The organism is Streptomyces sp. NPDC012510 (genome assembly GCF_042955065.1).
Lineage (GTDB): Bacteria > Actinomycetota > Actinomycetes > Streptomycetales > Streptomycetaceae > Streptomyces.
This window is the reverse complement of the sequence record NZ_JBIBEN010000008.1, coordinates 1-55,856: the sequence shown is the minus strand read 5'-3', so window position 1 is coordinate 55,856 and position 55,856 is coordinate 1. Positions and strand designations below refer to the sequence as shown.

Below are 55,856 nucleotides of genomic sequence, written 5' to 3'. Positions count from 1 at the left end.
GCGGTCCGGACAGGTGGTGCCGGCGGACGCGCTGGTGGATGTGATCTGGGGGGACGAGCCCCCGGACACCGCGCGGGCGCTGGTGCAGACGTATGTGTCGGCGCTGCGGCGGGCTCTACCGGCGGAGGCGGCGGAGGCGATCGAGACCCGGCCGCCGGGGTACGTGCTGCGGCCCGGCGTCGGACGGGTCGACCTGGCGGAGTTCGAGGCGCGCACGGCGGACGGGCGGCGGGCCGCCGCGGAAAGGGACCCCGAGCGGGCCGCGCGGCTGCTGCGGGAGGCGCTGGACCTGTGGCGCGGGCCGGCCCTCGGCGGGGTCGGGGAGGCGCTGCGGGGTGAGGCCGTGCGGCTGGAGGAGGCACGGCAGGCGGCCCTGGAAGAGCGCATCGCCGCCGATCTGGCGAGCGGCGGCCACGAGGCGGAGCTGATCACCGAACTGACCGCGCTGGTCCGGGCGCATCCGACGCGGGAACGGCTGCGCGGGCAACTGATGCTGGGCCTGTACCGACTGGGCCGGCAGGCCGACGCGCTGACCGTGTACGCGGACGGGCGGGCCGTGCTCGCCGACGAGCTGGGGCTCGATCCGGGCCCCGAACTGAACCGGCTGTACGAGGCCATCCTGCGGGCCGACCCCACCCTGGTCACCGCCCCCGTCCCCTCGCGGGAGACCCCAGCCGCCCCGTCCCGGCCCGTCTCCCTGCTGCCGCCCGCCATCGGGGACTTCACCGGCCGCGAGGAGGAACTGGCACGGGTCGTAGGCGAGTTGAGCGGCGAGCGGGAGGCGATGCCCGTCGTCGTGGTCTCGGGGGCCGCCGGGGTGGGCAAGTCGGCGCTCGCCGTGCAGGCCGCGCACCGGCTGGCCGGCGAGTACCCCGACGGGCAGCTCTACGCCGAACTGCACGGCTTCAGCGAGCCGGTGCCGCCCGCCGAGGCGCTGGGCCGGTTGTTGCGTGCGCTCGGCGCGGACCCGCCGGAGGACACGGCCGAGCGCGGCGACCTGTTCCGCAGCCTCGTCGCCGGGCGGCGGATGCTGCTGGTACTGGACGACGCGAACGGCGAGGCCCAGGTGCGGCCCCTGCTGCCGGGCAGCGCCACCTGCGGGGTGCTGGTCACCTCCCGGGCCCGGCTCGCCGGGCTCGTCGGCGCCCGGCGCACCGACCTGGGTGTGCTGGACGACGTACGCGGTCTGGAGCTGCTGACCAGGGTCACCGGGCCGGAGCGCACCCCGGACGATCCGCACGAGGAGGCCGCCGCGCGGCGGATCGTCGAACTGTGCGGCGGGCTGCCGCTGGCTCTGCGGATCGCCGGGGCGCGCCTGGCGACCCGGCGGCACTGGACGCCCAGCGTGCTCGCCGAGCGTCTGGCCGACGAACACCGCCGCCTCGACGAGCTGTCGGTCGGCGACCTGGAGGTACGGGCCGGCCTCGGTCTCAGCTACCAGGCGCTCGACGAGTGCGCCCGCCGGGTGCTGCGCCGCATCGCCGTACTGGGCTCCGCCGACGTCGCGCTGTGGACGGTCGCCGCGCTCGCCGACACACCGGAGGACGAGGCGGAGGAGATCCTGGAGCGCCTCCTGGACGCCCAGTTGATCGACTGCCCCGGCCGCGACCAGATCGGCCAGCCCCGCTACCGCCTCCACGACCTGGTCCGTGTCTACGCCGCCGAACGAGCGGAGACCGAGGACCCGGTGGCCGATCGCACGGAGGCGGTGGGGCGAGCGTTGTCCGCCGGGCTGTGGCTGATGGACCGGGTGACGGAAACGGCCCCGTCGGGTGCGGTGATCCTGCGACAGAGGCTCGCCCTGAAGGGGCGCGGGGCTGTCACATGTGCGGCTCCGCCGCGCGGGCGCGATCAACCACACACGACCGGCAGTCACAAACCGGCCGAACCCCCCACCCCCGTAGGCACACAGACCGCCGACCGCGCCTTGGCGGACCCCTTCGCCTGGTTCGACGCCGAAGCGGACACCCTCACCACCGCCGTCGAGCGTGCGGCGGCGCTCGGCCTGCACACCCTCGCCTGCGAAGCGGCGGCGTCACTGTGCTCCTCCTCGTTCGCCATCAAGAACCGCTTCGACGCCTGGTGGCGCAGCCACGACGCCGCCCTGGCCGCCGCCCGCCGCGCCGAGGACCGCTCCGGCGAGGCGCTGCTGATCATCGGCCTCGGTCAGCTCCGCTACGAGCAGGACCGCATCGCCGAGTCCCAGGAGTACTTCCGCACCGCCGAGCGGATCTGCACCGAACTCGGCGATGTTCGGGGCCGGGCCGCCGCCCTGGCCGGTCTCGGCAGCGCCTGCCGGGAGGTCGGTGAATTGCGGGAGGCGGAACGGGCCCTGACCGACGCCGCGGACGGTTTCCGGCGGATCGGCGACGACACCGGGGTCGGTGTCGCCTGCCGGTACGGCGGCTCCGTACGCCTCGAACTCGGCGACCAGGAAGGCGCGTTCCCGCTCCTGGACGAGTCGCTGCGGGCCTACCGCCGGCTCGGCAGCAGGCGCGGCGAGGCACTCGCGCTGCGCACGCTCAGCCTGGTGCACCGCTCGCTCGGCGCCTACGAGAGGGCCGCGCGCGTGGCCGAGCAGGCGCTGGAGATCCTGCGCGACCTCGGCGACCCGCACATGGCGGCGTACGCGCTGCGGGCCCGGGCCAAGGCCCGGCTGCGGCTGGGGCACGTCCGGGAGGCGGAGACGGAGCTGCGGGAGATCCTGGAGGTCTGCCGCGCCCATGAGGACCGCTTCGGCGAGGCCCTGACGCTGCGGACGCTCGGCGAGTGCGCGCTGGCGGGCGGCCGGCTGACGGACGCGGAGGGGCTGCTGACCGCCTCCGCCGCCCTCTGGGGCGTCCTCGCCCTGCCGCTGCCCCGGGCCCGCGCCCTGCGCGACCTGTCCGTCGTCCGCGCCGCGCTCGGCGACCGGGCGGGCGCCGACGCCCTGCGGGCCGAGGCCATGGCGGTCTTCGACGCCTGCGAGGCTCGCGAACGGCACGAACCGTGGCCGTGGGTCTGACCCGAGGCCGGCGGGTGCACGCGACCCGAGACCAGTGGGAGCACGCGGCCCGGTGCCGGCGGGAGGCGCGCCGCGGGCAGGGGTGTGGGCCGGGCCGGAGCCGTGCCACGAGGCGGCGCGGCTGAAACCCGCTCTCCCGCGGAGCCGAAACCCGCTTGCGGCGGACTTGCAGAGAACTTCCAGCGGAGTGCGCCATTCTCGTTGTCCTCGGGGGAACAACGGATCGGCCGGGCGACCACCGCCCGGCCGGTCGACCCACCGGAGCGCACAGGGGACGGACCGGTGGGAACGTGAACACAGTGGGATCGCAACGGCAGGACGGACGGGGGGAACGACCGTCGCCAGGTCACAGGCCACCACTCAAGGGGGGAAGCCCCCGGGGAGGGACATCAGGGGATCAGGTCCCTCCCCGGGGTGCTGCCACAGACCCCGCCGCCGCACACCTCCCGCCCGGTGGAAGACGACGACGCATGCCTTCGATCATCCTCATGAGCGACCCCGAGGTCGCCCGCGTCCCGGTCCAGGACTGCGGTGAGCCCCTCGTCGACCTGAGGGAACTGCCCTTCGTGGTGGTCGACTCCCGCCAGGCCGACCCGGAGGGGGCGTACGCGCACCTGCGCGAGGGCGTCGCCTGGCGCCTCGCCCGCGCGGCCCGGCTGCTGCCCGACGGGCTGCGGCTCCTGGTCACCGAGGGATACCGGCCGCTGGCCCTGCAGATCGAGTACTTCGAGAGGTACGCCGCCGAACTGCGCCTCGCCCACCCCGACTGGCCGGAGGAGCACCTTCACATCCAGACCAGCCGCTCCCTTTCGCCCCCGGAGATCGGGCCGCATGTGGCCGGCGCCGCCGTCGACCTCACCCTGTGCACGGCCGCCGGGGCAGAACTCGACATGGGCACCCGGCTCGACGCCAGCCCCGAGGAGAGCGACGACGCCTGCTACACCGACGCCCCCAACATCTCCGACACCGCCCGCCACAACCGCCGCGTCCTGAGCGCGGCGCTCACCACGGCCGGGCTCGTCAACTACCCCACGGAGTGGTGGCACTGGTCGTACGGGGACCGGTACTGGGCGCTGATGACCGGGGCACCGAACGCGCTGTACGGCCCGGCGCGCACCGGTCCCTGACCCGGCCGAGGGGCACGCCCACCGGCCTTCCCGCCCCCGCCGCCCCTACCCGTCCCATCCCTGAGGGCCGCACCCCGTCCCCCGTTGTCGCTCCGGCGGCAAACCCCGTAGCGGGGGGCAGGGGCGGTACCGCGCGGATGGGACGGGCAGGGGCGGCGGGGGCGGTGCCGCGCCCGGCGCGTGAGGCGGCGCAGCCGCGGGGCGCCCCTCGTCAGGCGCCGCTCGTCAGGCGTCAGGGTCCCCGAAGCGTCGCACGTACCGCCGCTGCCACGGCGTCTCCACCGCGTGCCGGTCGTAGTGCCGGCGTACGTACGCCACGGCCTCCCGCGGCGGTACGCCGTCGAGCACCGCCAGACAGGCCAGCGCGGTCCCGGTGCGGCCCCGGCCACCACCGCACGCGAGCTCGACGCGCTCGTCGGCCGCCCGTCGCCAGACGTTCCGCAGCACCTGCGCCGCCTCCGCCCGGTCACCCGGCAGCCGGAAGTCGGGCCACCGCAACCAGCGGGCCTCCCAGGGCACTTCGGGAGGTTGCTTGCCGAGGAGGTACACGGCGTAGGTCGGGACGCGGCCGGCCGGGAGCGGTCGGCGCAGTCCCCGGCCGCGCACCAGCCGCCCGGACGGCAGCCGTAGGACCCCGGGGTCGGCAGGGTCCCACGGATCGGTCGTGCTCTCCCCCATGACCGGCCCCTCCTCCCGCGCGGCCCGCGCCGCGCTCTCCTGAGACATGCGCCGCATCGTACGCTCGCCGGACCGACCGAGTGATCCGACCGGGGGAACGCCGTCCCTGTCCATGTCCGCGGCGAACTCCGTTCGGGACACCTAGCACCAAGGGAGCCCTCATGACCGTCCCCGCCCCGCTGACCGGTGTCGTCCCGCCCGTCTGCACGCCCCTGACACCGGACCGCGAGGTGGACGTCCCCTCACTCGTCCGGCTGGTCGACCATCTCGTGGCGGGCGGCGTGGACGCGCTGTTCGTGCTCGGTACGACATCGGAGGCCGCGTATCTCACGGACGCGCAGCGGCGGCAGGTCGTGGAGACGGTGGTCGGTCATGTCGGCGGCCAACTCCCCGTCCTTGCCGGGGCGATCGACATGACCACGCCCCGCGTACTGGACCACGTCCGCTCGGTGACCGCCGCCGGAGCCGAGGCGGTCGTGGCCACCGCCCCCTTCTACACCCGCACCCACCCGGTGGAGGTCGCCCGCCACTACCGCCTGCTCGCCGCCGGCTCCCCCGTCCCGGTCCTCGCCTACGACATCCCGGTCGCCGTCCACTCCAAGCTGCCCGCCGAGGTGGTCCTGGACCTGGCGGCGGACGGGGTGATCGCCGGCCTCAAGGACTCCAGCGGCGACCTGGCCGGCTTCCGCACGGTCGTCACCGGCGCCCGCGCCGACCCCGCCCTCGCCGGCTTCACCACCCTCACCGGCTCCGAAGCCATCATCGACGCCGCCCTCGCCCTGGGCGCGGACGGCGCGGTGCCGGGGCTGGCGAACGTCGACCCCGCCGGGTACGTCCACCTCGACCGCCTCTGCCGCGCCGGCCACTGGGACCGTGCCCGGGTAGAACAGGAGCGCCTCTGCGCCCTGTTCGGCATGATCGGCGTCGGTGACCCCGCCCGAATGGGCTCCAGCTCCTCGGCCCTCGGCGCCTTCAAGGCGGCCCTGCACCTGCGGGGCGTCATCGACTGCCCCGCCACGGCGGAACCCCAGGTGCCCCTGTCGGAGGCGGAGGTCGAGCGGGTGAGCACGTACCTGGAGGCGGCGGGCCTGCTGTAGGGGCCCCGCCGCACGGCGGCTCGACGAACAGGTGGCCACCCGCCCCTCTCATGGGCCCGCGTAGCCCACACCCGCACAGGACGGTGCTCGAAGCACATCGGGGACGACGAAGAGCGCGTGGCGGGACGGGGGCTGTCGCGCCTGTTCTACGACGGTGTACGCGCCGTCTCCAGCAGCCGTGTCACCTCGTCCGCGCAGATCGTCAGCGCCGCCCCCACCGTGGCCAGCACCTCCCTCTCCGCCGGGGTGTACGGGCCGTCGGCCAGTGCGATCCTCGCCCCTTGGAGCAGGATCGCCTCGCGGCCCGTGGGCGCGAGGTGCGGTGCCAGTGGGTCCAGGGCCTCGTGGAGCTCTATGGCGAGACCGGGGCCGCAGGGCTCCCCGTGGACGCGGCCCGTGTCGGCGGCCAGGGCCTCGACCAGGGCGCCGAGCTGGTCCTCGGTGCAGTCCTCGTAGCCGGCGGAGCGGACGGCGCCGGCGGCGACGGTCAGCGCGGTGCGCGTACAGCTGCCGTCCGTGGCCAGGACGGCGAGGGCCACCGTGTGGACGGCGTCGCGGAGCATCGCGGAGAAGCGGATGGTGGTGGGGTGGTCGAGGACGTCGAGGGCGTAGTGGTGGCGGCAGGCCGCGCACTCCACCACGGGGCCGGTCTCACCGCGCGGCAGTACGGGGACGCCGAGGAGCGTGAAGCGGCGGCGGCCGGTGAGGCGCTGGTAGTTGCGGTCGCCTCCGCAGCCGGGGCAGAAGAACTCGCCGTCACCGACACCGGTCCACGCGATCCGGGTGCCCATGACCCGCGCGAGTCCCGTGGCGCGGCTGGTGTGCCCGGCGCCGGCGGGCGCGGCGGCACGGCCGATCGGGTCCCGTCCTGGCAGCACGTCGCACCTCCGTAACTCCCCCACACACGGCCCCTTGGGCGCGGGAGGTGCCCCCTCGGCATCATCGCCGCGCTTGCGTGATGTTAGCCACATCGGCGAGGCTCAGTCAGCACTCCGGACGAGGCCTACCCGGGACCCGCACAGGGTTTGGCCGGTAAACGACGGATCCCGTCCGCCGGATCGCGGCGAACGGGACCTTCAAACCGCCGGTCAGGCTGGTCGGCGGGCCGCGCGGTTGACGGCGGAGACGACCGCCTTCAGCGACGCACGCGTCGTGTTCGCGTCGATCCCGATGCCCCACAGGACCTTGTCCTCGATGGCGACCTCGATGTACGAGGCGGCCTGCGAGGAGGCGCCCTCGCTCATCGTGTGCTCGGAGTAGTCCAGCAGCCGGGCGTCGATGCCGATGCCCTGCAGCGCGTGGAAGAACGCCGAGATCGGGCCGTTGCCGGTGCCGACCAGGGTGGTCTCCACGCCGTCGACCTCGGCCTCCACGGTCAGCGTGTCCACGCCGTCCTTGTCGGTGGTCGACTGGTTGTGGCGGACCTGGACCCGGCCCCACGGGTTGTCGGGGTTCGGCAGGTACTCGTCCTGGAAGACCGCCCAGATGTCGGAGCCGGTGACCTCGCCGCCCTCGGCGTCCGTCTTCGCCTGGATGATCTTCGAGAACTCGATCTGCATCCGGCGCGGCAGGTCCAGCTTGTGGTCGTTCTTCAGGACGTACGCGATACCGCCCTTGCCGGACTGCGAGTTGACCCGGATGACGGCCTCGTAGGACCGGCCGACGTCCTTGGGGTCGATCGGCAGGTACGGGACGGCCCACTCGATGTCGTCGACGGTCTTGCCCTGCTCCTTGGCGGACGCCTCCATGGCGTCGAAGCCCTTCTTGATGGCGTCCTGGTGGGAGCCGGAGAAGGACGTGTAGACCAGGTCGCCCACGTACGGGTGGCGCGGGTGGACCTCCATCTGGTTGCAGTACTCCCACGTACGACGGATCTCGTCGATGTCGGAGAAGTCGATCTGCGGGTCGACGCCCTGGGAGAACAGGTTCATGCCCAGGGTGACCAGGTCGACGTTGCCGGTGCGCTCGCCCTGCCCGAACAGACAGCCCTCGACGCGGTCGGCGCCGGCCATCAGCGCCAGCTCGGCGGCGGCGACGGCCGTACCGCGGTCGTTGTGCGGGTGGACGGAGACGCAGACGTGCTCGCGGCGGGAGAGGTTGCGGCTCATCCACTCGAAGCGGTCCGCGTGCGTCGACGGAGTCGAACGCTCCACCGTGGCGGGCAGGTTGAGGATGATCTCGCGGCCCGGACCGGGCTGCCAGACGTCCATGACCGCCTCGCAGACCTCCAGGGCGAAGTCCAGCTCGGTGTCGGTGAAGATCTCCGGGCTGTACTGGTACCCGAACTCGGTCTCCGGACCCAGCAGCTTCTCCGCGTACTCCATCACCAGCCGTGTACCGTCCACGGCGATCTGCTTGATGTCGTCCTTGCCGCCGCGGAAGACGACCCGGCGGAAGACGGGGGCGGTGGCGTTGTACAGGTGCACGGTGGCGCGCTTGGCGCCCTTCAGCGACTCCACGGTCCGCTCGATCAGGTCCTCACGGGCCTGGGTCAGCACGGAGATGGTGACGTCGTCCGGGATGACACCCGGCTCCTCGATGATCGACCGTACGAAGTCGAAGTCCGTCTGCCCCGACGCCGGGAAGCCGACCTCGATCTCCTTGTAGCCCATCTTGACCAGTTGGTCGAACATCCGGCGCTTGCGCTCGGGCGACATCGGGTCGATCAGGGACTGGTTGCCGTCGCGCAGGTCCGTGGAGAGCCAGCGGGGGGCGACGGTGATCCGGTTGTTCGGCCAGGTGCGGTCGGGGATGTCGACCTGCTCGTACTGCCCGTACTTGTGGATCGGCATGGAACTGGGCTGCTGGCGGTTCGCCATGATTGCGTGGGCTCCTCGATGGTCCGGAAAGGACGGCCGACGACGCAACGCCAAAGCACCGCGGGGAGGGGGTCGGCCTCGATTACAGGCCCTCGCCGCGGCAGCTAAGGAGAAGCAGCCCGAAACGCATGATGCGGAGCAGCGTAGCCGAGTCGCGTTTCCCACGGGGGGCCGTATCAGTATGCGGGATGCGCGGAACAAGCAGAACAAAAGGTGCACAAGGTCACACCGGGCACTGTCGCACCCCCTCAGCGGCGCGGGGAACTGCGCGAGCAAGCCACCAGCCGCCGGCATCCCGAACGCAACCCTCAGTCACACGGCACCCGCGAAGCGCAACCCGTACAGCCGCATTTCACCAATCATGGTTGCCCCTAGTGACACACCACTAACGGAGTGCAATCGTGCGGAGATGACCACAAACGGGGGCCACGAGCCCATCTTCTGCACGGTCGTCCCGCCACACGTGCTCGACAAGCTCTCCCAGGCCGACGACCCGACACTCGCCAACGCCGCACGCCGCACCCTGGAACGCGACGCGCTCGAACGCACCCACCGCCGGCTGACCACGGTCATCGGCGCCCCCGCCGTCGCAGCGCCCCCCGACGCCGAGACGAACAAACCGCACCGCACCATCTACGACGCCCGCCACGGCACGGACCTGCCCGGCAGGAAAGTGCGCGGCGAGGGCGACGACCCCGGCAAGGACGCCACGGTCAACCGCGCCTACGCGGGCCTCGGCGCGACCTTCGAGCTGTTCCTCAAGGCGTACGAGCGCGACTCGATCGACGGGAGCGGGCTCCCGCTGGACGCGACCGTGCACTACGAGCGCGACTACAACAACGCCTTCTGGAACGGCGAGCAGATGGTGTTCGGCGACGGGGACGGCGAGATCTTCCTCGACTTCACCATCCCGATCGACGTCATCGGCCACGAACTGAGCCACGGCGTCACCCAGTACACGGCGAACCTCACCTACTTCGGGCAGCCGGGCGCGCTCAACGAGTCGATGTCGGACGTCTTCGGCGCCCTCATCAAGCAGTACACGCTCGGCCAGACCGCCGCCGAGGCGGACTGGCTGATCGGCGCCGGCCTGCTCGCCCCGCGCGTCACGGGCACCGCCCTGCGCTCGATGAAGGCCCCGGGCACGGCGTACGACGACGACGTCCTCGGCAAGGACCCACAGCCGGCGACGATGGACGACTACGTCCGCACGGGCCGCGACAACGGCGGGGTCCACATCAACTCCGGCATCCCCAACCACGCGTTCTACCTGGTGGCGACGGCCCTCGGCGGTCACGCCTGGGAGCGGGCCGGCCAGATCTGGTACGACGTCCTGACGGGCGGCGAGCTGAAGGAGCAGGCCCTGTTCGTCGACTTCGCCACGCTGACGGTCAAGGCGGCCAAGGACCGGTACGGCCAGGGCGACGAACTGACAGCCGTGTCGAAGGCCTGGGAGCAGGTGGGCGTGCGGACGCTGTAGTTCCGTACTAGACAGGACCCATGCGTATTCAAGTGCGGCGCACGGGCGGTTTCGCGGGCATCGAGCGGCACGCGGTGGTGGACACCGCCGGGCGGTCCGACGCCCAGGACTGGCACGCCCTGGCCGAGCGGGCGCTCGCCGCCGGCCGGGGCACTCCGCCGCCGGGGGTGCCGGACGGTTTCGCGTACGAGATCACGGTGGACGGGAGGACGGCGTACTGCGCGGACCCCCGACTGACGGAGGAACAGCGGGAGCTGATCAGAAGGGTGCTCAAGGAAGGGGCGTAGCCGCCCTCACACCGGGTCCGGGGTGCGTAACGGGCAGTTCACCCTCGGGCGTTGACTTCCGTTACCCGTGGTACGGATGATCCGCGCATGGCGACGAACCCGATACCTCAGTTCCCGGCCGGCTTCCTGTGGGGCGTATCGACCTCCGCTCATCAGATCGAGGGGGCCGTGGACGAGCGCGAGCCCTCCGTGTGGGACGCGTTCTCGGCCGGGGCGGGCCACATCAAGGACGGCTCGACGGCGGCGGTGGCCTGCGACCACTTCCACCGTTACCCCGAGGACGTGGCCCTCCTGCGCGACCTGGGCGTGGGCGCGTACCGCTTCTCGATCTCCTGGCCCCGGGTGAACTCCCCCGGCGGCCTCGACTTCTACGACCGCCTGGTGGACGAACTGGTCGGGGCGGGCGTACAGCCGGTGCCGACCCTGTTCCACTGGGACCTGCCCTCGTCCCTCGGCGATGCGGGCGGCTGGCTGAACCGGGACACCGCCGAGCGGTTCGCCGAGTACGCCGCCGTGGTGGCCTCCCGGCTCGGCGACCGGATCACCAAGTGGATCACCATCAACGAGCCCGCCGAACACACCCTGCTGGGCCACGCCCTCGGCACCCACGCCCCCGGCGGGCAGCTGATGTTCGACGCGCTCCCGGCCGCCCACCACCAACTGCTGGGCCACGGCCTCGCCGTACAGGCGCTGCGTGCGGCCGGAATCACGGACATCGGCATCGCCAACTCGCACGGGCCGACGTGGGCCGCGTCGCAGGAGCAGGCGGACGTGGAGGCGGCGGGCTTCTACGACCTGCTGCTGAACCGGCTGTTCGCGGAACCGGTGCTGCTGGGCGAGTACCCGGAGGGGATCGGCGAGTTGATGCCGGGCACGGACATCGACGCCGACCTGAAGGTCATCTCCGAGCCGATCGACTGGTACGGCATCAACTACTACGCCCCGACGCGCGTGGGTGCGCCCGAGGGCACGGACATCGAGTTCGGCGGCGTCACCATTCCCGCCGAACTCCCCTTCACCGTCAAGGAGATCGAGGGCGTCCCCACGACCGACTTCGGCTGGCCCGTCGCCCCCGAGGGTCTCACCGAGCTCCTCACCGACTTCCACGCCCGCTACGGCGACCGTCTGCCGCCCGTCGTCATCACCGAGAACGGCTGCTCCTACGAGGGCGTCGACGACCAGGAGCGCATCGCCTACCTGGACGGCCATGTGCGCGCGCTGCACGCGGCGTCGGAAGCGGGCGTGGACATCCGCGGTTACTTCGTCTGGTCCCTGCTCGACAACTTCGAGTGGGCCGAGGGGTACGCGCGGCGGTTCGGCCTGGTCCACGTGGACTTCGAGACGCTGGAGCGGACCCCGAAGGCGTCGTACGCCTGGTACCGGGACCTGCTGCGGGCGCAGAACCGAGGATGACGACGGCACGGACGACGGCCGCCCTCGCCGAGCCCGTCGAGCCGGTCGGCGGGGGCTGGACCTCGGCCCTGGCGCTGGCCAACGGGGCGATCTGGGTGGGCTGGTACGGCCCGCTGCAGATCCTGCTGGCCTCCCAGGCGGAGGACTTCGCACCCGGCGCCGGTATGTCCAAGGAGTCGGTGCTGGCGTGGGTGACCGGTGCCGGGGCGGTCGTCTCGCTGCTGGCCACGCCGCTGTTCGGGGCGCTGTCGGACCGTACGACGTCCCGCCGGGGCCGCCGTACGCCGTGGATCGTGGCGGGGTCGGCCGGCGGGGCGGTGTCGCTGCTGCTGCTCGCGGGCGCGGGCGGACTGTGGACCATGGTGGCCGGCTGGTGTCTGGTGCAGCTCACCCTGAACGCGTCCTGGGCCGCGGTCACCGCGGCGGTCCCGGATCAGGTGCCGCGTCTCCAACGGGGCTCCGTGGGCGGCTGGTTGGGGGCGGCGCAGATCCTGGGCGTGGTCGGCGGCACCGGACTGGCGACGCTGGGCGGGGGTGTCGGCGCGGGGTACGCGGCGTGTGCGGTGTTCACGCTGGTGGGCGCGTTGCCGTACGTGCTGGCGCACCGGGACCCCCCGCTGCCGGCGGTGGCCCGCCCGGAGTGGTCGTGGCGGGGGTTCCTGGCGGGCTTCTGGCTGAGCCCGCGGCGCCATCCGGACTTCGCGTGGGCCTGGCTGACGCGCTTCCTGATCAATCTGGGCAACAGCGTCGGCCTGCTCTACCTGCTGTTCTACCTGCGGGACCGGGTCGGGTATCCCGATCCGGAGCAGGGCGTGCTGATCCTCACGGTGGTGAACGCCTCGACGCTGCTGGCGACGGTGGTGGTCTCCGGGATGTGGTCGGACCGGGTGGGGCGGCGCAAGCCGTTCGTGTACGGGTCGGGGCTGCTGATGGCGGGCGCGACCGGCCTCATCGCCCTCTGGCCGACCTGGCCCGGGGCGCTCGTCGCCTCGGCCCTGCTGGGCCTCGGCTTCGGTGTGTTCACGTCGGTCGACTTCGCCCTCATGACCGATGTGCTGCCGACGGCCATCGACCGGGGCAAGGACCTGGGCGTCATCAACGTGGCCAACTCCCTGCCCCAGGTGGCCGCTCCGGTGTTGGCGGCGCCGATCGTGACGCATCTCGGCGGCTACCGGACGCTGTACCTGGTGGCGGCGGTGATCGGGCTGGCGGGGGCGGTGTTCGTGGGGCGGATTCGTGGCGTGGAGTAGAGGGCGCGTCCGCCCCGTGGCTGAATGGCGTGCCCTCCCGTGGCACGGATGGCGTGCCCGGCCGTCGCCGTTCACATCCGCGTGCGGCAGATCACGTCTTTCACAGGACGCGCACAGACAACGGACCCGGGCTGTCATCCGTCTTCAGTGCTGACCACGCTCGCCGCCGAAGGGACGCTCTGTGCCTACGCGTTCAACCAGACCATTCCGAACCCGCCCCGCACGGCAGGCGATAGCCGTGCTGGCGGTGTCGGGCACGCTCCTCGCGACGCCCTCGCTGGCGGTGCCCTCGGCGTTCGCGGCCGGGGCGCCCCCGACCGATCTGCGCGTGGACACCAACCGCGACGGCAAGGTCGATGTCACCGGCACCACCGACACCTCCGGCGAGAACGGCTGGACCGTCGCCCGCGGCGCCCTGATGCTGCCCAACATCGACGACGACACCCGCCGTTGCCCGGCTACCGGCCCGAAGGGCAAGCGCCTCACGGACGCCCAGCTGGCCGCCTGCAACGACGCCTCCGACTCCAAGGTGAACGGCACCGCCGACGTCGCCGACCTCGCCCGCGTACGGTCCGTGCCGATGAAGAGCGCACCCGCCGGCGCACAGGGCAGCGTGAAGGTCACGGCGGGCGCCAAGCAGACGCGCGTGTTCGTCAAGCGGGGCAAGAAGTGGGAGCCGGTCACGGCCAAGACCCGGCTGTCGCGGGCCGAGTTGAAGGCCGGTGTGGAGTTCGGCGTAGAGGCCAAGGACGTCATCCGGGACACCGCGAAGTGGGACGGGACGGCCCGGGTCCGGCTGACCGTGAAGTCCTCCAAGGGCACCACCGCCGACTCGGTCACCCTGCGCGTCGCCCCGCTCCTCACCCACCACCATCTGCAGAACGCCCAGCAGTTGCTGGTCACCCAGATCTCCGGTGGCAACTACGGGAAGCTCAACCGCGCCTTCCGCGAGGGCCTGGACAAGGCGGCCGAGAACGCCGGCATCACGCGGCCGACGGTGAACTTCACCAAGTACGGGGACATCTGGGCGCAGGACTTCGTCGAGCCCGCGTACGTCAGCATGACCGGCGCGAACGGCAAGCGGCAGTACCTGCGGGTGATGCTCCGCTCCGCCCAGATGGACCGGGAGTCGGGCCGGGAGCTGTTCGAGAAGATGCGCGGCCCGAACATCGGTGCCGTGCAGGTGACGGGCGCCAAGGAGTCGGAGGAGTGGACGCTCAACTCCATGGGCAACCTGGAGACCATTCCGCCGTACGCCCACGGCGAGCGTTCCTTCCCGGCGGGCCGGATCATCATGGGGCAGCGCCCGGACACCGGCTCCAAGCCGGCGAAGGTGATGCGGACGTTCCTGAAGTCCCAGGGCATGCAGGACCCGCTGTTCCTCGACACCTCGTGGCTGCACGTGGGCCACGTCGACGAGTTCGTGCAGTTCCTGCCCGCCGACACCCCGCGCGGCTGGAAGATCGCGGTCGCCGACCCCGAGGCGGGGCTCAAGCTCCTGCGTGACGCGAAGGCCGCCGGCCACGGGTCGACGAAGATGTTCTCCCGGAAGCTCGGCCCCACGGAGACCATCACCAAGGCCCTCGCCTCCAAGACCCTGGTCTCCGACAACAACCTCGCCACGCGCAAGATCGAGGCCAACCTCGCGGTGCTCCAGCGCGAGACGGGCGTCACTGACGCCGAGGTCGTCCGCGTCCCGGCCCTCTACACCCAGGGCACGGAGCAGGTGGGCGAGACGCAGTCGGGCGGTGACGGCAAGACCCGCCTGCCCCGTCTGACCCGCCTCGGCGCGGGCGCCGAACTCCCGGAGGTGGCACGGGACTACGGCCAGCAGCGCCGGCTCGACGACACGGCGGCGGACCAGGGCACCCTGACGCCCGACAGCTCGGCGGCGGCCTCCCCGACGGCCCCCGCCCCCTCCGTCATGACCAGCGCCTATGTCCCCGGCGCCGTCAACGGCATCGTCCTCAGCCGCACCCACTACCTCGCACCGCGCCAGTGGGGCCCGGTCATCGGCGGCAAGGACATCTTCACCGAGGCCGTGACGGCCGCGTACACCGGCGCCGGCATGAAGGTGTCGTACCTCGACGACTGGGAGACGTACCACCAAGGCATGGGCGAGATCCACTGCGGCACCAACACGCTGCGCAACCCGTCCGCGGCGTGGTGGACGCGCTAGCGGACGCCGGCGCCTGACGCCACGCAGGACAACCGCCGCCGTCCCGGAGAACCGAACCGGGGCGGCGGCTCTTCTCTCCGTACGGACCGTGCGCAGATCCTCCCGTCCTCACCGTCCTCTCGGCCTCGTCGGGCCGGGGTCCTGTGTCAGTCGATACCGCGGACGATGTGCGGATCGGCGGCAGCTTCGTCGTCCTCTCCCGCGAGAAGGACGGGCGGTGCCTCCACGGCGTCGCGGAACAGGACGGATTCACGGTCGAGCGTGGTGTGTGCCATCGAAGTTACCCCTTCCGAAAGTGTGAGCGTCGGTACGGAAAACGGAAGCGGGTGTGCCCATTGCTGGGCACACCCGCTTGACTCGGATGCGGACGGGTGGGGCGGTCAGCCCCGGGTGGCGGGGACAGCGGGCGTGGCCAGTGCCTCGAGGTAGACGGCCTCCGGCTGAGCTCCGGACAGGACCGTTCCGTCGTCGAAGAACAGAACGGGCACCGATGTGACGCCGACGCGATGCATCCGGTCCAGTTCGGCGCGCACGGCGGCCGCGCCGTCCTGGCTCGGTTCGACCCCGACCTCGGCCGCCAGACGCGCGAGCGTACCGGGGTCACCGATGTTCAGTCCGTCGGTCATATAGGCGCGGAAGAGACGCTCCGTCATGGCCTCGCCGAGGCCCTGGGCGGCGGCGACGGCAACGAGTCGGTGCGCCTCGAAGGTGTTGGTGTGGATGGCGCGCTCGAAGTCCACGCGCACCCCGTCCTCGGCGCCGAAGGAGGTGTCCTGCGCGATGGCACGGGCCTGCGCCTCGCCGAACGCCGCCTTGTGCACCTCGAACAGGGGCCGGCCGGTCGCGGGGGCCTCAGGAGCGATCTGGAAGGGACGGAAGACGACGTCGACGCTGCCGCCGGCGTCACGGTAGCGCTCGACAGCGCGGGAGAAGCGCGTGAAGGCGAGGTACGAGTGGACGCAGATGAGGTCGAGAACGAACTCGACGGTGCGCGGAGTACGTGTGTTCAGTTCCATGAAGCAACCCTCCAACTTAAACAGGGGTTCAAGTCAAGCTAGTGTGCTGGTATGTCTGACAGACCATCGGCAGTCCCGGAGCTCACCGTCGGAGAGATGTCCGCACGTAGCGGGGTACCGGCTTCCGCACTGCGTTTCTACGAGCGTGAAGGGCTCATCAGCAGCCGCCGCACCGTCGGGAACCAGCGCCGTTTCACCCGTGACACCCTGCGCCGCGTCGCGTTCGTGCGCGTCTCGCAGGCGGTCGGCATCTCCCTGGCGACCGTCCGCCACGCCCTCGGGCTGCTGCCCGAGGACCGCACTCCCACCCGGGAGGACTGGGCCTGCATCTCGCAGTACTGGCGCGAGGACCTCGACGCCCGCATCCGGCAACTCGAACGGCTGCGGGACCAGCTCAGCGAATGCATCGGCTGTGGCTGCATGTCCATCAGCAAGTGCGCACTGGCCAATCCCGAGGACGTGCTCGCGGATCAGGGCCCTGGGGCCCGCCGGCTCATGGAGCCCTGACGGCCACCGCGGCGTCGCGCGCCAGCAGGCACTCCTCCAGGAACGCCACGGCCCGGAAGTGGTACGTACGGGCGGCCCAGCCGAGGCTGATGTTGTGGCCGGCGTCCGGCTGCCTGGCGATCGTCACCGTCGGCGCGGCCAGCGGGCCGACCAGAGCATCCAGGGCCTCGTCGTCGTGGCGCCACCACTGTTCCTGCTCCGCGAAGGTGAAGCGCACCGGGACGCGCACCCGCGCGGCGATGCGGGGGTACAGCTTCGGCCAGCGCGGCAGCTCCGCTCCCTCCAGCGGGGGGACGGGCGCGACGAGGGCGCGGCCCTGCTGGAAGGCGCCCGGGGGGTAGAGCCGCAGCGCGCCCCAGTGCCGCCGCCACTCCCCGCGCGCGTGCGCGCCGGGCAGCTGTGGCAGGTCGACGGCATACGCCAGTCCGAGGCCGGAGATGTCCAGTCCCAGCAGGCTCTCGCCGCCCTCGTCGGCGGCGGCCGCCAGGGCGAGCTTGCCGCCGTTGGAGTGGGCCACCAGGAAGTAGCCCGCGCCGAGCGGATGGTGACGGGCGAATTCGGCCAGGGCGGTGTGCAGCGTCACGGACTGATCGGCGAGCAGCTGGCCGGCCGGCATCCGGGCCGCGGACCGCCCGTAGCCGGGGCGGTCCAGAGCCAGCACGGTGTAGCCGAGTTCGGCCCCGAGTCGTAACAGGGACAAGCCCGGACGCGCCCGGCTGTCGAAGTAGCCGGCGCGCATTCCGCCGCCGTGCAGGGCGACGACGACGGCCCGGGGCGGACCGTGGAGGGGTTCGGCGAGCAGTCCGGACAGTGGGACACCGTCCGCGTCGAGGACGATCTCGCGCACCGGTGAGGATTGCGTACTCGGCAACTCGGTCATGCGATCAGTCGCTCCCCGGACTGCGAAGGCCTTTTCGAGGCAGGGCCTGCGGCCCCTGGGCGGGTTGACTTTGCCTGGACATTCATCTCGACATTCTTGTGAAAACCTTGCTGAAGCCCTGTCACCCCGGTGGGTAGCGTCGCGGACATGGACGTGACTCCACTGCCCAAGGGCGCGGGCCGGCGCTGCCTTGACGAGCTCAACTCCCTTCATGCCACGATCTACTTCGCCCCGGACTTCGGGGAGGAACTCGCCGCTCACGGTGTCGAGGACCCCATGGCGGTGTATCTCGCGGGCCGGGCCGCACCGTGGGGCGCGGTCGGCGCCGGACCGGTCGCCGCCTCGTTCAACGGCCTCAATCACGAGCTGATCGCCCGCCATCTCCCGCGGCTCTGGACACAGGTGGCCCCCGCCACCGTGGTCGCCCTGCGGCTGCGGGCCGCCGACGCCGTACTGCGCCGGTTCCTGGGAGAGGCGGCACTCGCCTCCGCGGAGATGACCGAGGCCGCGGACCTGGCCGTACGGGCCCTCGAAGCGTGCGAGCCGCGCGGGCGGCCGATGTACGCGGCGCACGCCGACCACCCCGTTCCGGACGCGCCGCATCTCGCCCTGTGGCACGCGGCCACGCTGCTGCGCGAGTACCGCGGCGACGGACACGTCACGGCGTTGACCACCGCCGGGATCCTCGGGCTCGACGCGCTCGTGTCCCACTCCGCCAGCAAGGACGGTCTCCCGAAGGAGTTCGTCATGGAGCGGCACGGCTGGACCGCGGAGGACTGGGCCGCTGCCGAGCAGCGACTGGGTGCACGAGGTCTGATGGACGCCGACGGCCGGCTGAGCGCGCGGGGCGTGCTGGTGCGCGAGCGGTTGGAGGAGGAGACGGACCGGCTTGACGGCGCCCCGTACGCGCACCTGGGCGCTTCGGGGGTCTCGCGCCTCACCGAGCTGACCGGGTCCTTCACCGCGACGGCCGCGGCCGCGGGCGCCTTCCCCACGGAACTGGCGCCGGCCGGGGCGGACTGACGGCACTGCGGCCAGGGGCCGTGCGGCGGTGGAGTCCGAGGCCCCAGACGACGCGCCGCCGCACCAGGGTGCGGATCGGCACGGTCCGCGTTCCCGCCGGGCGGCGGTCCTGACGGTCGGTGTCCATGGCGTCCCTCCCCTTCAGTACTTCACGTGGGCCATCGACGGCAGCGGCTCTCCGGCGGCCCAGACGACGTGGAAGGCCACGTCGTCGAACCGCCAGCCCCTACTGGTGCGCACCGCCCCCACCTCGTAGTACCCGCCGACGTCGAAGTGTGAGCCGAGGGGCTCGGAGCCCGGATGCACATGCGTGGCGAACTGGTGGGCGCGGAGCACGGCCCGTTCGCCGGCGATGTCGACGACATGGTTCGCGGTGACATGGTGGGTGCGTGCCCAGCGCGCCCTGGCCTCGCGCTGGAAGGCCGCGAAGCCCTCGATTCCCTGGTGGTCCCCGATGGGGAAGGAGAACCGGGCGTCGTCGGTGAAGACGGTACGGAACCAGTCGTCCCCGTAGTCGCGTTCGCCGATCAGGTCGAGTGAGACGACGTAACGGTCGAACAGGTCTCTCAGCTCGGCGCGGTCGGTCAGCTCTGCGAGCTGGGCACGCAGGGCTGCGATCTCGTCATCGATCGACGACATGGTGAGCTCCCGTGACGGTCCAGGTTTCGTTTCCGGTCATGAGGGCGGCCAGGTCGCCCTTGCCGTTCTGTTCGAGGGCGGCGTCGAGCTGGTCGGCCATCCGGTTGTCGTAGACGGGCCGGACGACGCTGCGCAGTACTCCGACGGGGGTGTGGTGCAGGGTGTCGGGGTCGGCGAGCCGGGACAGGGCGAACGCGGTGGTGGGTGAGGTGGCGTGGGCGTCGTGGACCAGGATCCGGTCTTCGTTGTCCGCGGTGACGGAGACGACTTCGAGGTCGCCGGTGACGGGATCCCGCACAACGCCCTTGTCCAGGCCGGTGCCGAAGCGGATCGGTTGTCCGTGTTCGAGGCGGATGACCGCGTCCTGAGCCCGGTCCCGGTCCTTGAGGGCGTCGAAGGCGCCGTCGTTGAAGATGTTGCAGTTCTGGTAGATCTCGACGAGCGCCGTGCCCGGATGGGCGGCGGCCTGCCGCAGCACCTCGGTCAGGTGCTTGCGGTCGGAGTCCACCGTCCGCGCCACGAACGACGCCTCCGCCCCGATGGCCAGCGACACCGGGTTGAAGGGCGCGTCCAGCGATCCCATCGGCGTCGACTTGGTGATCTTCCCGACCTCGGACGTCGGGCTGTACTGCCCCTTCGTCAGCCCGTAGATCCGGTTGTTGAAGAGGAGGATCTTCAGGTTGACGTTGCGGCGCAGCGCGTGGATGAGGTGGTTGCCGCCGATGGACAGGGCGTCGCCGTCGCCGGTGACGACCCACACGGACAGGTCACGCCGCGAGGTGGCGAGCCCGGTCGCGATCGCCGGCGCCCGCCCGTGGATGGAGTGCATCCCGTACGTGTCCATGTAGTACGGGAAGCGGGAGGAACAGCCGATGCCGGAGACGAACACGATGTTCTCCCTGGCCAGGCCCAGTTCGGGCAGGAAACCCTGCACGGCGGCCAGGACCGCGTAGTCACCGCAGCCGGGGCACCAGCGGACCTCCTGGTCGGACTTGAAGTCCTTCATGGACTGCCGGGCCGCGGCCTTGGGGACGAGCGAGAGCGCCTCAGTCATCGATGGCCTCCTTGAGTGCCGTGGCGAGCTGCTCGGCCTTGAACGGCATGCCGTTGACCTGGTTGTACGACCTCGCGTCGATCAGGTACCGGGCGCGGATGAGGGTGGCGAGCTGGCCGAGGTTCATCTCGGGTACCACCACCGTGCGGTAGCGCCGCAGGATGTCCCCGAGATTCCGCGGGAAGGGGTTGAGGTGGCGCAGATGGGCCTGGGCGATGTGGTGACCTTCTTCGCGGACGCGGCGTACGGCCGCGGTGATGGGGCCGTAGGTGGACCCCCAGCCCAGGACGAGCGTGCCGGCCCGGTCGGGGTCGTCGACGTGGAGGTCGGGGACGGTGATGCCGTCGATCTTGGCCTGGCGGGTGCGGACCATGAAGTCGTGGTTGGCGGGGTCGTAGGAGATGTTGCCGGTGCCGTCCTGCTTCTCGATGCCGCCGATGCGGTGTTCGAGGCCGGGGGTGCCGGGTACGGCCCAGGGCCGGGCGAGGGTATGGGGGTCTCGTTTGTAGGGCCAGAACACGTCGGTGCCGTCGGCGAGGGTGTGGTTGGGGCCGGAGGCGAACGGGGTCCGCAGGTCGGGCAGCTCGTCGGGGGTGGGGATCCGCCACGGTTCGGAGCCGTTGGCGAGGTAGCCGTCGCTGAGGAGGAAGACGGGCGTGCGGTAGGCCAGGGCGATGCGGACGGCGTCGATGGCGGCGTCGAAGCAGTCGGCCGGGGTGCGGGGGGCGACGACGGGTACGGGCGCTTCGCCGTTGCGTCCGTACATGGCCTGCAGCAGGTCGGCCTGTTCGGTCTTGGTGGGCAGGCCGGTGGAGGGGCCACCGCGCTGGATGTCGACGATCAGCAACGGCAGTTCGAGGGAGACGGCCAGTCCGATGGTCTCGGATTTCAGGGCGACGCCGGGGCCGGAGGTGGTGGTGACGCCGAGTGCGCCGCCGAAGGCCGCGCCGAGTGCGGCCCCGATGCCGGCGATCTCGTCCTCGGCCTGAAAGGTCCGCACGCCGGAGTTCTTGTGCCGGGACAGCTCGTGCAGGATGTCGGAGGCCGGGGTGATGGGGTAGGAACCGAGGTAGAGGGGCAGGTCGGCCTGGCGGGCGGCGGCGATCAGCCCGTAGGACAAGGCGAGGTTGCCGGAGATGTTGCGGTAGGTGCCGACGGGGAACGCGTCGGTGGCGGGGCCGACTTCGTAGGAGACGGCGAAGTCCTCGGTGGTGTCGCCGAAGTTCCAGCCGGCCCGCAGAGCGGCGATGTTGGCCTCGGCGATCTGCGGCTTCCTGGCGAACTTGGAGCGCAGGAACCTTTCGGTGTTCGCGGTGGGCCGGTGGTACATCCAGGACAGCAGGCCGAGGGCGACCATGTTCTTGCTGCGTTCGGCCTCCTTGCGGGAGAGCCCGAACTCCTTGAGCGCCTCGACGGCCAGTGTGGTCAGGGGGACGGGGTGGACCTGGTAGCCGTCGAGGGAGCCGTCCTCCAGCGGGGAGGTGTGGTAGCCGACCTTGGCCATCGGCCGCCTGGTGAAGTCGTCGGTGTTGATGATGATCTCCGCGCCGCGTGGCAGGTCCGCGATGTTGGCCCGCAGGGCCGCGGGGTTCATCGCGACCAGTACGTCCGGCGCGTCTCCGGGGGTGAGGATGTCGTGGTCGGCGAAGTGCAGCTGGAACGAGGAGACACCGGGCAGGGTGCCGGCGGGGGCGCGGATCTCGGCGGGGAAGTTCGGCAGGGTGGACAGATCGTTCCCGAACGAGGCCGTCTCCGAGGTGAACCGGTCACCGATGAGCTGCATACCGTCGCCCGAGTCCCCCGCGAAGCGAATGATCACCCGGTCAGGACGGCGCACCTCCTTGAGGGGTGCCCGCACGGCGGGTGTGGTGGTGTCGGTGGCGTCGTGGTCGCTGTACACGATGGGGTGTGCTCCTCGTGAGGCGTGGCGGGAACAGCACGCTGCCCGGCTCGCGAGGTGGCGAGCCGGGCAGCGTGACCGCGGGGCGGGTCAGACCTTGTACGGGCGCTTGTCCCGTGCCTCTTTCAGGCTCCGGGCCCACCAGTCCAGCTGGTCCAGCTGGACCTTGGCCGCGGCGTCGGCGGGCTCGCTGTCCTTCGGGCGGCCGTCCTGCCCGAACTGGGCACCGGCGTTGTGAAAACTGATCGTGTTGCGGATGGTGACCGCCTGCAGCTCGGCGAAGACTGGGCGCAGATGCTCCACCGCCCGCAGTCCGCCGGACAGACCGCCGTACGAGACGAAGGCGACCGGCTTGGCGTGGAACTCCTCGTCGTGCCAGTCGATCAGGTTCTTGAGCGACGCGGGATAGCTGTGGTTGTACTCGGGCGTGATCACCACGAAGGCGTCCGCGGCCGCCAGCCGGGGGGTGACGGCACCGACCGCGGCGGCCGTCTCGGGCGACGGCTCACTGCCGAAGGCGGGAAGGACCATCGGCAGGTCGGCGTCGGCGAGGTCGACGACGTCGACGTCGAAACCGCCGTGCTCGGCGGCCCGGTCGACGAACCAGTTCAGGACGACCGGGGCGAAGCGGCCCTCCCGGACGCTGCCGACGATCACCGCGACGCGGACGCTGTTCTCTGACATGGAGGACTCCCGGGAAGGTGTTGAGGACCGATCCATGAGGAGAGCCAACAACTTGAACCTTGGTTCAAGTCAAGTCTCGGCGCGCTCGCGTATCTCCCGCAGCAGCTCGGCCTGCCGCACGGACGACGGGTCCGGTCTGCCGCCCGTGCGGACGGCCTCCACGAACGCGGCCACCGTACGCGCCACCTGATCGGCGGCCGGCAGCACGATCCGCTCGGTGCCGGAGCGCCGCTCCAGCAGGACCTGCGGCGCCAGATCCGCCGGTGGGGTGAAGGCCCGGTCGACCGTGACGCGCCCCTCGCTCCCCCAGATCGCGTACGAGGACCGGTAGGCGTGGTCCAGCCCGAAGGTGAGCTGGACGCTCACCCCGCCAGGACCGCTCAGCAGTGCCGCGCCGGCCGTGTCGACCGTGCGGGCCGGCCCGCGCGCGAGCGTGGCTCCCACGACGCGCAGACCCTCGCCCACGTGGTACAGGGCCGCCCGGACCGGGTAGACACCCGTGTCCCACAGGGCACCGCCGCCGAGGTCGGCGCGGTACCGGATGTCGTCCTCGGGCAGGGCGGGTATCGCGAAGGCGGCGTGGAAGGCGCGCACCTCACCGATCGCCCCGTCCGCGACGAGCTTCCCGACGGCCGCGTGCTGGGGGTGATGGACGAACATCACGTTCTCCATCAGGACCCGCCCGGACCTCTCCGCCAGCGTCATGAGCCGTCGGGTCGCCGCCGGATCGGTGGTGAGCGGCTTCTCGGCCAGGACGTGTTTCCCGGCGTGCAGGGCGGTCTCGGTCCACGCCTCGTGCAGCGCCGCCGGCAGCGGAACGTACACGGCGTCGACGTCGTCGCGGTCGAGGAGCTCGGCGTAGCCGTGCACCGGCCGGGCGCCGAACCGCGCGGCGAGCTCCCGCGCCCTGGCCGCGTCCCGGCCGGCTATCGCGGCGATCTCCACGCCTTCCGTGGCGGCCATGGCGGGGAGCACCCGACGGCGCGCGATGTCGGCGCAGCCCAGCACTCCGACGCGTACCGGAGTCATCGGCCGTGCACCGCCGTCGCGTTGAGGCAGGCGAGCAGGGTGCGGGCCTGCACGTTGAGGTAGTGGCCGTGGCGGACGAGGGTGGTCAGTTGGCCCGGAGTGGCCCATCGGTACCCCGCCGGCGGGTCGAGCGGGGCCTGTTCCTCGTCGGCCTCGACGAGGAGATAGCGGCTCTCGGCGTTGAGGAACCGGCCCCCCTCCTCCGAGTGCACGGCCTCGTACCGGATGCGGGCCGGGTCGGCGCCGAGCACCAGATCGAGGAAGGGCGGCCGGTCCGCACCGAAGAGATGGGCGTAGTTGCCGGGCGTGTACTGCACGGTGGGGCCCAGTTCGACGGTGTCCAGGAAGCCTCCCTCGACCCGGGCGTGCACGAGGACGTGCGGCACTCCGCCGATCCGGCGGGTCAGGAAGGCCGTGACGCCGACTCCGCGGGGTTCGAACAAGGGCTGTGTCCAGCCGGTGACCTCGCGGCTGCCGGCCTGGACGGCGACGGCGACCACGTCGAAGTATCGGCCCGCCTCGTGTTCGATGGTGGCCTCACCACGTTTCCAGCCGGGCACGTCCGCCAGCGGGACGCGTTCGGCGTGCACGTCGTGGCGGGAGCGCTCGGCGGTGAACCAGGACAGCAGTTCGACGTCTGTGTGCAGGGCGCCGGTTTCCTCGGCGGGGAACGGCGCGCAGGCGAGCACGGTGCGGGCGTCCATGTTCACGACGTTGTCGCGGTGGAGGAGCTCGCCGATCTGCCCCAGGGTGAGCCAGCAGAAGTCGTCGTGGACCGGTACGTCGCCGACGGCCTCGACGAGCATGTTGCGGTTGCTCTTGCGGAAGAACCAGGAGCCGTGCTCGGACTGCAGGACGTCGGCGAGGACCCGGCCCCGGCCCGGCTGGGTGAAGTACTCGATGTACTTCACGTCAGCGCCGCGGTGCACCTTGGTGTAGTTGCTGCGCGTGGCCTGGACCGTGGGAGAGAGTTGGAGGAGGTTCCGGTTCCCGGGCTCCATCTTCGCCTGCATCAGGAAGTGCAGGACACCGTCGAACTCCTTGACGAGGATGCCGAGGACGCCGACTTCGGGCTGCTTGATGATCGGTTGGTGCCACTCGCGGTGCGGACCCTGGCCGGTGGTGACGCGCAGGCCCTCGACGGAGAAGAACCTGCCGCTGCGGTGGACCAGGTTTCCGGTGGTGTCCTCGAACGACCAACCGTCCAGCTCGGCGAAGGGGATGCGGTCGACGCTGAACCGGTGGGCCCTGCGGCGGCCTTCGAGCCAGTCGGGGAAGTTCTCGGTACGCAGCTTCGATCCGGCGGCGGTGGCCGACCGGGCGATCCGGTCGGCCACCGCGGGGTCCTCCCGGGGCTGCAGCAGGGTGGGAGCCGCTGGGGTCCTGGCGAGGGGGGACGGCATGACGTACTCCTGTGAATCGGCGGGACGGGCGACGGGCGCGGCGGTTCAGCCCCGGGCTGCCACGAACTCCTTCACGGAGGAGGTGATGTAGTCGATCATCTCGTCGGTCAGGCCGGGGTAGATCCCCACCCAGAAGGTCTGTTCGGTGATGATGTCGCTGTTGGTGAGGTCGCCGACCACACGGTGGGGCTGGTCGATGTAGGCCGGGTGGCGGGTGAGGTTCCCGGCGAACAGCCTGCGCGTACCGATCTTGCGGTCCTCCAGGAAGGCCACCAGCTCCGCACGCGCGAACGGCGCGTCGGGCTTCACGCTGAGCGCGAATCCGAACCAGCTGGGGTCGCTGCGCGGTGTGGCCTCAGGCAGCACCAGGTGCGGCAGACCGTCCAGGCCCTCCCGCAGCCGCCGCCAGTTGCGCTTGCGGTCGTCGATGAAGCGGTCGAGCTTGTCGAGCTGGGTCAGTCCCAGCGCGGCCTGGATGTCGGTCGCCTTCAGGTTGTAACCGACGTGCGAGAAGATGTACTTGTGGTCGTAGCCGGCCGGCAGGGTGCCCATCTGGTAGTCGAAGCGCTTCAGGCACTTGTTGCTCTCACCGGGCTCGCACCAGCAGTCACGGCCCCAGTCGCGCAGGGACTCCACGATGCGTGCGAGCGCCAGGTTCGAGGTCAGGACGCAACCGCCCTCGCCCATGGCGAGGTGGTGTGCCGGATAGAAGCTGACGGTGGTGATGTCGCCGAAGGTACCTGTGAGCCGGCCGTCGTAGGTGGACCCGACAGCGTCGCAGTTGTCCTCGATGAGAAAGAGGTCGTGCTGCTCGGCAAGCTGCGCGATCTCGGCGACCTCGAACGGGTTGCCGAGCGCGTGGGCGATCATGATGGCGCGGGTCTTGGGACCGATGGCCCGCGCGACGCGGTCGGCGGTGGTGTTGTAGGTGCCGAGCTCGACGTCGACGAAGACCGGCACCAGCCCGTTCTGCAGGATCGGGTTGACGGTGGTCGGGAAGCCCGCGGCCACCGTGATCACCTCGTCGCCCGGTGTCAGCCTGCGGTCCTGCAGAAGGTGCGAGGTGAACGCCGTCATGGCGAGCAGGTTCGCGGACGACCCGGAGTTGGTCAGGTGCGCCTTGCGGCGCCCCAGGCGCCGGGCGAAGCGCGACTCGAACCGGCGCGAGCTGTGGCCGGCCGCGATCCGCATCTCCAGCGCGGCCTCGACCAGGGCGATCCGGTCCTCCTCCTCCAGCACCGCGCCCGCCGGCCAGATCTCGGTGGTCCCCGGAACGAAGGGGCGGTCGTCCCGGCTCGCCCGGTGGTACTCCCTGGTCGCGTCCAGGACCTGCGCCTTGAGGTCGCTCATGACCTGTTCCCTTCTCGGTTCTCTCGGCCGGCGTTGTCACTGCGGTGCTTCACGGGCTTCCACCAGTCGGGGTTGTCGCGGTACCAGGCGACGGTGTCGGCGAGCCCCTGCTCGAAGGGGATGCGGGGGGCGTACCCGAGCTCCTCGCGGATCTTGGTCTCGTCGAGCGAGTAGCGCAGGTCGTGTCCCTTGCGGTCGGCGACCCTGCGGACCATGGAGCGGTCGGCGAGGCAGAGGTCGAGCAGCCGCTCGGTGATGTGGAGGTTGGTCCGTTCGTTGCCGCCGCCGATGTTGTAGACCTCACCGGCCCGGCCGTCGTCCAGGACGAGTGCGATGGCCCGGCAGTGGTCGTCGACGTGCAGCCACTCGCGGATGTTGCCGCCGTCGCCGTACAGCGGCACCGGCACGCCCTCCAGCAGATTGGTGACGAACAGCGGGATCAGCTTCTCGGGGTGCTGGTACGGGCCGTAGTTGTTGGAGCAGCGGGTGATGGACACGTTCAGCCCGTGTGTCCGCCAGTAGGAGCGGGCCAGCAGGTCGGACGCGGCCTTGGAGGCGGCGTACGGGGAGTTCGGAGCGAGCGGCCACTCCTCGGTCCAGGAGCCCGCGTCGATGGAGCCGTACACCTCGTCGGTGGAGACGTGCACGACCCGGGACACGCCGGTGGTGAGGCAGGCGTCGAGCAGGGTCTGGGTACCGCCGACGTTGGTCCGCACGAACTCGGCCGCGGATTCGACGGAACGGTCGACGTGCGATTCGGCGGCGAAGTGCACGACCGCGTCGTGGCCGGGAAGGACGTCGAGCAGCAGGGGGAGGTCGCAGACGTCACCGTGCAGGAAGTCGAGCCGGGGATGGCCGCCGGGCAGGTTGTCCCGGTTTCCCGCGTAGGTGAGCTTGTCCAGCACCGTCACCCTGGTCCGCTCGTGGCCCGGGTATCCGCCGTCGAGGAGGGTGCGCACGAAGTGTGAGCCGATGAATCCGGCGCCGCCGGTGACGAGAATCCTCATGCCGCTACCTCGACCCGGGTGAAGTCGCCTACCACCAGGCGGTGGTGGGGTGTGTTCCAGGCGCCCGTGCCGACCTTGGCGTCACGGCCGATGAGCGAACTGCGCAGGCCCTGGACACCGGAGATCTCCGCCCGGTCCAGGACGATGGAGTCGGACACCGCGCTGGAGGTCAGCACGCAGTCCCGGCCGATGGAGGTGTGCGGTCCGATGTGGCTGTCCTCGATCACCGTGTTCTCGCCGATGATCACCGGGCCCTCGATACGGGACCTGACGATGCGGGCGCCCGCGCCGATGACCACCTGGTCGTCGACCTGGCTCACCGCGTCGACGTCGCCGGCGATGTCCGGCCGTAGCCGGGAGAGAAGATGCCGGTTGCACTCCAGCACGTCGTCGACGTTGCCGGTGTCCTTCCAGTAACCGCTGTACTCGCTGGCCCTGACGTCGGCGCCGTGGGCGACCAGCCACTGGACGGCGTCGGTGATCTCCAGCTCGCCCCGGGCACTCGGCTCGATGGAGGCCACCGCCTCGTGGATCGCCGAGGTGAAGAAGTACACGCCGATCAGGGCGAGGTCGCTCCGCGGCTGCTGGGGCTTCTCCACCAGACGCTCGACGTTGCCTTCGGAGTCGAGTTCCACGACCCCGAAGGCGCGCGGGTCGGCCACCTTGTGGACGACGACCTGGGCGGTCGGCCGGTTGGCCCGGAACTCGTCGGCGATCGCGGTGATGCCGTCGGGCAGCATGTTGTCGCCGAGGTACATGACGAAGTCGTCGTCGCCGAGGAAGTCCCGGGCGATGTCGACACAGTGGGCGAGACCGAGCGGCCGGTCCTGACGGATATAGGTGACCTGTGTGCCGCACTGGGCGCCGTAGCCCATGACGTCGGAGATCTCGGGTGCCCAGTCGCCGACGATCACGCCGATCTCGGTGACGCCGATGTTCTTGATGTTCTGCAGGACGTGCGCCAGCACCGGCTTGTTGGCGATGGGCACGAGCTGCTTGGGCATGGAGTAGCTGAAAGGCCGGAGCCGGGTTCCCGACCCGCCCGCCAGCACCAGAGCCTTCATGGGAAAGTCTCCTCCAGGTGATGGTTCGGTGGTTGCGGCGGCCGGGCCTAGCCCCGGTCCGGATGCCGTGCTTCGACCGCCTTGCGCAGCGCGGCGGCCACCGTGCGGACGTCGTCGTCGTCGAGGCCCGGGTGCAGCGGAAGACACAGGGTCTCGCCGGAGGCGCGGTCGGACTCCGGCAGCACCTGGTCCTCGGAGTGATAGGCGGGGACCTTGTGCAGGGGTGCGTAGCGGAAGGTGGTGTAGATGCCGGCCGCGTACAGCTCGGAGGCGACCTCGTCGCGGATCTCCGGGTGCATCTGGACCCAGTAGAAGTAGTAGCTCGACTCATGGCCCTCGGGCAGTGCGGGCGGCGTTCGCACCCCGTCGAAGTCGGCCAGTTCACGGTCGTAGAGTTCGACGATCTCCCTGCGCCGGCCCACGAGTTCGGGCAGTCGGCGCAGTTGGACGGAGCCGATGGCGGCGGTCAGGTCGTTGCCGATGACGCGGCGGCCGATCTCCGGGACGTCGAGTTCCCACCAGCGGTGCGAGACCTTGGCGTAGCCGAATCCGCTGGCCTGGGCGAGACCGTGGTAGGCGAGGCGCCGCGCGCGGGCGGCGCGTTCGGGGTCGCGTACGTAGAGCATGCCGCCGTCGCCGGTGACCATGACCTTCATGGCGTCGAAGCTCCACATGGCGAGGTCGCCGAAGGAGCCGACGGCCTTGCCGTCGACGCGCGAGGCGGGGGCGCAGGCCGCGTCCTCGACCAGGGCGATGCCGCGTTCCCGGCAGAGCCGCGCGATGCGGACGACGTCGCCGGGGCAGCCGCCGTAGTGCAGCACGATCACGGCCTTGGTCCGGGGCGTGAGGGCACGCTCGATGTCCTCGGCCGTCGGATTGAGCGTACGGGCGTCCACGTCGCAGAAGACGGGACGGGCCCCGGTCGAGGCGATGGCGTTGGCGGCGGCGACGAAGCTGCACGAGGGCAGGACGACCTCGTCACCCGCGGCCAGGTCGAGGGATTCGAGGGCGAGGAACAGACCGGCCGTTCCCGAGTTGATGAAGATGACCTGCTCGGCCTCGACGCCGATGTGTTCGGCGAAGGATGCCTCGAACGCCTTGGTGCGAGGCCCGTGACCGAGCCAGTGGCTGTCGAACACCTCGGCGACGGCGCCGAGTTCCTCCTGGCCCACCTGTGGCTGGAAGAGGTTGATCACGTCTGTCTCCTGGGTCGATGGGAGCGGGAGGGCGGGAGGGCGGGCGCGACGGGCGGTTCAGCCGCGGCGCTGCGCGGCGAGCTTCTCCAGCGGGCCGACCATGTGCGACGGCAGCGGCAGGCGGGCGATCTCCTGGGACAGTTCCCGCGCGCGCTCGGTGTAGGAGGGGTTGGTGAGCAGCTCGGAAACGGCCGAGGCCACCCGCTCTGGGGTGGCCTCGGCCGGCTGCAGGGTGAGCGCTGCGCCGTAGTCGGCGATGCGCCGTGCCGGTGCGTCGAAGACGACGGCTTCCGGGATGATCAGTTGGGGTAAGCCGGCGTTCATCGTGGTCATGGTGGTGGCCCCGCCCGCGTGATGGACGACGAGGTCGCAGGTCGGCGCGAGGACGTCGAGCGGAATCCATCCGGTGCGGATGCCGGGCAGCGCGGACCTGAGCTCGACGGCGAGCGCTTCCGGCGCGGGGATGACGATCTCCACGTCCAGCGGGGCGATGTTCTGCGCCAGGGCTCGCAGGAAGTCGAAGGTGCGCTCCTTGCTGGCGCGGCTCCCCGCGGTGACGCACACCCGGCGCCGGTCGCCCCGGGTCAGCGTCCAGGGCTCCAGCTCGCGCTGGAGGTTGCCGGGCAGCCACCGCATGAGCTGGGCCGGAGGTGCTTCGGGCGGTGTGAGACTCGGCGGGCAGATCTCGATGCGCAGGTCCGGCTCGGGGAGCCGGCTGAGCCCGAGCTCGGCCAGTTCCGGCTGGAGTTCCAGCTCCGCCCCCCGGTCCTGGGCGTTGGAGTCGTCGGTGTCCCAGGCCTGCCGCACATAGGGGACGTCCAGATGGGCGGCGAGCAGGGGGGCCGCGTAGGACATGGAGCCGCCGACGACGAGGTCGGGCCGCCAGCTCCGGCTGATGTCGCGGAGCACCGGGAGTCCGTCGGCGCCCATCTGCGCGAACCAGCGGCCGACGAAGGGGCCCTGCCGGGGCAGGTCTTCGGGTATCTCCTTGAGGTTTCCCTCGCGGTCCTTGGTGATGTAGTGCCAGATGTCGTGCGGGGTGACCGCGATGCCGGGGATGCCGGTGCCGGTGACCACCGGCATCATGTCCTTGGTCGAGGCCATCAGGACCTCGTGGCCCGCGTCGCGCAGTGCCCGGGCTAGGGGGACGAGGCCGAAGACGGTGGCCGGGCTCCCGCCCGGAACGAACAGGAACTTCATGCTTCTCTCCTGTGATGGCGGGTCAGGCGACGGACTGCTCCGGCTCGTTCTCCGCCACCGGTGCCAGGGCGGGATCAGCGACGCGCACGGCCAGCAGGGCGAGGAGCAGCACCGTGGCCAGTCCGGCGCAGGCCAGGAATCCGGTCTTCACGGAGGTGCCGTCGACGAGCGGCCCCAGCAGGAGGGGGGAGACGAACTGCCCGGCGAAGGAGGCGGTGCCGGACAGGGCGGTGGCCTGCCCGCGCAGGGCCGGCGGGGCCGTGTCACCGATCAGTACCGTGACGGCCGGCATGACGATGCCCATGCCCAGACCGAAGAGTCCGGTGCCGACCACGATCAGCGCGGCGTGCCCGGTCGTGCCGACCAGGGTGAAGGCGAGGATCCACGACAGGGCCGAGAGCCGCAGCAGGGCGCTGTAGCCGAGGGACGAGCGCAGCTTGGCGTAGCCGAAGCCGATGAGGCTCATGGTGACGGAGGCGGTGGTGCTGATGAGGGCGACGAGGAAGGGCTTCTCGATGCCGATCTCGGCGAGCCGGAACGGGACGAACACGGCCAGGCCGTAGAGCAGCACCGAGGCGGCGACGAACAGTCCGTAGTAGCCGAGCAGTGCGGGGCGGCGGCCGAGGAGCGGGAGGATTCGTCCCTTGGGAGCGCCCGCCTCGGTGGCCGTACCACCGGTGTCGGGCAGCATCAGCAGTGCGGCGAGGCCCAGCGGGACGCCGATGAGGTAGATCGCGAAGGGGGCGTGCCAGGAAAAGCCGCCGATGGCCCCGGCCAGCAGTGGCCAGGTGACACCGCCGAGACTGATGGCCGTGGAGCGCCAGCCCATGACCCGGTCGCGCCGCGCGCCCTCGTAGTACGAGAGCAGGGCGACCGTGGTGCCGGCGAACACGGCCGCGGCGCCGACCCCGAAGGCGATGCGGCCGGCGATCAGTGCCGGGTAGGAGCTGGTGAACACTCCGGCCCCACCGGCGACGCCGTACAGCACCAGTCCTCCGGCCAGGGGGACGCGGACGCCCCAGCGGTCGATCATCCAACCGGCGACCGGGCTGGCCACGGCGATGGACAGGCCGTGCGCGGTGAGGATCATGCCGGCGGCCGTGCCGCTGAGGCCGAGGTCGTCGCGGATGACCTCGAGCACGGGGGCGACGACGGCCCCCGCCATGACGGTGAGGGTCGAGGCGAGGAGGAGGATGGGGAGCACGGCGCTGCGGCCGGCGCTCGTGGCGGCTTTCATGTGTGACTCCTGCTTTCAGCGAAACGCTGTCGGAAAAGGGGAAGGGCCGGCGCACGACCCTGTCCGGCCCACCCTCACGCGGTGGGGCGCTGTCCCCAGGCGGAGACAAGCATCGTCGTCATGTCCCGCGCCCGCGGGTCGCCGAGTGATCCGACGAACTCGGCCAGCTCCTCGGCGGTCACCACCCCGTTGTCGACGAGCACATGCCCTTCCTGGCGCATGCGCAGGGCGATCAGGTCGTCGTCGGCGGCGGACTGGCCGGGCCCCGCCGGCGTCACCCGCGAGCCGACGGACCGGAGCCCGACGCGGGCGAGTGTGGCGGGCAGTCTGCGCCCCCACCACAGATCGGCTCCCTGGGCCCGCAGGCGCTGCAGGTAACCCGCCACGAGGGTGCGGCTGACGTGGGTGGTGGCGTCCTCCGGCGGGAGGTAGTAGAAGTCCTCCACCACCATCCAGCCGCCGGGGGCGAGCCAGCCGACGGCGCGCTCCAGCAGGTGAGCGGGCTCCTCCAGGTGCTCGAACACCGCTCGCGCGAGTACGAGGTCGAACGAGCCGGGCGCGAAGTCCTCTTTTTGGACGTCGGCCTGACGTGCCTCCAGATTGGCGTGACCGGCGGTGTCGATGTGGGACGGGTCGAGATCCAGGGCGAGCACGGTGCCGCGGTCGGCACGCTGGGCGAGCCGGCGCGCCATGGATCCGCCGCCCGCGCCGATCTCCAGGCAGCGCCAGGTCCGTTCGAGGGGCAGTCCCTCGACGACGGCGGTGGTCACCGGATCGTATTTCCTCTCGAACAACCGCACCTGGTCGACCGGTGATGTCTTCCCCCTGGTCAGGGACCCGGTGCTGTGGCCCTGCGGTGAGGTGGTCTCCGTCATCTCTTCTCCCCTTGTGCCGGCCTCCGGCCGCGGTGTGGTCAGCCGTTGCTGCTGGGCGCCCATATCTCCGTGGCCACGGTGCACAGCAGGAACTCAGGAGGGGCGACTTCCAGCCGGGCCACCTCCTCAAGGCCTTCGGTGAGCTGCGGATGGCGCATGTAGGAGTCGTAGGCGTCGCGGTCCGCCCACATCGGGCAGTTGATGAAGGTGGTGCCGTCCGTGCCGATGTACGGCGTCGCGGAGATGAAGCCCGCGCAGTCGCGCTTCCACTCGCCGCTGGCGGTCAGCAGACCGTGCACGTGCTGCTGGGCCCGGGCGCCGCTCAGCCGCCGGACGGCGAACCCGACGAGTCCGGGCTGCTGGCCTGCCGCGGGCCCGTGCGGCCCGGCGGCCGGCACGCTGCGGAAGACGGTGGCGGAGCGGACTCCGGGCCGGTCCGCGAGGGTGCGCAGGACATGGCCCTCGGGCCGGTGGGTGAACGAGGAGCCGTACGTCTCCTCGTCCGTCCACCTGCCGCGGTGCATCACGGAGGTGCCGTCGAGGGCTATGTGGGTGTGTGAGGAGACGAACCCGTCCGAGTGCCGCACCCACGTGTTCACTTCGCGGGTGATCAGGCCGACCAGTGCGGTGGCGGTGTCGGGGCTGTCGGTACGCAGCACGCCGAACGTGGCGAAGCCGGCCTCGCTGGCCGGTGGGTTCACCGAAGTCATCAGGAGAACTCCCGTGTCGCGGTGGCTGAGGCTGGGAGGGACGGGCCGGGGCCGGCCCCCCCAGCCGGAATCGAGTCGGCAGGGCTCGTGCTTCCGGTTCAGCTCACCTGGATGATCTCGTAGTGCCCCTGCTTGAGGAGCATGCGGCCGTCCCGGGCGTCGCTGAGCCAGTCGATGATCACGTACGGGCCCGGTCGCAGCGGAAGTTGAAGGACCGAGGAGACGCCCGACGACATCGGCAGGCCGCCGGGGCCCTCACCGAGCGGGCCGGGGTCCTCGGGGAACTGGCCGGTGTCGCCGAACTTGTCGAACCACGCGACGAGTTCCTCCTCCGTCACCCCGTCCGGCAGCGGGAAGAAGATCGCCTCGGCGGGCTGCCCGGTGGGCATGAGGTTGCGGAAGAGCAGCGGCCGGCCTGCCTTCACCGTGCCGGTGACCTCGTAGCGGGGGGCACCGTCGATCAGCTCGGCGGTGACGGAGGCCGTGTACGCGGGGGCGGTGCCGTACGCGTGTCCGCTGACGTCGAGCGTGCGATAGCGCGGCTGGGCGTCGCGGATGTGCTTGTAGTCGAACAGGAAGTAGCGGCCGGCGGTCAGTTTCTGTGTGAAGGCGGCAGGCTGGTCCGGGTAGATGACCGTGCCGCCGAGCAGTTCGCCGGTGGTCAGCATCTCCCGGCTGCCCTCGATGATGTCGGGGCCGTTGGCATTGATGATCTTCATCAGGGTGTCGCGGAACTGTTCCCAGGTCACACCGTCACGGGGGCGGGCGAGACCTATCCAGCCCGACGCGTGGTCCGTGGTCGTGGTGCGGAACGTCACCGTGCCGGGGGCGGTGCCGCTGGGGGCGTGCAGCGCGGTCTTGGTGGACTTGACGTCCAGCGTGCGCACGCCCGCGGTCTCCGCCGGGGCAGCGGCCGGGGCGGTGGCCGGGGCGGTGGCCGGGGCGACAGCCCGCGGTGCCGTGTGGCCGATCGCCGGCGCGGCTGTCGCGGTGAACACCAGGGCGGCAACCGCTGCCACCGTCCTGCCGCGGAGGGCCGTGGTCCTCTTCATTCCAGGAACTCCCATGAGTGACAGCTTCTTTCAGCAGGTCAGAGCGTGCGGGCCGGCGGAAACAGCCCGGGCACCCGTGCGTACCGGCGCCCGGGCCCAGGGGGCGTTGCGAAAGTCGTGTGCGCCCCTTGGGGGGCGCCGTGGGTGCTGTGCGGGACTTTCGCAACACCCCCTGGTGCGGCTCGGAACTGTGCGCCGGGGTGTCAGCGCTGGTAGGGACGCTTGGCACGCGCCTCGCGCAGCGCCTCCGCCCACCAGCTGATCTGGTTCAGCAGGTTCGCGGCCGCTTTCTCGCTGCCCTCGGGGCTGACCGGCCGTCCGTCCTCCTCGAAGGCCGTCCAGGCGTTGTGGAAGCTGAGCATGTCGCGCACGGTCGTGGCGTGGACCTCGGCGAACACCTGACGCAGGTGCTCGGCGGCGCGCAGGCCGCCCCCCATGCCGCCGTAGGAGATCAGGCCGACGGGCTTGGTGCTCCACTCGTCGAAGAACCAGTCGATGGCGTTCTTCAGCGACGAGGGGAAGGTGTGGTTGTACTCCGGCGTGACCACGGCGAAGGCGTCGGCCTCGTGGAGCCGGGCGGAGAGCCGGTCCGTCAGCGCCTTGGTCTCCGCGTCGGGCTCCTCGCCGAACGCCGGCATCCGCACGGGCAGCGGGAAATCGAGCAGGTCGACGAGGTCCACGGTGAAGTCGCCGTGCTTCTTCGCCTGCTCGACGAACCAATGGGCGACAGTCGGACCGAATCGGCCACCGCGCACGCTTCCGATGACGACGGCGAGCTTGATGGGGTTCTCTGTCATGCTGAACCTTTCCATTCATGATGAATGCGATACTGACCGGGCGCCGAATTGCCACCCGGCGGTCAGGCGACCGGCATCAGTTCCCGGTGACCGGCGGATTGTCGCGCCAGGTGCGCGGACCCGTGAAACCGGACTGCCGATCAAGTCGACGCCATCCGGCGGTGCGCTGCTCGTTCGGAGTGTCATGGCCGTCCTGATCCGCGTCGGCGGTGGCCAGGGCGAGCACGACAGCGGTCAGGGCGGCTATTTCTTCGACGTCCGGCGAACCCTTTTCCACGCGAATGAGATGGGCCGGTTCCGTCGGTTCCATCAGTGACCCCCTGTACAGCGGAAAACGGCATCGACGGAGACACACCGGTCGAGGCTACTGACCAGCTTCTTCAATCGGAAAGGCGACTTCAAGAGCGCTCGATTCATATCTCTGTGAAGTTCTACAAATCCCTGTCTGCACGTCAGAGGAACGTGAGATCCATGTCAGAGAAAGCCCGTCGGGCGGGCCCCTCGTCCCGCTCAGGCCGCATCGACCTGATCGGCCACGGTGCACAACAGGTACTCGGGCGGGGCGACCTCCAGGCGGGCGAGCTCTTCCTGCCCCTCCGAGATCCGCGGGTCGGCCATCCACGCCTGGTAGGCGATCTCGTTCACCCACATCGGGTAGTTGACGAAGGTGGTGCCTTCCCGGCTCACATACGGCGTGGCCGAGATGAACCCCGGGAACCGGCGCTTCCACTCGCCGCTCCCGGCCAGCAGCTCCAGGACCGCGTCCGCCGCGGAGGGGCCGCCGAGATGGCGGGTGGCCACCACCACCACGCCCGGCCGTGCGTTCGCCTCCGGGCCTTCCAGGGGGGTGGCGGGCGTCCCGCTGAAGACGGTGGCGGCAAGCACCCCGGCCCGAGTGCCCAGGGCGTGCAGTACCCCTCCGGAAGGACTTTCCCGGAAGGACGTCCGGTAGGTTTCCTCGTTCGTCCACTCGCCGCGGTTGACCACGGTCGTCCCGTCCGTGCTCACATGGACACGCGAGGAGATGAAGCCCGGCGTGTGCCGGACCCACTTCCTCACCTCGCCGGTGATGGTCTCCACCAGGGCGGCGGCTGTTTCGGGGCCGTCCACCCGCAGGACACCGAAGGTGACGAAGCCGACCTCGGGCGCGGGACTGGACTCGTGCTCACAAGACATGGAACAACTCCGTTGATATGGGGTGTCCGGTTCGGCGACACCGCCGGTCAGCGGAACGCGTCGGCGCGCTCCTCGGCCCATGAGCGGAAGGTACGGGCCGGCCTGCCGGTGACGTCCGCGACGACCGTGGAGCTCAGCTCCGGCTTCTCGGTGATCATCGCGAAGTAGTCGAGTGCGCCGTCCGCGTACGCCGCGGGCCAGCCGGAGGCGACCATCGCGTCCTTCGCCGCCTCGTGCTCGATGTCGACCCAGTCCAGCTCGCGGCCGATGACCTCACCGATGATGCGTACCTGCTCCCGCTGGGAGAGCTCCTCGGGGCCGGTGACCAGGTACTTCTGCCCGCCGTGCGTTCCGGTGAGCAGCGCGGCCACGCCGACGGCCGCGAGGTCGGCCTCGTGCACCGAGGTGCGCACGGCGTCTCCGTAGGGGAAGTGCACCACGCCGCCGGAGCTGATCTGCTCGGCGAAACCCAGGGCGTTGGCCTGGAAACCGGTGGTGCGCAGGAACGTCCAGTCCAGGCCGGTGGCCTCCAACAGCTCCTCGATGTAGGCGTGGCAGTTGTTGTCCACGCGCTCCAGGCCGATGTGCACGCCCACCGAGGAGACGAAGGCCACCCTGCGCGCCGTGGCCTCGATCTTCTCGATGACGGCCGGTGCGGTCGTCACGTCGGTGGTGAAGAAGGGCCACATCAGGAACACGCCGTCGACGCCGACCAGTGCGGCGTCCAGGCTGTCCGGGTCGGTGAGGTCGCCGTAGTGGATCTCGGTTCCCTCCGGCAGCCGGCCGATGTTCGGGTCGTCCTTCAGCACCAGCGCGCGCACGCGGGCGCCGGCGCGGAGGAGTTGGGCGACCGCGTGCGGTCCGACGTTGCCGGTGGCCGCCGTGACCAGGACGGTGTTCTGCTGCGACATGGTGGTGTCCTCGTGTCGTCGTTCTTCTGCGGATGTCACTGCGGGGGGTTGCCGTGCTTGCGGGACGGCAGATCGGCGTGCTTCGCACGCAGCATCGCGAGGGACTTGATCAGCACCGAGCGGGTGTTGCGCGGGTCGATGACGTCGTCGATCAGCCCGCGCTCGGCCGCGTAGTAGGGGTGCATGAGCTCGGACTTGTACTCCTTGATCCGCTGACGGCGGACCGATTCGGGGTCGTCCGAGGCATTGATCTCGCGGCGGAAGATGACGTTGGCCGCCCCTTCCGCGCCCATCACCGCGATCTCGTTCGTGGGCCAGGCCAGGGCCAGGTCCGCGCCGATGGAACGTGAGTCCATGACGATGTACGCACCGCCGTAGGCCTTGCGCAGGACCAGCGAGATCCGCGGGACGGTGGCGTTGCAGTAGGCGTACAGCAGCTTGGCCCCGCGCCGGATGATGCCGTCGTGCTCCTGGTCGACGCCGGGCAGGAAGCCCGGCACGTCCACCAGCGTGACCAACGGGATGTTGAACGCGTCGCAGAGCTGGACGAAGCGCGCGGCCTTCTCGGACGCCTCTATGTCCAGCACCCCGGCCATGGCGGCGGGCTGGTTGGCGACCACGCCCACCACGTGACCGTCGAGACGGGCCAGTGAGCAGACGATGTTCGGCGCCCACCCCGGGTGGATCTCGAAGTGATCGCCGTCGTCGACGATCTCCTCGATCACCGCCCGGATGTCGTACGACTGGCCGGGGTCCGGGGGTACCAGTTCCAGCAGGGCGTCGGTGAGGCGGTCGGCCGGGTCCTCGGTCCGCTCCACGGGGGCGAGTTCCCGGTTGTTGGAGGGCAGCAGGGAGAGCAGGAACCGCACGTCCTCCAGGCAGCTCTCCTCGTCGTCGTAGGCGAGGTGGGCCACGCCCGAGACCGTGGCGTGGACGTCCGCGCCACCGAGACCGTTCTGGGTGATCTCCTCGCCGGTCACGGCCTTGACCACGTCCGGCCCGGTGATGAACATCTGTGAGGTCTCGCGGACCATGAACACGAAGTCGGTCAGGGCCGGCGAATAGGCCGCGCCACCGGCGCACGGACCGAGCATCACCGAAATCTGCGGGATGACACCGGAGGAGCGTGTGTTGCGTCGGAAGATGCCGCCGTAACCGGCGAGCGCGGTCACACCCTCCTGGATGCGTGCCCCGGCGCCGTCGTTCAGCGAGACCAGGGGCGCGCCCGCCGCTTCGGCCAGGTCCATCACCTTGTGGATCTTCTCGGCGTGGGCTTCGCCGAGGGCGCCGCCGAAGATCCGGAAGTCATGGGCGTAGACGAAGACGGTACGGCCGTGCACGGTTCCCCAGCCGGTGACCACGCCGTCGCTGTGGGGACGCTTGCCCTCCAGGCCGAATCCCGTGGCGCGGTGTCGGCGCAGTGGCTCGATCTCCGTGAACGAGCCCTTGTCCAGCAGCAGTTCGATCCGCTCGTGCGCGGTCAGCTTGCCCTTGGCGTGCTGCCGTTCGGTCGCGGCCGGGTCCGTGCCCTCCCGTGCCGCGTCCTTGAGGGAACTCAGCTCGTCGAGGCGATCGTGCAGGTCATGTGCGGACATGGTGCTCCCATCCCGTGTTCGATCGTGGTCGGACGGCACTGCCGGCGGTGGCGGACGCCGCCGTGGCCAGGGCGAGGCGGCGGGCATTGTCCGTCGTACGGATCTGCGCCCCGGGTGCGATCCGGCGGCACAGGCCGCCGAGCACCCTGCCGGGCCCCACTTCGACGAACCGGTCGACTCCGCGTTCCAGCAGCCCGCGCACCGTGCTGGTCCAGTGGACCCGTGCGGTGAGCTGGCGGCGCAGTACGGCGGACGCCTCGGCGCCGCTGTTCACCGGGCTCGCCGTGACGGAGGAGAGCACCGGGATCCGCGGGTCGCTGAACCGGGTGTCGAGCAGTGCTTCGGCGAAGTCGGCCTCGGCCTCGCCCATCAGGGTGCTGTGGAGCGAGACCGGGACCTTGAGGTCGACCGCCCGGGCGCCGAGGGCCCGTGCCTCCTTCATCACCGCCGTGACGGCCTCGGCCTGGCCCGAGACCACCAGTTGGGCGGGCTCGTTGTCGTTGGCGACTTCGACGACCTGGGCGGTGGTCCGGACGGCCCGCTCGCAGATCCGCTCCAGTGTCGGTGGATCGAGACCGATGACGGCGGCCATCGCCCCCGGCACGCGGTCGTTGACCGTGGCCATCAGCTCACCTCGCTGGCGTACCAGCCAGAGCCCCTCCTGCCAGTCGAGGACGCCGGCGCAGACCAGCGCCGCGTACTCCCCGACGCTGTGTCCGGCGACGACATCGGGCCGTATCCCCTCGCGGCGCAGGGCCTCGGCGGTGACCACACTGGTGAGGAAGACGGCGGGCTGGATCAGCGAGGTGTCGTGCAGGGCCGAGCGCGGTCCCTCCAGGCACAACCGGGACAGCGGGATGCCCAGCAGCGTGTCGGCGGGGCGGTAGTAGGCGTCGATCAGATCGGGCCACCGTTCGAGGAGGTGGCGGCCCATGCCCACGCGCTGTGAACCCTGGCCGGGGAAGACGAAGGCGGTCCTGGTCATGGGACATCGACTCTCTTTCGGTGAGTTGGCCCTCCGCGCTGGCCCGTCGCGGGCCGTGGAGGACCCGCCGTCACGCGGGGTTCTCCCCTCGCACCAGGGCGGCGAGGAGACCTTCGGCGTCGTCGGTACGGAGCCAGTCGGGAGACAGCCGGCGGACGGACGTGTTGGTCGGGACCTCCCCCGCGAGGGCGAAGGAGGCGGCGTGGCGGGGCCCGCAGGGGATGTCGGCGAGAAACCATCCGGCGGGCCTACGACGGATGTCGGCACCCAGGTAGTCCTGGGACGGGGAGCGGCTCAGTCCGGTGCCGAGCCCCTTGAGGTAGGCCTCCTTGCGGGTCCAGAGCCTGCCGAACATCTCCCGTCTTGCCTCGCGCGGTGCGGCGGCCAGTTCGGCGCGCTCGTCGGGGTGGAGGGCCTCGGTGCAGATCTCGACGGTCTCAGCCCCGGGCAGCTTCTCCAGGTCCACCCCCACGGTCGTGGCCGCGATGCCCACGAGAGCGAGCCCTCCGCTGTGCGACAGAGAGAAGTGCAGGGGCGGATCGGTGGCGGCGACGGCCGGTCTGCCGTGCGGGTCGCCGCAACCAGGGCAGGGCTGGCGGACGAAGGGCACGTCCTGCGGTGCGGTTCCCAGGTAGGCCCCGAGCAGCCGCCGCAGGGCGATGTGCGCGGACGCGTACAGCAATCCGTCGGCGGGCCGGATGAACGACGCCGCGCGGTGTCGTTCGGCGTCGTCGAGTTCGCTCTGGTCGAGGGCCGCCGCACTGTCCACCTCGGGCGGTCGCAGCAGCCAGAGGTCCACCTGCCGTGCCTCCGCCGCGAGTGTCGGGACCGCGGCTCCCCCGGTCATGCCGTGACCGGGGCACCGGAGCGCCGGTGACGCTCGGAGGTTTCCGCTGCCCGCGGGTGGGTGTGTCCGTCTCCGCCCAACTGCCCGGCCAGGCAGTCGATCAGCTCGGCCGCGCTGTTGGCGAGCAGCAGCCGCTGGAGGTTCACCTCGACGTGCAGGGCGGCTTCCATACGGTGCTGGAGTTCCATCCCCATGATGGAGCCGACTCCGAGGCTGCGCATGGGGCGCCCGCTGGTGTCGATGAGGTGGGGGGCGACGCCGAGGGCGCGGCCGATCTCCTCACGGACGTACCGGTCCACGACCCGGAGGCGTTCGGCGGGGTCGGCGAGTGCCAGGGCGGCGGGGTCGGGTGCGGTGACCTCGGCCTTCCTCGGCGCGTCGTCCGCCGACGCGTCATCCGCGTCGTACCAGTCATCCCATCCCTTCCGGGTGTCGAGGCAGGTGTCGACGGTCATGTCTCCTCCGGAACGGTGTGTCGGTGGTAGGGGGCAGGACCCCGGTGAGCGCGACGAGCAGGCCGAGCACGCCGACCGCGGTGACGAGCAGGACGGCGGGGCGGTGACCGGCCGGCTGCACCGCGGCCACCAGGGCGAGCGTGAGTACGGCCCCCATCTGGACGGCGCTCTGGTAGAGGCCGCCGACGGCTGCCAGACGGTCCGCCGGAACGGCGGAGGTGGCCTGGATGTGCAGTGCCGTGAAGGAGAGCGCGAAGCCCGCGCCGACCAGCAGCATGGTGGGCAGGACGTCGGTCGTGTAGCTCACCGGCGTGCCCCACCGCAGGCACCAGAGGTAGCCGAGCGGTGGGAAGACGGCGCCGAGGGCGATCAGCCGGGCGGGGCCGAAGCGGGCGACCACGCGTCCGGAGTGCAGGGCCGTCAGGGCGAGGGGGGCGGCGGCCGGCAGGAACGCCAGAGCGGTCCGCAGAGGGGACCAGCCCTCGGTCTGCTGCAGCCGCACGGTGCTGAGGAGCAGCAGCCCGAGGTACGAGCCGTTGAGCGCGGCCGCGCCGAGTGCGGACCTCAGCAGCGGCCGGTGGGCCAGCAGTTCGAGCCGCGTCAGCGGGTGCGCGACGGTGAGTTCGATCCGTACGAAGAGGACGAGCAGCGCGGCCGCGGCCGCGAAGGCGGCGAGTGTGCGCGCGTGGTGCCAGCCGGCGGTGGGTACGGACGTGATCGCGTACACGAGGAACAGGGTGCCGCCGGACAGGGTGACGGCACCGGCCGCGTCGTACCCCCGGGGTTGGTCCTCGGCGGGTGTGTCGTGGGGGATGAGGCGCAACCCGCACAGGAAGAGCGCCAGGGCGACCGGAGCGGGGAAGGCGAAGGTCCACCGCCAGCTCTCCTCGGTGAGCGGACCCGAGAGCAGCAGCCCCGCGGAGAATCCGCCGGCGCCGAAGAGGGTGTAGACGGAGACCGCTCGGCTTCGGGCGCGGCCCTCGGGGAAGGTCGCCGCGATGATGGCCAGTCCGGTGGGGGCGGTGAGGGCGGCGCAGAACCCTTTCACCAGGCGGGTGGCCACCAGGGGTACGAGACTGTCGGCGAAGGCCGCGGCCAGCGAGGCCGCGGCGAACACGAACAGGGCTGCCAGATAGACGCGCCGGCGGCCCAGCAGCGCCACGACTCTGGTGCCGAACAGCATCAGCGCGCCGAAGCCGACGGCGAATCCCGTCACCACCCAGTGCCGCTCGGCGACCGGCAGGCCGAGGTCGTCGCCCACCGCGGGCAGGGCCACGATCGCGACGGACACCTCGAGGGCGTCGATCAGCATGTTGCCCGCGAGGACGAACAGCAGCCCCCACAGGGCGGGCCTCCATGCCGCCTCGGTGGACGGGGGCCGGTGGTGGTTCGGGGTACTCGTCGGAAGCGTCATGATCCTGTTCCGCCGTAGGACTGGTGCGGGACACGGGGAGACCGGCCGCGAGCGGTGCGCACGGCCGGCCCCGGCGCCCTGCCCGGACGGTCCTGTCATGGGGAGGACCGCCCGGACAGGGTCTGGTCGGCGCCACGAGGGGGGACGTGGTCGCGCCACGAGGGGGGACGTGGTCCCGCCACGAGGGGGGACGTGGTCGCGCCGACGTCGTCAGCCGAGCAGCGTGCCGCCGGTGGCGTCGATGAAGGCGCCGGTGATCCAGCGCGCCTCGTCGGTGGCGAGGAAGGCCACGACGTCAGCGACGTCCTGTGGCTCGCCGACCCGGTTGAACGCGGACAGGGCCGCCATCTGCTCGACGACCTCGGGGATGTCGAAGACCGGGTTGCCGTTGCGGGTGATGCCCGGTGCCACGCTGTTGACGGTGATGCCCCGCGGGCCGAGCGCCTTGGCGTAGTGCAGGGCGAGCATCTCGACGGCCCCCTTGGTCATCGCGTACGCGATCTCCTGGGGGTTGGCGAACCGGGTCAGGCCCGAGGAGATGTTGATGACGCGCCCGCCGTTGGGCATGTTCTTCAGCGCGCGCTGGATGATGAAGAACGGCGCCTTGGCGTTCACCGCGACGAGGCGGTCGAACTGCTCGGGCGTGGTGTCCTCGGGGGACACGCCGCCCATCACCCCGGCGTTGTTGACGAGGATGTGCAGATCGGTCGTTCCGGTGCGCTCCTTCAGGCCGTCCTCCAGGCCGACGAAGAGCTCGTGGACGTCGCCGGGGGCGCCGAGTTCGGCGCGGACCGCGAAGGCCCGGCCTCCGTCCTTCTCGATCGAGGCGACGACCTCGTGGGCCGCCTCCTCGCCGGAGGAGTAGTGCACCGCGACCAGTGCGCCCTCCTGCGCGAGGCGTACGGCCGTCGCCCGGCCGATGCCCCGGCTCGACCCCGTGACCAGCGCTGTCCTACCGGTGAGCCTGCCCATGTTGTGTCCTCTCCGCTTCGTGGAGTTGTTGGCCGTTGCTGAGACCGCCGGGGCACCGAACCAGCGGTGCAGGGCGGTGATGAGATCCGCTTCGCCTTCCGAGCCGGCCCACGCGACAAATCCGTCCGGTCGGACGAGAACGGCGTCGGCACCGGCGAACTCACCCCTTTCCGGCAGGAGTTCGGCGGCCACGGTGTCCACCAGGCCCGCCCACGGCGCGGCCGTGCCGAGCCGCCGGGCCCGGTGGTCTGCGTCGCCCGAGATGTCGAGCAGCACTCCTCTGCCGGAGCGCAGCAGCGCGGTGGTCGTGGTCCGGTCGCCGGCGACGGCCAGTTCGGCATGGGGCAGGCGGGCGCCGAGCAGGGGATGCCCGCCCGGACCCACGTCGTGGCGGATGTCCAGGCCGGAGATCATCCCGGCCAGGTGGGTGCGCACGTCGTCCTGCCGGACGAGCTCGCCGAAGACACTCCGGACGGCTTCGACCTCCGGGCCGCCCAGCAGAAGCAGGGCCTGCGCCGCGATGTTGCCCAGCACACGCCGGCCGACCGCGTGACGCTCCGCGTGGTAGCTGTCCAGCAGACCTTCGGGACCGCGTTCGGTGACCTGCGCGGCCAGCTTCCAGCCGAGGTTCACGGCGTCCTGGAGGCCCAGGTTGAGAGCCTGCCCGCCGATCGGCATCTGGGCGTGAGCGGCGTCCCCCGCGAGGAAGAGGCGGAAGTCGCGGTACTGCGTGGCCTGCCGGGAGACGTCGCCGAAGGCGTTGACCCACACCGGGGTACCACCGCTGATGTCCTCGCCGGTGACCCGCTTCCAGGCGTCCACCATCTCCGAGAACTCCGGGTCCCCGGTGCGGGGCCGGACGGCGCGGCCGAACTCGTGCACCATCACGCGCGTCACTCCGTCGGGACGGCGTGCGGCGATGGCGAGTCCGTGCTCCAGCCGCTGGAACCGGCGGTTCGGAATCTCGATGCCGGCCACGTCCGCGCGGATCAGTTCGCGGGACGCGTCGGCGCCGGGGAAGTCGAATCCGCCGAGGCGGCGGACGGTGCTGTTCTCCCCGTCGCAGCCGACGACGCATTTGGCGCGCAGGCGTACGGGGCCGTTCGGGCCGAGTGCCTCGGCCTCGGCGTAGTCCTGGGTCACGGTCAGCCCGCGCAGCTCGTGGCCGCGCAGGATGACCGCCCCCAGATCGGTCGCCCAGTGCCCCAGCAGTTCCTCGGTGCGGACCTGTGGGACCTTCCACTGGCCCGGGTACGGGCCGGGGAGAGTGAGGTCGAGCGGGATCCCCCCGAAGTGCCCCATGACGTCGTTCGGGACCGGGCCCAGCTCGTCGAGCAGGCCACGGCTGTCGAGGATCTCCATGGTGCGGGCGTGCAGGGTCGACGCACGCGACTCCGTCGTGGGGGTGACCAGCCGCTCCAGGACGACCACCTCCGCCCCGCCCAGGCGAAGTTCACCCGCGAGCATCAGCCCGACGGGTCCGGCGCCGACCACGACCACCTGGGTTTCCGTGTAGTCGCCGGCCATGGTCAGCGCTGCTGCTCGGCGTAGGTCCTGGCGTGACCGAGAGTGGCCCTGCTGTTGGTGCTCAGAGCTGTCCGGACGTACTCCCGCGCCTCGGCCACGCCGGCGTCGGGCCCGAGGACACGGGTGATGTTCTCGGTGTTCAGCACGACGGTGTGCTGCGAGGAGGCGGCGACGCCGTCCTCGTTCTCCGAGAACGTCCAGTAGCCGGTGTGCAGGGTCATCAACGCCGGCAGCGTGACCTGCTTGTAGGCGATCCTGTGGTGCGGGAAGCACACCCGGTACGACTTGGTGGTGTGCGTGGAGCCGTCCTTGGCACGGGTGTCCATCTCCAGGATCTGCAGTCCCGGGGAGACCTCCTCGAGACGGACGGTGGCCACGTGGGGCAGTCGCTCCTGCCACCGGTCCGCCTCGTTGACGAAGTCGAAGAGGTCCTTGGCGGAGCCGTTCACCTGGACGGTGTCCTCGAAGGAGAACGTCACCTCGGCGGCGGCGTGTGCCAGTTCGACGTTGGTCTTCAGGGCGTCGAGCTCCGAGCGGGAGTTGCGGTCGACGGCCTCGTCGATCCACTTCAGGCTCTCGGGGTCGTCGTCGATCGCCCGGTAGTCGTGCAGCAGCCGGATCCTGGAGGTGTCCTCGGAGAGCGGCTCGATGATCCAGGTCCCGCCCATCGAGGCGACCGGCGGAGCGGACACCTCCTGGCGGAAGGTGATGCGCAGCGCCTCGGGGTCGAGGGTGCGGCGCGAGGTCCAGTTCTTGACCTCGCCGTTGGCGGTGGCCCAGATGCGGATGCGCTCCTGGTTCTCACCACGTTCGACGTGGTCGACGTACACGGTGGGCGGGAAGATCCGGGGCCAGTTCTCCACCTCGGCGATCAGGCGGTAGACCTCGGTGGCGGGCGCTTGCACGGTGATCTCGTGCTCGACCTCTTTGGTCATGGGTTGCGGTGTCCTTGTCCGTCGGTGCGGGTCAGAAGTTGCCGAGGCCGCCGCAGACGTTCAGCGCCTGCGAGGTGATGGAGGCCGCCGTGTCGGAGGCGAGATAGCCGACGAGACCCGCGACCTCCTCGGGCGTGGAGTAGCGGCCGAGCGGGATCTTGGCCTGGAACTTCTCGAGGATGGCCTCCTCGGTGGCGTCGTACGCGGCGGCGTAGCCCTGGCGCACGCGCTGGGCCATCGGGGTCTCCACGTAGCCGGGGCAGACCGCGTTGACGGTGATGCCGGTGGGCGCCAGCTCGTTGCCGAGGGCCTTGGTGAAGCCGACGACGCCGTGCTTGGACGCCGAGTACGGCGCACCGAGGACGACGCCCTGCTTGCCCGCCGTGGAGGCGATGTTGATGATCCGGCCACGGTTCTTGTGGCGCATGCCACCCGTGGTGAGCACCTCGCGGGTCAGCCTGAAGACGCTGTTGAGGTTGGTTTCGATGACGTCCAGCCACAGCTCGTCGTCGATGTCGGCGGTGACGCCGCCGCCGCTGCGGCCGGCGTTGTTCACCAGTACGTCGACGCCGGTGCCGAAGCGGTCGACGGCGGCTTGTACGAAGGCGTGCGCGTCGTCGGAGGAACGGACGTCCAGGGTCGTGCCGTCGACCTCCAGGCCCTCGTCCCGAAGCTGTTTGACGGTCGCGGCCACGTTGTCGGCGTTGCGCGCGCCGAGGAACACCCGGTGTCCCTGGGTGGCCAGGAGCCGGGCGGAGGCCAGGCCGATTCCGCTGGTGGCGCCGGTGACGAGCGCGACCCGCTGGTCCTGCTGCGGCATTTTGTCTCTTCTCCCGTGGGTAGGTGCGAAGGAGGAGGCCGCCGGGCCGGTGTGCGCCGGCCCGGCGGTCGTCGGGCGGTCAGGCCGCCACGGATTCCTGGAGGTGCGCGTTGACGGCGGCGATCAGGGCGCGCGGGGTGGGGTTGTCGGTGAAGACGTCGTCGTCGAGGGCGAGCGCGTACTCCCGCTCGATGCGTCCGGCGGTCTCCAGCAGGGCCAGCGACTCGTAGCCCAGCTCCTCGAAGTCGGTGTCGAGGATGTCGCCGTCGAGGTCGACGCCCTCGTCGGCGCCGGCTCCTTCGAGGAGGATGCGCTTGAGGTCTTCGAGCGTGAATTCCTTCGTGGACATGGAAATCCTTCTCTGTGTTGGTGGTATGGGCCCGCGAGCGGAACGAGAAGCGCCCACCGTCGACGGGGGATGATCGGCGGTGGGCGCTGGTCGGTGGGGGCCGGGGGTTCCGGTCCTAGTCGACGGCCTGGACGACCACGGCGGAGTTGAAGCCGCCGTAGCCACGGGCGAGGACGAGCGCGGCGCGTACGGACGCGGTGCGCGGCTGGGTGGTGACCAGGTCGATGTCGTACTCGGGCGACAGGGTCACGTTGGTGGTGGGCGGGATCAGGCCCTCACGCATCGACAGCACCGCGGAGACGACGTCGACGGGCGCGGCGCCCGAGTACAGTCGGCCGGTCATCGTCTTGGGCGCGGTCACCGGCACCCGTCCGGGCCCGAACACGGCACTGATCGCCTCGGCCTCGACCCGGTCCAGTTCGGGTGTGCCCGCCGCGTCGGCGAACACCACGTCGATGTCTTCCGGTGCGAGTGCGGCGTCCGCCAGCGCGAGTTCGATCGCCCGGCGCAGACCGGGCTCGCGGCCGCCCTCGGACGACGGGCCGGAGTCGAGCGGGCCGGGCTTCGGGTCGAAGGTCGCCGCGTATCCGGAGATCTCACCGTAGATGTTCCGCGCGCCACGCGAACGGGCCGCCTCGGCGTCCTCCAGGATGATCAGCGCCCCGCCCTCACCCGGCACATAGCCACTGGCCTCGGCGTCGAAGGGCAGATAAGCCCGGTCGGGATCGTCGCTGGTGCTCATGCGGCCGCCTGCGAGCTGTGCGACCCAGCCCCACGGGCAGATCGAGGCGTCGAAACCGCCCGAGAAGATCAGCTTGCTGCCCTTGCGGATCTGCCGACGGGCCTGGGCGATGGCGTCGAGTCCACCGGCCTGGTCGCTGACGACGACGCCACTGGGACCGCGCATGCCGTTGCGGATCGATATCTGGCCGCTGTTGACCGCGTAGAACCAGGCGAAGGACTGGTAGGCGCTGACGTACTGGCTGCCCTGGCTCCACAGCTTCTTCAGCTCGTTCTGGCCGAACTCGAAGCCGCCGGAGGTGCTCGCGGTCACCACTCCCATGTCGAACTCGGGGATGTCGCCGGGCCTGACACCCGCGTCCTCGAAGGCGCAGTCGGCGGCGACCAGCGCGAGCCGGGTCATCCGGTCGGTCTGCGGGATCAGCCGGTTCGGCAGGTGGTCCTCGGCGACGAAGCCCTGGATCTCACCGGCCAGGCGGGACGGGTACCGCGTCGGGTCGAACCGTGTGACGCGGCCGATGGCGTTCTTACCGATCCGGGTGGCCGCCCAGAAGTCGTCCACGCCGAGCCCGTTGGGTGTGGCGACGCCTATGCCGGTGACGACGGTCCTGGGGGTGTCGGCGCTCATGCGGCGCTCCTTTCGGGACGGGCCAGCACCATCGCGCTCTGGAAACCGCCGAACCCGCTGCCCACCGTCAGCACCGCGTCCGTGATGTGCTCACGGGCGGTGAGCGGCACGTAGTCGAGGTCGCACTCGGGGTCGGGAGTGTGCAGGTTCGCGGTGGGTGGCACCACGTTGTTCTCCATCGCCAGCACGGACGCGGCGATCTCGATGGAGCCGATCGCGCCGAGCGAGTGGCCCACCATCGACTTGATGGAGCTGACCGGTGTGCGGTAGGCGTGCTCGCCGAGGCTCAGCTTGAACGCCGCGGTCTCGTGGCGGTCGTTCTGCTTGGTGCCGGATCCGTGTGCGTTGATGTAGTCGACGGCCTCGGGGTTCATCCGCGCCTCGTCGAGGGCGACGCGGATCGCCTCGGCCATCTCCCGGCCGTCGGGGCGCAGTCCGGTCATGTGGAAGGCGTTGCAGCGGGAGGCGTAGCCGGCGATCTCGGCGTAGATGTGGGCGCCGCGCGCGCGGGCGGCCGTCAGCTCCTCCAGGACGAACACCGCGGCTCCCTCACCGAGGACGAACCCGTTACGGGTGCCGTCGAACGGCCGCGACGCGTGCTCGGGGTCGTCGTTGCGAGGAGTGGTCGCCTTGATCGCGTCGAAGCAGGCCATCGTGATCGGCGAGATGGGAGCGTCCGTGGCACCCGTGATCATCACGTCGGCCGTGCCCTCGCGGATCAGCTCGACGGCGTGGCCGACCGAGTCGAGACCCGAGGTGCAGCCGGTGGAGACCACCGTGTTGGGCCCCTCCGCGCCGACCGCCCAGGCGACCTCGGCCGAGAACGAACTCGGCACGAAGTGGTTGTACAGATGCTGCGGGGTGTACGTGTGGTCGACGAGGTCGAGCCGGCCGCCGTCGCTGACCACGCGGTACTCGTCGTCGAGTCCGGTGGTCGCGCCGACCGCGCTGCCGATGGTCACCCCCGTACGGTGCGGATCGAACCCGGCCAGATCCAGACCGCTGTCCGCCAGCGCCTCGCGGGCGGTCACGACGCCGAACTGGGCGGCGCGGTCCATTCGCCGGATCTCCTGCGGGCTCAGACCGTGCAGTTCGGCGTCGAAGTCGGCCTCGGCCGCGACCTGGGAGCGGAACGAGGAAGGGTCGAAGAAGGTGATGCCCCGTGTCGCCGTACGGCCCTGGGTGAGCAGACTCCAAAAGTTCTTGGTGCCGATACCGCCCGGCGCGAGCACTCCGATTCCAGTGATTACTACCCGGCGCCCCACTACAGGTCGCCTCCCCTCATGTCGGGGGACGGCTTCACGAGGACGCCGTCCAGTTGTAGAAACGGGTGGCCATCGCGTCCGCCGGCGAACGCCAGGTCGCCGGGTCGTAGGCCTCGATGAAGGGCTTGAGGTCCTCGCTGATCCCGACGAAACGCGGGTCGGACTTGGCCTGCTCGATCAGTTCTCCGCCGTTGTCGCCGTCGAAGTCCTGCAGGTGGAAGTACAGGCCCCGGTACGAGAACAGCTGGCGGCGCCGGGTGCCCATGCGGTGCGGCATGTCGGTGGAGTCGAACTCGCCGAAGAGCCGGGCCACGTCCACGCCGGCCGAGGCGTCCATGCGCGCCACGATGAGGGTGCTGTGCATGTGTCTTCTCTCTTCCTTGGTCGGTCTGCCGGACCGGCGCGCGGGCCGTCCGGGACGGTCTTTGGGGGTCAGTGGCCCGCCGCGGGCCGGTAGAGGCGCACGAAGTCCCGGACGCCGCCGGCGACGATCTCGTCGATCTCCTCGTCGGTGAGGGGCAGGGCACCGTGGAACGACCGGTGGGCGACAGGGCTGGCCACGAGGAGGATGAAGCGGCCCGCGGCCCGGCCCGCGTCCTCGACGTCGAGCAGACCCCGGTCGGCGAGCTCGCACAGGTGGTGCGCCAGCACGTGCTGGGCCTGCTGCGGACCGACGTTGCGCCACACCTCGATCACCTGGGGCGGCAGCCGGTCGATCTCCGCGCCGATCTGTCGTACGAGCCGGAAGTGCTCGGGGAAGTCCAGCAGCGGCTGCTGCCAGGCTCGGCCGAAGGCGATCAGGTCGGCCTCCAGGTCGGTGACCTGGGACAGGTGGCGCTCGGCGACGGTGGACAGGGCGGTGGCCACCGCGGCGGCACTGGACAGGACCACCGACAGCAGGAGCTGGTCCAGGTCCCGGAAGTGCTTCAACAGGGTGCTCTCGGAGACGCCGGCCTCGGCCGCGACGGTCTCCAGGCGGGCCCGTGTGCATCCGTCGCGGGCGAACACCCTGAGCGCGGCCCGCTCGATGGCGCGGCCCTCCTCCGCGGACCCTGGGCGCGGGGCGGGTGCGGTAAAGGTCGTCATGCGTGCCTCCAGAAACGGTGGAGCGACAGCGGGGCCGGCAGGCGGTGGTCCTCGTGCCGGAGCACCCCTACAGGGCGACGCGTCCGGCGGCGGGGTCGCCGAACCATCGCTCCAGGGCCATGGGCAGGTCGTGGTGGCTGCCGGGCGCGGCCCACGCGACGTACCCGTCAGGGCGGATCAGCACGGCGGCGGTGCCGTGCAGTGGGCTGCCCTCGGCGACACCGTGCGGGGCCGCCGTCACGATGTCGACGTGTCGGGACCAGGCCGCGGCGCGGTCGCGCAGGCGGGCGTTGTCCGTCAGGTCGAGCAGGACACCGCGTCCGGCGTGGAGCAGCTCGGTGCTGCTGGTCTTGCGGATCTCACCGACCAGCTCCAGGTGCGGCATGCGCTTCCCGAGCAGCGGGTGACTGCCGCTGCCGATGTCGTAGGTGATCTCCAGTCCGCTGACCATGCCGGCCAGGTGGCGGCTGACGTCCCGGTAGGTGATCAGTTCGCTCAGTACGTCGCGCAGTGGCTGAACTTCCGGACCGCTGAGGAAGAGCAGGCCCTGTGCCCGGGTGTTCATCAGAAGGCGCTTGCCGACCGGGTGCCGCTCGCTGTGGTACGTGTCCAGCAGACCGGACGGCGCCCAGCCGTTGACGACCGCGGCCAGCTTCCAGCCGAGGTTGACCGCGTCCTGGATGCTGGTGTTCATGCCCTGTCCGCCGGCGGGCAGGTGGATGTGCGCGGAGTCGCCGGCGAGGAGGACCCGGCCGCGACGGTACTCGGTGACCTGACGGGTGGCGTCGCCGAACGCGCTGACCCACACCGGTTCACCGTGCGAGATGTCGCTGCCCGTGAGGCGCTTCCAGGCCGCCGCCACCTCCTCGAAGGTGGGGGGCTGGGTGCGCCGCTGGGGCGGGGTGCCACGCTCACAGACGATGAGGCGGGTGATGCCTCCGGGCAGCGGGCCGATCATGACCATGCCACCGGGTAGGGTCTCGCCGATCATGCGGGGTTCGAGGTCGAGCCCCTTCACGTCCGCGAGGTACATCTCCAGAGTCGCGGCCGTACCGGGGAAGTCGAAGCCGGCCGCCTTGCGGATGGTGCTGCGGCCCCCGTCACACCCCACCAGGTAGGAGGCGCGCAGGGTGTGCACGCCCGCGGGGCCCCGGACCTCGACCTCCACGCCGTCGCCGTCGTCCGTGAACGACAGCAGTTCATGGCTGCGCCGAATGTCCGCGCCGAGGTCGGTGGCCCACTCCTCGAGCTTGGTCTCGGTGACGGACTGGGGAACCGTCTTGGCCGCCTGCCAGGCGCCCTCGAGCACCCCGTAGTCCACCGGCAGACCGCCGAAGTGGCCCTGGTTGCTGGTCTCGATCTCGCCGAAGCGCGACAGCAGGCCGCGCTGGTCGAAAACCTCCATGGTGCGCGCGGTGAAACCCAGACCACGGGACTCACCGGTGCGCTCCGCCAGTCGCTCCAAAACAATGACTGCAACTCCCGCGAGCCGCAGTTCACCGGCGAGCATCAGCCCGGCCGGCCCGGCGCCCGCGATGATCACCGCAGCGTCCATGTGCCTCTCCTTGGGTGTGATCAGGATGTACGCCAAAAGAAAATGGCTTGGCTGCCGCATCGACGACCAAGGCGTCGTGAGAACCGGAAATCAACACAGTTCAGCGGAGGTTATGGATGAGCTTCTTCGCTTTCCCCGGACAGGTCAACCCGCATTCCTTCAGATCCATGTCAAGTTCCGTGAGAGACATGTAAGACCGGATCGATTCCGCATCCGGACACGGCCTTTTGTGACCGGCGCCACTCCGATTCGGTGCAGGAATCGGCCGACAGCGGCAGGAACGGTGCGGCGTGCCGCGCATGAGAATTTCCGTACAGGTTCCCCAGGGCGCGCCGAAATCGACTACACGGAACTCACAAACAGCAGCGCCACGCCTTGCCCGGGGGCGAATTCCGGAAATAACTTTGCCGCCCGTCCGACGACATGGGGGATTCAAATGAGTCAGACGTTCCGCACAGCCACCGCGCTGACCGTGTGCGAGGGGGCGGACTGCCGCCGGCAGGAGGCCGCGGGCCGGGCCCGCCGCCGGGCCGAGGCGGCGTCCCGGCTGTGCTCCGGCTGCGGGGACCGCCTCGCGTCGGATCTGCGGGGGCTGCCCCGGCTGTACGAGGAGTGCGGTCTGCGGCTCGGCGGTTCCGATCAGCCGCGTGAGCGCACGTCAGGTGGCCCGCTGCCCGGTATGCCCTTCAACACGGCGGCTGCCGAGACCCGTTCGGAGATCCAGGCCGTGCTCCGCTCGTGGGCGGCTGTGGTCGTCGCGGAGCGAGGGGTCACCGTGCCCGAAGGGACGGTCCGCGCGCTCGCCCTGTTCCTGGCACGGCACGCCGACTGGCTCGGTGGGCACCAGGCCGCGGCAGACGTCTCCGAGGAGGTGGCCCGGCTGGTCCGCCACGCGCGCCGGGTGATCGACCCGGACCCGCTGCGCCGGGTACCGATCGGCACATGCGTGGAGTCGGACTGCGAGGGTGGCCTGACGGCCGCCGTACGGTCGCGAAGTCCCCGGGTACCGGCCGAGATCGTCTGCGACGCGGACCCGGCGCACCGCTGGATGGGCCACGAGTGGCTGCAGTTGAGCCGTCGCATGGCCGGCGGCCGACGTCCAGTGCCCGGCGCGGGCGAGAGCACCCCGGAGACCGAGGACGCCGTCGGCCCCGCGGTGCGCTGGGTCGGGGCCGCGGACATCGCCCGGATGTGGGGCATCGCCCCTGGCAGCGTCTACCGGCACGCCAGTGAACAACGGTGGCGCCGCCGCAGCCGGGCCGGCCGCACCCAGTACCACGACGAGGACGTCCGCCGGACCCTCGACGGGCGCGCGGCCGGCGGTCACTGAGGTTTTCAGCTTGCTGGCGGGTGTCGCTCGGCGACCGTGCGCCGTGTTACGGCAGGCGGCCCGCAACCAGGACCGACCGGTACTCGATCCGCCGCAGACCACGGCGGAGGACGCGGGCGGACGGGGGTGACCGACGCCGCGACGGCCACGACGGCCAGCGGACGGGATGATCGACGCCGGGGACGGCCACGACGGCAAGCGGGCCGAAAGACCCACGCCGGCCAAGGCCACCACGGCAGCGGACGAATAGACCGACACCGACCAAGGCCGTGGTGGCCGAGCGGACCGAAAGACCGAGTCGATGAAGGCCGTGGTGGCCGAGCAGGCGAGAGAGCGACGCCAGCGACGGCCACGACCGCGAGCGGACGGGGTGATCGACGCCGCCGACGGCCACGACGGCAAGCGGGCCGAAAGACCCACGCCGGCCAAGGCCACCACGGCAGCGGACGAATAGACCGACACCGACCAAGGCCACGACGGCAAACGGGCCGAAAGACCTACGCCGACCAAGGCCCTGGTGGCCGAGCAGGCGGAGAAAGCGACGCCAGCGACGGCCACGACGGCGAGCAGACGGGGTGATAGACGTCAGCGAAGGCCATGGCTGCGAGCGGGCGGCTTCGCGGCAGGGTGCAGGTGCCCTTCGCGAGGCCGTCATCGCGCGCCGTCGCGATGTCGCCGCGCGGGACCTACGTTGTTCCGCCTCGGCGCCCCAACGTCCTATTCACGCTGCCCAGGACGGGCCGAGCCGTGCCTGCCAGGAGCAGCCGTGGCGGTGCGGCCGCCGCCCCACCCCGGCCACCGCGCGAGTGGCGTGCTCGCGGCGGCCGATCGCCGTTCTGATCCGCTCCAGGGCCCAGCGGCTGGTCCGGGCGGCCGTCGAGCCCCGCGGGGCCACGGCCGTCGTACCGCCCCTGTGTCAACCCGGCACCACCGCTTCCCCCGGCCCTCGGATCACCCTCGGACGGGGCTCCGTGTATTCGCCGAAGGGACGGGAGGTCCGCACGCCGCCCGGAGCGGGCCGGTAGAAGCTCAGGGGTGGTCCGGCGCGCTGCCGGGCCCCCCCGGGACACCGGCTGTCCGGCACGCATTGCGACCGGCGGCCGCCGGTCCCCTCGCGGTGGCGTACGGCGTACTGCCTGCGCGGTGGTGCGGTCCCTGCCGTGACGGGCGGGTGAGGACGCGTGCCGCCCGTCACGCACCGAAACGCCGGACGGGGTCAGTCCTTGATCTCGCAGATTGACGCGCCGGAGGTGATGGAGGCGCCGACCTCGGCGGTCAGGCCCTTGATGGTGCCGGAGCGGTGGGCGT

The 55,856-nt window shown here is 71.0% G+C and carries 51 protein-coding genes (1 of these 51 running past the window's edge); 12 read left to right on the top strand and 39 right to left on the bottom strand.

Annotation, left to right across the window (positions count from 1 at the left end; translation table 11 throughout):
* Both ACFY9I_RS16865 and ACFY9I_RS16860 read left to right on the top strand, forming a co-directional pair.
* Positions 1-3,004 carry the 3' portion of a BTAD domain-containing putative transcriptional regulator gene (locus tag ACFY9I_RS16865; protein ID WP_391002237.1) on the top strand. Its footprint begins 107 nt before the window's first position, so only the last 3,004 of its 3,111 coding nucleotides appear in the window; its start codon lies off the left edge, out of view; its stop codon occupies positions 3,002-3,004.
* Between the two features lie 470 nt (positions 3,005-3,474).
* Positions 3,475-4,131, top strand: a complete 657-nt coding sequence (locus ACFY9I_RS16860) for a M15 family metallopeptidase (protein ID WP_391002235.1) — start codon at positions 3,475-3,477, stop codon at positions 4,129-4,131.
* 225 nt (positions 4,132-4,356) lie between these two features.
* Here the strand turns inward: ACFY9I_RS16860 and ACFY9I_RS16855 are convergent, their stop codons facing one another.
* Positions 4,357-4,809, bottom strand: a complete 453-nt coding sequence (locus tag ACFY9I_RS16855) for a protein phosphatase (RefSeq protein WP_391002696.1) — start codon at positions 4,807-4,809, stop codon at positions 4,357-4,359.
* A gap of 161 nt (positions 4,810-4,970) precedes the next feature.
* Between ACFY9I_RS16855 and ACFY9I_RS16850 the strand changes: the two genes are divergently transcribed.
* Complete coding sequence (locus ACFY9I_RS16850; RefSeq protein WP_391002233.1) at positions 4,971-5,906, top strand: dihydrodipicolinate synthase family protein; 936 nt, start codon at positions 4,971-4,973, stop codon at positions 5,904-5,906.
* Between the two features lie 146 nt (positions 5,907-6,052).
* On the opposite strand, the gene ACFY9I_RS16845 is transcribed toward ACFY9I_RS16850, so the two are convergent.
* Both ACFY9I_RS16845 and leuA read right to left on the bottom strand, forming a co-directional pair.
* Positions 6,053-6,784, bottom strand: coding sequence for a TerB family tellurite resistance protein (locus tag ACFY9I_RS16845; protein WP_391002231.1), 732 nt, complete (start codon positions 6,782-6,784; stop codon positions 6,053-6,055).
* A 210-nt stretch (positions 6,785-6,994) separates the two neighbouring features.
* A complete protein-coding gene (leuA, locus tag ACFY9I_RS16840; RefSeq protein WP_391002229.1) occupies positions 6,995-8,725 on the bottom strand; it encodes a 2-isopropylmalate synthase in 1,731 nt (576 codons plus the stop codon).
* A gap of 409 nt (positions 8,726-9,134) precedes the next feature.
* Between leuA and ACFY9I_RS16835 the strand changes: the two genes are divergently transcribed.
* The 5 genes from ACFY9I_RS16835 (at position 9,135) to ACFY9I_RS16815 (ending at position 15,334) form a co-directional block, all read left to right on the top strand.
* Positions 9,135-10,205, top strand: coding sequence for a M4 family metallopeptidase (locus ACFY9I_RS16835; RefSeq protein WP_391002227.1), 1,071 nt, complete (start codon positions 9,135-9,137; stop codon positions 10,203-10,205).
* 20 nt (positions 10,206-10,225) lie between these two features.
* On the top strand, positions 10,226-10,492 hold the full coding sequence (locus tag ACFY9I_RS16830; protein WP_391002225.1) for a protealysin inhibitor emfourin: 267 nt from the start codon (positions 10,226-10,228) through the stop codon (positions 10,490-10,492).
* Positions 10,493-10,579: 87 nt separating this feature from the next.
* A complete protein-coding gene (locus ACFY9I_RS16825) occupies positions 10,580-11,905 on the top strand; it encodes a GH1 family beta-glucosidase (RefSeq protein WP_391002223.1) in 1,326 nt (441 codons plus the stop codon).
* Entirely contained in the window at positions 11,902-13,155 is a 1,254-nt protein-coding gene (locus ACFY9I_RS16820) for an MFS transporter (RefSeq protein ID WP_391002221.1), read from the top strand. Before ACFY9I_RS16825 ends, ACFY9I_RS16820 begins: the two co-directional genes overlap by 4 nt.
* 238 nt (positions 13,156-13,393) lie before the next feature.
* Positions 13,394-15,334, top strand: a complete 1,941-nt coding sequence (locus ACFY9I_RS16815; RefSeq protein WP_391002219.1) for a protein-arginine deiminase family protein — start codon at positions 13,394-13,396, stop codon at positions 15,332-15,334.
* A 146-nt stretch (positions 15,335-15,480) separates the two neighbouring features.
* Here the strand turns inward: ACFY9I_RS16815 and ACFY9I_RS16810 are convergent, their stop codons facing one another.
* Positions 15,481-15,609, bottom strand: a complete 129-nt coding sequence (locus ACFY9I_RS16810) for a hypothetical protein (protein WP_391002217.1) — start codon at positions 15,607-15,609, stop codon at positions 15,481-15,483.
* A 105-nt stretch (positions 15,610-15,714) separates the two neighbouring features.
* Positions 15,715-16,350 carry a DsbA family protein gene (locus ACFY9I_RS16805; RefSeq protein WP_391002215.1) on the bottom strand — a complete coding sequence of 212 codons (636 nt, stop codon included), beginning with the start codon at positions 16,348-16,350 and terminating at the stop codon, positions 15,715-15,717.
* A gap of 96 nt (positions 16,351-16,446) precedes the next feature.
* On the opposite strand from ACFY9I_RS16805, the gene soxR reads away from it, so the two are divergent.
* Positions 16,447-16,857, top strand: coding sequence for a redox-sensitive transcriptional activator SoxR (gene soxR / locus ACFY9I_RS16800; RefSeq protein WP_391002213.1), 411 nt, complete (start codon positions 16,447-16,449; stop codon positions 16,855-16,857).
* Here soxR and ACFY9I_RS16795 read toward each other — a convergent pair.
* Positions 16,844-17,737, bottom strand: coding sequence for an alpha/beta fold hydrolase (locus tag ACFY9I_RS16795; RefSeq protein WP_391002211.1), 894 nt, complete (start codon positions 17,735-17,737; stop codon positions 16,844-16,846). The genes soxR and ACFY9I_RS16795 overlap by 14 nt on opposite strands.
* Positions 17,738-17,884: 147 nt before the next feature.
* Between ACFY9I_RS16795 and ACFY9I_RS16790 the strand changes: the two genes are divergently transcribed.
* A complete protein-coding gene (locus ACFY9I_RS16790) occupies positions 17,885-18,760 on the top strand; it encodes a hypothetical protein (protein ID WP_391002209.1) in 876 nt (291 codons plus the stop codon).
* Between the two features lie 141 nt (positions 18,761-18,901).
* Here the strand turns inward: ACFY9I_RS16790 and ACFY9I_RS16785 are convergent, their stop codons facing one another.
* The 33 genes from ACFY9I_RS16785 to ACFY9I_RS16625 form a co-directional block, all read right to left on the bottom strand.
* Positions 18,902-19,399 carry a nuclear transport factor 2 family protein gene (locus ACFY9I_RS16785; RefSeq protein ID WP_391002207.1) on the bottom strand — a complete coding sequence of 166 codons (498 nt, stop codon included), beginning with the start codon at positions 19,397-19,399 and terminating at the stop codon, positions 18,902-18,904.
* On the bottom strand, positions 19,383-20,453 hold the full coding sequence (locus ACFY9I_RS16780) for a thiamine pyrophosphate-dependent enzyme (protein WP_391002205.1): 1,071 nt from the start codon (positions 20,451-20,453) through the stop codon (positions 19,383-19,385). Before ACFY9I_RS16780 ends, ACFY9I_RS16785 begins: the two co-directional genes overlap by 17 nt.
* Positions 20,446-22,353, bottom strand: coding sequence for a 2-oxoacid:acceptor oxidoreductase subunit alpha (locus tag ACFY9I_RS16775; protein ID WP_391002203.1), 1,908 nt, complete (start codon positions 22,351-22,353; stop codon positions 20,446-20,448). The genes ACFY9I_RS16780 and ACFY9I_RS16775 overlap by 8 nt, the downstream gene beginning before the upstream one ends.
* Before the next feature lie 90 nt (positions 22,354-22,443).
* Complete coding sequence (locus ACFY9I_RS16770) at positions 22,444-23,037, bottom strand: NAD(P)H-dependent oxidoreductase (protein WP_391002201.1); 594 nt, start codon at positions 23,035-23,037, stop codon at positions 22,444-22,446.
* 69 nt (positions 23,038-23,106) lie between these two features.
* Complete coding sequence (locus ACFY9I_RS16765; protein WP_391002199.1) at positions 23,107-24,066, bottom strand: Gfo/Idh/MocA family oxidoreductase; 960 nt, start codon at positions 24,064-24,066, stop codon at positions 23,107-23,109.
* Entirely contained in the window at positions 24,063-25,469 is a 1,407-nt protein-coding gene (locus ACFY9I_RS16760) for an NDP-hexose 2,3-dehydratase family protein (RefSeq protein WP_391002197.1), read from the bottom strand. The genes ACFY9I_RS16765 and ACFY9I_RS16760 overlap by 4 nt, the downstream gene beginning before the upstream one ends.
* Before the next feature lie 45 nt (positions 25,470-25,514).
* A complete protein-coding gene (rfbH, locus tag ACFY9I_RS16755) occupies positions 25,515-26,819 on the bottom strand; it encodes a lipopolysaccharide biosynthesis protein RfbH (protein WP_391002195.1) in 1,305 nt (434 codons plus the stop codon).
* Positions 26,816-27,826, bottom strand: coding sequence for a dTDP-glucose 4,6-dehydratase (rfbB, locus tag ACFY9I_RS16750; RefSeq protein ID WP_391002193.1), 1,011 nt, complete (start codon positions 27,824-27,826; stop codon positions 26,816-26,818). Before rfbB ends, rfbH begins: the two co-directional genes overlap by 4 nt.
* Positions 27,823-28,890, bottom strand: coding sequence for a glucose-1-phosphate thymidylyltransferase (locus ACFY9I_RS16745; RefSeq protein WP_391002191.1), 1,068 nt, complete (start codon positions 28,888-28,890; stop codon positions 27,823-27,825). Before ACFY9I_RS16745 ends, rfbB begins: the two co-directional genes overlap by 4 nt.
* Positions 28,891-28,937: 47 nt before the next feature.
* Complete coding sequence (locus tag ACFY9I_RS16740; RefSeq protein WP_391002189.1) at positions 28,938-30,086, bottom strand: aminotransferase class V-fold PLP-dependent enzyme; 1,149 nt, start codon at positions 30,084-30,086, stop codon at positions 28,938-28,940.
* A gap of 57 nt (positions 30,087-30,143) precedes the next feature.
* Entirely contained in the window at positions 30,144-31,286 is a 1,143-nt protein-coding gene (locus ACFY9I_RS16735; protein WP_391002187.1) for a nucleotide disphospho-sugar-binding domain-containing protein, read from the bottom strand.
* A gap of 22 nt (positions 31,287-31,308) precedes the next feature.
* On the bottom strand, positions 31,309-32,523 hold the full coding sequence (locus ACFY9I_RS16730; RefSeq protein WP_391002185.1) for an MFS transporter: 1,215 nt from the start codon (positions 32,521-32,523) through the stop codon (positions 31,309-31,311).
* Positions 32,524-32,597: 74 nt separating this feature from the next.
* Positions 32,598-33,398 carry a methyltransferase domain-containing protein gene (locus tag ACFY9I_RS16725; RefSeq protein WP_391002183.1) on the bottom strand — a complete coding sequence of 267 codons (801 nt, stop codon included), beginning with the start codon at positions 33,396-33,398 and terminating at the stop codon, positions 32,598-32,600.
* A 38-nt stretch (positions 33,399-33,436) separates the two neighbouring features.
* On the bottom strand, positions 33,437-34,108 hold the full coding sequence (locus ACFY9I_RS16720) for a hypothetical protein (protein ID WP_391002181.1): 672 nt from the start codon (positions 34,106-34,108) through the stop codon (positions 33,437-33,439).
* A 98-nt stretch (positions 34,109-34,206) separates the two neighbouring features.
* Entirely contained in the window at positions 34,207-35,160 is a 954-nt protein-coding gene (locus ACFY9I_RS16715) for a hypothetical protein (RefSeq protein ID WP_391002179.1), read from the bottom strand.
* A gap of 203 nt (positions 35,161-35,363) precedes the next feature.
* Positions 35,364-35,957, bottom strand: a complete 594-nt coding sequence (locus tag ACFY9I_RS16710; RefSeq protein ID WP_391002177.1) for an NAD(P)H-dependent oxidoreductase — start codon at positions 35,955-35,957, stop codon at positions 35,364-35,366.
* Between the two features lie 76 nt (positions 35,958-36,033).
* Positions 36,034-36,267, bottom strand: a complete 234-nt coding sequence (locus ACFY9I_RS16705; protein WP_391002175.1) for an acyl-CoA carboxylase epsilon subunit — start codon at positions 36,265-36,267, stop codon at positions 36,034-36,036.
* A gap of 200 nt (positions 36,268-36,467) precedes the next feature.
* Positions 36,468-37,133 (bottom strand): antibiotic biosynthesis monooxygenase, encoded by a 666-nt coding sequence (locus ACFY9I_RS16700; protein ID WP_391002173.1) that lies wholly within the window; start codon positions 37,131-37,133, stop codon positions 36,468-36,470.
* 47 nt (positions 37,134-37,180) lie between these two features.
* Positions 37,181-38,044 carry an NAD(P)H-binding protein gene (locus tag ACFY9I_RS16695; protein WP_391002171.1) on the bottom strand — a complete coding sequence of 288 codons (864 nt, stop codon included), beginning with the start codon at positions 38,042-38,044 and terminating at the stop codon, positions 37,181-37,183.
* Between the two features lie 35 nt (positions 38,045-38,079).
* Entirely contained in the window at positions 38,080-39,639 is a 1,560-nt protein-coding gene (locus tag ACFY9I_RS16690; protein ID WP_391002169.1) for a carboxyl transferase domain-containing protein, read from the bottom strand.
* On the bottom strand, positions 39,626-40,624 hold the full coding sequence (fabD, locus tag ACFY9I_RS16685) for an ACP S-malonyltransferase (protein ID WP_391002167.1): 999 nt from the start codon (positions 40,622-40,624) through the stop codon (positions 39,626-39,628). The genes ACFY9I_RS16690 and fabD overlap by 14 nt, the downstream gene beginning before the upstream one ends.
* Before the next feature lie 70 nt (positions 40,625-40,694).
* Positions 40,695-41,471 (bottom strand): 4'-phosphopantetheinyl transferase superfamily protein, encoded by a 777-nt coding sequence (locus ACFY9I_RS16680; protein WP_391002165.1) that lies wholly within the window; start codon positions 41,469-41,471, stop codon positions 40,695-40,697.
* Positions 41,468-41,926 carry a phosphopantetheine-binding protein gene (locus ACFY9I_RS16675; protein WP_391002163.1) on the bottom strand — a complete coding sequence of 153 codons (459 nt, stop codon included), beginning with the start codon at positions 41,924-41,926 and terminating at the stop codon, positions 41,468-41,470. Before ACFY9I_RS16675 ends, ACFY9I_RS16680 begins: the two co-directional genes overlap by 4 nt.
* Positions 41,883-43,340, bottom strand: a complete 1,458-nt coding sequence (locus ACFY9I_RS16670) for an MFS transporter (protein ID WP_391002161.1) — start codon at positions 43,338-43,340, stop codon at positions 41,883-41,885. The genes ACFY9I_RS16675 and ACFY9I_RS16670 overlap by 44 nt, the downstream gene beginning before the upstream one ends.
* Positions 43,341-43,550: 210 nt before the next feature.
* Positions 43,551-45,839, bottom strand: a complete 2,289-nt coding sequence (locus ACFY9I_RS16665) for an SDR family oxidoreductase (protein WP_391002159.1) — start codon at positions 45,837-45,839, stop codon at positions 43,551-43,553.
* A gap of 2 nt (positions 45,840-45,841) precedes the next feature.
* Positions 45,842-46,774: an SRPBCC family protein gene (locus tag ACFY9I_RS16660; RefSeq protein ID WP_391002157.1), complete on the bottom strand. Its 933-nt coding sequence runs from the start codon at positions 46,772-46,774 to the stop codon at positions 45,842-45,844.
* Between the two features lie 31 nt (positions 46,775-46,805).
* A complete protein-coding gene (gene fabG, locus ACFY9I_RS16655) occupies positions 46,806-47,594 on the bottom strand; it encodes a 3-oxoacyl-ACP reductase FabG (RefSeq protein ID WP_391002155.1) in 789 nt (262 codons plus the stop codon).
* A gap of 79 nt (positions 47,595-47,673) precedes the next feature.
* Positions 47,674-47,943: a phosphopantetheine-binding protein gene (locus ACFY9I_RS16650; protein WP_391002153.1), complete on the bottom strand. Its 270-nt coding sequence runs from the start codon at positions 47,941-47,943 to the stop codon at positions 47,674-47,676.
* Positions 47,944-48,058: 115 nt separating this feature from the next.
* Complete coding sequence (locus ACFY9I_RS16645) at positions 48,059-49,312, bottom strand: beta-ketoacyl synthase N-terminal-like domain-containing protein (protein ID WP_391002151.1); 1,254 nt, start codon at positions 49,310-49,312, stop codon at positions 48,059-48,061.
* Positions 49,309-50,577 carry a beta-ketoacyl-ACP synthase II gene (locus ACFY9I_RS16640; protein ID WP_391002149.1) on the bottom strand — a complete coding sequence of 423 codons (1,269 nt, stop codon included), beginning with the start codon at positions 50,575-50,577 and terminating at the stop codon, positions 49,309-49,311. The genes ACFY9I_RS16645 and ACFY9I_RS16640 overlap by 4 nt, the downstream gene beginning before the upstream one ends.
* Positions 50,578-50,611: 34 nt before the next feature.
* On the bottom strand, positions 50,612-50,941 hold the full coding sequence (locus ACFY9I_RS16635) for a TcmI family type II polyketide cyclase (RefSeq protein WP_391002147.1): 330 nt from the start codon (positions 50,939-50,941) through the stop codon (positions 50,612-50,614).
* A 68-nt stretch (positions 50,942-51,009) separates the two neighbouring features.
* On the bottom strand, positions 51,010-51,663 hold the full coding sequence (locus ACFY9I_RS16630) for a TetR/AcrR family transcriptional regulator C-terminal domain-containing protein (protein ID WP_391002145.1): 654 nt from the start codon (positions 51,661-51,663) through the stop codon (positions 51,010-51,012).
* Between the two features lie 67 nt (positions 51,664-51,730).
* Positions 51,731-53,218 (bottom strand): FAD-dependent monooxygenase, encoded by a 1,488-nt coding sequence (locus ACFY9I_RS16625; protein WP_391002143.1) that lies wholly within the window; start codon positions 53,216-53,218, stop codon positions 51,731-51,733.
* A 436-nt stretch (positions 53,219-53,654) separates the two neighbouring features.
* Here ACFY9I_RS16625 and ACFY9I_RS16620 point away from each other — a divergent pair, with 436 nt between their 5' ends.
* Together ACFY9I_RS16620 and ACFY9I_RS16615 are read left to right on the top strand one after the other, a co-directional pair.
* Positions 53,655-54,548, top strand: coding sequence for a hypothetical protein (locus ACFY9I_RS16620; protein ID WP_391002141.1), 894 nt, complete (start codon positions 53,655-53,657; stop codon positions 54,546-54,548).
* Positions 54,549-54,849: 301 nt separating this feature from the next.
* The gene (locus ACFY9I_RS16615) at positions 54,850-55,002 is read left to right on the top strand and encodes a hypothetical protein (RefSeq protein ID WP_391002139.1); all 153 of its coding nucleotides are present in this window, start codon (positions 54,850-54,852) and stop codon (positions 55,000-55,002) included.
* Positions 55,003-55,856 lie beyond the last annotated feature (854 nt).

Excerpts from the sequence above, each read along its gene's own strand:
- ACFY9I_RS16745 (WP_391002191.1), bottom strand. The coding sequence starts at position 28,890 with ATGAAGGCTCTGGTGCTGGCGGGCGGGTCGGGAACCCGGCTCCGGCCT.
- ACFY9I_RS16795 (WP_391002211.1), bottom strand. The coding sequence starts at position 17,737 with ATGACCGAGTTGCCGAGTACGCAATCCTCACCGGTGCGCGAGATCGTC.
- leuA (WP_391002229.1), bottom strand. The coding sequence starts at position 8,725 with ATGGCGAACCGCCAGCAGCCCAGTTCCATGCCGATCCACAAGTACGGG.
- ACFY9I_RS16630 (WP_391002145.1), bottom strand. The coding sequence starts at position 51,663 with ATGACGACCTTTACCGCACCCGCCCCGCGCCCAGGGTCCGCGGAGGAG.
- ACFY9I_RS16730 (WP_391002185.1), bottom strand. The coding sequence starts at position 32,523 with ATGAAAGCCGCCACGAGCGCCGGCCGCAGCGCCGTGCTCCCCATCCTC.
- soxR (WP_391002213.1), top strand. The coding sequence starts at position 16,447 with ATGTCCGCACGTAGCGGGGTACCGGCTTCCGCACTGCGTTTCTACGAG.
- ACFY9I_RS16650 (WP_391002153.1), bottom strand. The coding sequence starts at position 47,943 with ATGTCCACGAAGGAATTCACGCTCGAAGACCTCAAGCGCATCCTCCTC.
- ACFY9I_RS16855 (WP_391002696.1), bottom strand. The coding sequence starts at position 4,809 with ATGGGGGAGAGCACGACCGATCCGTGGGACCCTGCCGACCCCGGGGTC.
- fabG (WP_391002155.1), bottom strand. The coding sequence starts at position 47,594 with ATGCCGCAGCAGGACCAGCGGGTCGCGCTCGTCACCGGCGCCACCAGC.
- ACFY9I_RS16860 (WP_391002235.1), top strand. The coding sequence starts at position 3,475 with ATGCCTTCGATCATCCTCATGAGCGACCCCGAGGTCGCCCGCGTCCCG.
- ACFY9I_RS16790 (WP_391002209.1), top strand. The coding sequence starts at position 17,885 with ATGGACGTGACTCCACTGCCCAAGGGCGCGGGCCGGCGCTGCCTTGAC.
- ACFY9I_RS16645 (WP_391002151.1), bottom strand. The coding sequence starts at position 49,312 with ATGAGCGCCGACACCCCCAGGACCGTCGTCACCGGCATAGGCGTCGCC.
- ACFY9I_RS16715 (WP_391002179.1), bottom strand. The coding sequence starts at position 35,160 with ATGAAGAGGACCACGGCCCTCCGCGGCAGGACGGTGGCAGCGGTTGCC.
- ACFY9I_RS16805 (WP_391002215.1), bottom strand. The coding sequence starts at position 16,350 with ATGGAACTGAACACACGTACTCCGCGCACCGTCGAGTTCGTTCTCGAC.
- ACFY9I_RS16695 (WP_391002171.1), bottom strand. The coding sequence starts at position 38,044 with ATGTCGCAGCAGAACACCGTCCTGGTCACGGCGGCCACCGGCAACGTC.
- ACFY9I_RS16825 (WP_391002223.1), top strand. The coding sequence starts at position 10,580 with ATGGCGACGAACCCGATACCTCAGTTCCCGGCCGGCTTCCTGTGGGGC.
- ACFY9I_RS16735 (WP_391002187.1), bottom strand. The coding sequence starts at position 31,286 with ATGAAGTTCCTGTTCGTTCCGGGCGGGAGCCCGGCCACCGTCTTCGGC.
- ACFY9I_RS16670 (WP_391002161.1), bottom strand. The coding sequence starts at position 43,340 with ATGACGCTTCCGACGAGTACCCCGAACCACCACCGGCCCCCGTCCACC.
- ACFY9I_RS16765 (WP_391002199.1), bottom strand. The coding sequence starts at position 24,066 with ATGACTCCGGTACGCGTCGGAGTGCTGGGCTGCGCCGACATCGCGCGC.
- ACFY9I_RS16830 (WP_391002225.1), top strand. The coding sequence starts at position 10,226 with ATGCGTATTCAAGTGCGGCGCACGGGCGGTTTCGCGGGCATCGAGCGG.
- ACFY9I_RS16660 (WP_391002157.1), bottom strand. The coding sequence starts at position 46,774 with ATGACCAAAGAGGTCGAGCACGAGATCACCGTGCAAGCGCCCGCCACC.
- ACFY9I_RS16770 (WP_391002201.1), bottom strand. The coding sequence starts at position 23,037 with ATGTCAGAGAACAGCGTCCGCGTCGCGGTGATCGTCGGCAGCGTCCGG.
- rfbB (WP_391002193.1), bottom strand. The coding sequence starts at position 27,826 with ATGAGGATTCTCGTCACCGGCGGCGCCGGATTCATCGGCTCACACTTC.
- ACFY9I_RS16725 (WP_391002183.1), bottom strand. The coding sequence starts at position 33,398 with ATGACGGAGACCACCTCACCGCAGGGCCACAGCACCGGGTCCCTGACC.
- ACFY9I_RS16760 (WP_391002197.1), bottom strand. The coding sequence starts at position 25,469 with ATGCCGTCCCCCCTCGCCAGGACCCCAGCGGCTCCCACCCTGCTGCAG.
- fabD (WP_391002167.1), bottom strand. The coding sequence starts at position 40,624 with ATGACCAGGACCGCCTTCGTCTTCCCCGGCCAGGGTTCACAGCGCGTG.
- ACFY9I_RS16680 (WP_391002165.1), bottom strand. The coding sequence starts at position 41,471 with ATGACCGGGGGAGCCGCGGTCCCGACACTCGCGGCGGAGGCACGGCAG.
- rfbH (WP_391002195.1), bottom strand. The coding sequence starts at position 26,819 with ATGAGCGACCTCAAGGCGCAGGTCCTGGACGCGACCAGGGAGTACCAC.
- ACFY9I_RS16620 (WP_391002141.1), top strand. The coding sequence starts at position 53,655 with ATGAGTCAGACGTTCCGCACAGCCACCGCGCTGACCGTGTGCGAGGGG.
- ACFY9I_RS16635 (WP_391002147.1), bottom strand. The coding sequence starts at position 50,941 with ATGCACAGCACCCTCATCGTGGCGCGCATGGACGCCTCGGCCGGCGTG.
- ACFY9I_RS16675 (WP_391002163.1), bottom strand. The coding sequence starts at position 41,926 with ATGACCGTCGACACCTGCCTCGACACCCGGAAGGGATGGGATGACTGG.
- ACFY9I_RS16690 (WP_391002169.1), bottom strand. The coding sequence starts at position 39,639 with ATGTCCGCACATGACCTGCACGATCGCCTCGACGAGCTGAGTTCCCTC.
- ACFY9I_RS16820 (WP_391002221.1), top strand. The coding sequence starts at position 11,902 with ATGACGACGGCACGGACGACGGCCGCCCTCGCCGAGCCCGTCGAGCCG.
- ACFY9I_RS16785 (WP_391002207.1), bottom strand. The coding sequence starts at position 19,399 with ATGTCGTCGATCGATGACGAGATCGCAGCCCTGCGTGCCCAGCTCGCA.
- ACFY9I_RS16615 (WP_391002139.1), top strand. The coding sequence starts at position 54,850 with ATGAAGGCCGTGGTGGCCGAGCAGGCGAGAGAGCGACGCCAGCGACGG.
- ACFY9I_RS16705 (WP_391002175.1), bottom strand. The coding sequence starts at position 36,267 with ATGGAACCGACGGAACCGGCCCATCTCATTCGCGTGGAAAAGGGTTCG.
- ACFY9I_RS16665 (WP_391002159.1), bottom strand. The coding sequence starts at position 45,839 with ATGGCCGGCGACTACACGGAAACCCAGGTGGTCGTGGTCGGCGCCGGA.
- ACFY9I_RS16850 (WP_391002233.1), top strand. The coding sequence starts at position 4,971 with ATGACCGTCCCCGCCCCGCTGACCGGTGTCGTCCCGCCCGTCTGCACG.
- ACFY9I_RS16835 (WP_391002227.1), top strand. The coding sequence starts at position 9,135 with ATGACCACAAACGGGGGCCACGAGCCCATCTTCTGCACGGTCGTCCCG.
- ACFY9I_RS16710 (WP_391002177.1), bottom strand. The coding sequence starts at position 35,957 with ATGACAGAGAACCCCATCAAGCTCGCCGTCGTCATCGGAAGCGTGCGC.
- ACFY9I_RS16810 (WP_391002217.1), bottom strand. The coding sequence starts at position 15,609 with ATGGCACACACCACGCTCGACCGTGAATCCGTCCTGTTCCGCGACGCC.
- ACFY9I_RS16625 (WP_391002143.1), bottom strand. The coding sequence starts at position 53,218 with ATGGACGCTGCGGTGATCATCGCGGGCGCCGGGCCGGCCGGGCTGATG.
- ACFY9I_RS16780 (WP_391002205.1), bottom strand. The coding sequence starts at position 20,453 with ATGACTGAGGCGCTCTCGCTCGTCCCCAAGGCCGCGGCCCGGCAGTCC.
- ACFY9I_RS16700 (WP_391002173.1), bottom strand. The coding sequence starts at position 37,133 with ATGTCTTGTGAGCACGAGTCCAGTCCCGCGCCCGAGGTCGGCTTCGTC.
- ACFY9I_RS16720 (WP_391002181.1), bottom strand. The coding sequence starts at position 34,108 with ATGACTTCGGTGAACCCACCGGCCAGCGAGGCCGGCTTCGCCACGTTC.